The sequence below is a fragment of the Collinsella stercoris DSM 13279 genome, from assembly GCF_020735465.1.
GTDB classification, from domain to species: domain Bacteria; phylum Actinomycetota; class Coriobacteriia; order Coriobacteriales; family Coriobacteriaceae; genus Collinsella; species Collinsella stercoris.
The window spans coordinates 2,359,539-2,417,209 of the sequence record NZ_CP085935.1; the positions used below are offsets into that span (position 1 = coordinate 2,359,539).

Below are 57,671 nucleotides of genomic sequence, written 5' to 3' on the forward strand. Positions count from 1 at the left end.
TCCTGCAGAGCTGCAGCTCGAATCCCGCCTCCCTGGCGAAGCGGGACACCCGCCCGTTCTTCTCCCTTCGGCCCGACGATGCGCTCACGACCGCCGCCATGTTGTCGGTGAGGCACTCCTGCGGGACGCCGCCCATGAACCTGAACGCGCCGAGCAGGCACGCCAGCAGGTCGTCGGTCGTCCTGGTCGGGGAGTAGGTGAACTTGTGCAGCCTCGAGTACCCGAGCGTCGCCGTGAACACGTTGAACTCGAAGACCTCGCCGTTCGCGTCGACCATCCTGACGTCCTCCTTCCAGTCGAATTGCAGCTGGCGGCCCGGCGGGGTCTCGAAGCGCGGGTGCGCCTCGGAGTCGCGGGCGGCGCCGAACTCGATGCCGCGGCTGCGGCAGTACGCGGTGAAGGCGTTGTAGCCGGGCAGCCCCGCGCCTGCGTGGCGGTGGAGCAGGTACTCGTGCACGGCCCTCTTGGTGACGCCCGGCAGCCCCGCCTTCTCCTCGATCACCTCCCTCACCGCGTCGAACCCGCTCGGCCGCGGCGGCCTGTCGGCGGGCGCCTCCCCGAGGCGCCAGTACTTCGCCACGGTCTTCCGGTCCATCCCGTGCCTCCGCGCGACCTCGCTGAAGTTCGGCTTGGCGCCGGCCTGCCTGTACATATTCAGCTCTCCCATCACGTTCCTCTCCATCAAGGTCCTCCTTTCGAGCGGCGCTCGAGCGGAGGGTACTTCGTTGGTCTGGTTGGGTAAAGCCGATTGGCGCGAACGGCCGTTGCGAATTGGTGCGACCGGGATTCCCGCTTGGTGTGAATGGGGATTTTTATATTGGCAGTATCACGAGGGTCGCGAGCTCCTCCGCCCCGACGGCGATCCCGAGCCTCGACGCGGCGTCGCTAGCGAGCTCGTAGGGGCTCGCCCCCGCGCCCGCCATCATTCGGCCCTCCCGAAGTCGAACCTCTCGAAACCGGGCTTCGTCCGGGGCGGGGCGATCTGCTCGACCACGGTCCCGACCGGCTGGGTCGGCAGCTCCTCGGGCTGGACCGGCGATGCCTCCCACTGGCCCTCGCACCAGCTGTCGGCGCCGGTGCCGACAGCGTGGGCGACGAGCTTGCGGGAGAGGTCGTCGCTGTATATGTGCACCACGCGCCCCTCCCGGTTCACCCTGCACTCGCGGCGGCCGTACCAGTAGGGCACGCCGTAGCGGTGCCCCTCGAAGCTCACGAAGCCGTCGAAGGAGATCTTCCGGCGCGGGCACAGGTACCGCTCGATCTCGGCCGTGACCTCGAGCGGCCTGGTGTTCGCCGAGCACGCCGCCTCGTGCTCGCGCATCGGGACGCACGCCGCCGGGCGCCGCCAGCGGCCTCCCTGCTCGGCGCACCAGAGGGCGGCCTCCCGGTTGAGGGCGTCAAGGTCGCTGAAGGACCTTCCCGCGAGGAAGTTCCCCTTCACGAAGCGGACGAGCCTCTCCACCTTGCCCTTCGTGTAGGGGTGGCGCGGCCTGCACAGCCTGGTGCGGAAGCCGACGGCGCCCATGAACTCGGCGTAGTCGGCCTGCCAGACGGGCCGGCCGTCGGCATCGCGGCGGACGACCACGCTCTTCATGTTGTCGGTGAGCACGGTCGCGGGCACGCCCAGCGCCGAGAACGCGTGCAGCATCCCGATGAGGAGGTTCTCCTGGCGCGCGTTCGGGAAGAACTCGACGTGGGCGCTCCCGCAATGGTGGCAGACCATGGCGAAGCAGGCCATCCGCGCCCGCTCGCCGCCGGGGCGCTCGACCGCGACGAAGCCCCAGTCCATCTGGTAGGCCTCCCCGGGCGCCGTCCTGAAGCGCTGCCCGCGGCAGCCCTGCGGGGCCGCCTGCCGCCTCTTCGCGGGCACAAGGTCCCGGTGCGCCGCGATGTAGGTCTTCACCGTGGTGAGGCCGCCGGCGTAGCCCTGGGCGACCAGCCGCTCGAATATCACCTGCGAGTTGGTGACGCCCTTCCGCAGGAGATCGTCCACCAGGCCGGTGTGTCCGGCGAGCACGCCCGGCGCGGCCCTCCTCCCGCTGTTCCCGTGGGGCAGGGCCCTGAACCCGTGGGCCCTGATCGTCCTCGCCCGGGAGCGGGTGAGCCCCGTCCTCCTGCAGAACTCCGCGAGGTTGCATGCCTGCGGGTCGAACCCGTCGCCCTCCTCCGCGGCCATCTCCCGGAGCGCCGCGTCTATAATCTCCTGTAGGTCATCGTGTCTCTCGTTCACCTCAATGGTCCTCCTAACGCCGGCGTGTTGGCACCGCCAGCGTAGTGGCGGCGGGGAGGCACGGTGGCTATTATTCGGTGACCGGAATTGGTCAAAATCGTTTGACTATTAGCGGCTAAAATCGCCCGGCGCTAACAACGCTGCCGTTTCTGAACCAGTCGCCGCGTTTGCGCAAACGCTGTCCAAAGAGCTTGACGAGCACGATCCCGCAGAAAGTCCTCGAGTACTTTTTGATTCGCAAACATTTGCGGCGTTGGACGAGCTTCTGCAAGACCACCAAGCAGATGCGCGCGCATGTTTTGCAAACGACTACGAGATGGTTGAGCTTCTTGTTCGTGGACATCGGGCACTTCGAGAGTATTACATGCTGCCGGAGTCAGAGCAAAATCTCACCGACATGCGAGACGAATATATGGCTCGGGTATTTGACGTGCTTGACCGGGGCTCGCAGGGCCGCGTGTATTTTGGTCAGTTTGGGTCGGCACATGTTCAGGGCGCGCCTACGGGAGACTATGCGAATGCCGAGGGCTACGCCTCATTTGCCATGCGCCTTGCTGGGGAGGACTCGACCGCATGCGGATCAGTTTGCTTGTTGCTATATGCGTATTACGATGGCGAACGCGATATGTTTCGGTCAATCTCGAGCGATTTTCAGGAACGACTTTCCCCGTGGAAGGGTGAGGATGTGTTGATTGATTTGGCAGCTCCAAACAGCCCCTTCGATAACGCTGTCGTAGTCTTCGAGAATGGGGATATCTCTGCTTCGACTTGCTATCAACAGCTTGTGCTCCTCTCCAACATGAATATGGTGTCGACTTTGCCGCAGTGACCTTGCGGTAGGATTGTTCGGACACACGAATACGTCGTCCACCCCGCCCGAAACGTTGTTTGGGCGGGCTTTTGGCGTTACGAAAGGTTGCCCATGCTCATCCATCGCATTGCCGCGCAGCTGTATACCGACGAATCACTCCAGGCCATCGAAGCGGCGCTGGCGGCTGGGGAGGATGCCACGCTGGCCGTTTCCCAGTCCGCGCGCACGCTCATGGTGGCGGCGCAGTTCGCCCGCCGCCCGCGCCCGACGGTCTACATCGTCTCGGGTGAGGAGGCCGCCGACCGCGCGGCTCGTGCGATTGCGGCGTATGTGGGCGCGGAGCACGTGGCGCGTTTCCCGGAGCGCAAGGATTATCCCTGGAAGAACACCGAGCCCGATGACGCCGTGGTCGCCGCGCGTTGCGCCGCCATCGCCCGGGTGGCGCAAGGCGAGCCGTGCGTTATGGTCGCCTCTGCGCGCTCGCTCTTGCGTTGCGTGCCCCCGGCATCGAGCCGTTATTGGGCATCGACGACGTTCAAAGTGGGGGAGGAGATCTCCTTTGAGCGCGTGCCCGAGCTGCTGGTTGGCATGGGCTACACGCGTGCGGATGCCGCCGACATGCCGGGACTCTTCCGCGTGCACGGCGACACGGTTGACGTGTGGGCCGCGCAGGCGACGGCGCCTGTGCGCATGGAGTTTTTCGGCGACGAGATCGACCGCATCCGCCTCATGGTCGCCTCAACCGGGCAGACCATCGGCGACGAGGATGCCGTCGAGATCTCGCCCGTGCGCGAGCTCGCCCTCACCGACGATGCCGTAAAGCGCATCTCTGCGGCACTGTATCTGCCCGCGCAAAACGACACCGAGCTCGCCGCGCTGCTCGAGTTGGTGCAGGCGCGTGTGGTCACGCCGGAGCTCGAGCGATTCTTGCCGCTCATGTACGAGGGGACGGTCAGCCCGCTTGCGCACGTCCATAGCGATGCGCTGGTCATCCTGTCCGAGCCCCGTTCGCTGTTCGACGACTGCACGCGTGCGTACGAGGACCTGGAGCGCCGGGCCGCCGAGGCCAAGATCGCGCGGCTGGACGGTTTGTACGTGCGCCCGCAGGAGCTCGACTTTGGCCGGCAACAGCGCCTGAACTACGTGAGCCTCATCCGCGCAGGCGGCACGGTGACCGCCGAGCTCAAGATCGAGCAGCCCGCGCTCTCCGGGTCGGATACGCGCTTCATGAACCGCATCCAAGAGGTGGTGAACAACCGTTTTGCCTGCGTGTTCGCCATTCCCGACCGCGGCGCGCGCGAGTCGATGGAGCTTTCCTTCACCGACGAGAACATCCCTTTTGAGGAGTCCCTGCAAGCAGCGCCCGAGAACACGGGCGCGGTGGGCAGCTCCGATGTGCGCGTGACGCTGCTCAAGCGTGATGCGGACAAACTCAACGAGCGCGGTATCGAGGATGGCGCCCCGATCACCGTCCCCACCATCACGCGTGGCCGGGTGACTTTTGTCGATGCCCCCATCCCCTCGGGCGTGGTGGTACCCAGCGCGCATGTGGCGGTGTTCAGCCTCGCCGACCTGAATAGCCGCATGGACGGCCGCCGCGGGCGCGCGCGGCATCGCGTGGACATCACGGAGGTGACCTTCCCATTCAAACCGGGTGATTACGTGGTGCACAGCACGCACGGTGTGGCCCTCTTTGCCGAGATCGTTCGCCAGGAGGTTGGAGGCAAGGAGCGTGACTACTTCCTGCTCGAATACGCCGGCGGCGACAAGCTCTACGTGCCGCTTGAGCAGGTCGATCGCATTACGTGCTACGTGGGCCCCGATGGCGACAACCCGCGCCTTACCCGCCTGAACACCGCCGACTGGAGCCGCGCTACGGCAAAGGCGCGCAAGAGCGCCAAGAAGCTCGCCTTCGACCTCGTGGACCTCTACACGCGCCGCAGTTCGATCACGGGTTTTGCCTTTGGGCCGGATAGCGCCGCGCAGGTCGAGATGGAGGAGAGCTTCCCCTACGACGAGACGCATGACCAGCTCGACGCCATCGCCGACATCAAGGCAGACATGGAGTCCACCAAGCCCATGGATCGCCTGCTGTGCGGCGACGTGGGATTCGGCAAGACCGAGGTGGCCCTGCGAGCGGCGTTCAAATGCGTGGACGGCGGCCGGCAGGTCATGGTGCTGTGCCCCACCACGATTTTGGCGCAGCAGCATTACGAGACGTTCTTCGAGCGCTTCGCCCCGTTCGGCGTGGAGGTCGAGGTGCTCTCGCGCTTCCGCACGCCGGGGCAGCAGCGCCGCGCGCTGGCCGCGTTCGCGGAAGGGAAGGTCGACGTGCTCATCGGCACGCACCGCCTGCTTTCCGCCGACGTGAACCCGCATGAGCTAGGCCTGGTGATCATCGACGAGGAGCAGCGCTTTGGCGTTCAGCACAAGGAGCAGCTCAAGAACATGCGCGAGCAAATCGACGTGCTCACGCTCTCGGCAACGCCCATTCCGCGCACCATGCAGATGGCGATGAGCGGCGTGCGCGACATGAGCCTCATCACCACGCCTCCCACCGGCCGCCGCGCGGTTGCGGTGCACGTGGGCGAGTACGACCCGGACGTGGTGAGCGCGGCCATCCGCCTGGAGATCGGCCGCGGCGGGCAGGTGTACTACGTGTCCAACCGCGTCAAGACCATCGACGATGCGGTTGAGCGCGTGCTCGAGGCCGCCCCGGAGGCGCGTATCGGCGTGGCGCACGGCAAGATGAGCCCGCGCGAGGTCGAGGACGTGATGGTGCAGTTCGCCACCAAGAAGATTGACGTGCTCATCGCCACCACCATTGTGGAGAGCGGTATCGACAACGCGAGCGCCAACACGCTCATCATCGAGGATTCGCAGCGCTTGGGCTTGGCGCAACTGTACCAGCTCAAGGGCCGCGTGGGCCGCTCCGCCACGCAGGCGTACGCGTACTTCATGTTCCCGGGCGAGCTGCCGCTCACCGAGGAGGCCACGGCGCGCCTCACCGCGCTTTCCGAGTTCCAGGACCTGGGCAGCGGCATGCGCATCGCCATGCGCGACCTCGAGATCCGCGGCGCGGGTTCTCTGGTTGGCGCCGAGCAGCACGGCAACCTGTCGAGCGTGGGTTTTGACCTGTTCACGCAGATGCTGGGCCAGGCGGTTGCCGAGGCGCGCGGCGAGTCGGGCGGCGCGGACGTTGAGCAGGCGGGCGTGGGCATCAACCTGCCGGCGGACTTCTTCCTCTCCGAAGAGTACGTGCCCGCCGTGGACCGCCGCGTGCTCGTGTACCGCAAGCTTGCGGCGGCAGACATGCTCGAGGCCGTGGATGCGCTGCAGGAGGAGTGCGAGGAGACGTTCGGCGAGTTGCCCGAGGCCGCGCAGAACCTGTTCGACCGCACGCGCATCCGCATCCGTGCGGATCGTTTGGGCTTGGAGAGCGTGTCGCTGGTTGCGGGCAAGCTCACGTACCAGGGCGTTGACGTGCCCAAGGACGTGGCGTTCGAGCTGCGCACCAAGCTGGGCGCGATCAGCTTCCCCAAGACGCGCAAGTTCACCGTGCCCTATAAAGCGGGTGCCGGCGCGGGCAGCGGCGTGGGCCGCGGCCTGAACGCCGATGTCTCGAACGGCGGCATGGGTCCCGTCCAAGCGGCGCTCGCGATCCTTACGCAGCTTGGTCCCAGTGGCGATGACGATTAGGTGCGTATGGGGGGCGGCGAGGGCGCGCAGCTTGAGCCGCGTTCGGACCTCCCTATTTCTTGTCAGATTTCGGGAGCGTCGGTCAGAATGAGGGGATTAAATTCACTCGATGATTTCAGGCCAAGAAACTGCTGGTCCGAAGAGGGGATTTCCTGGCGTTTTATATCGTGTGATATAGCGCGAAGAGAGAAGATCGAACAGGTACGTGATGGCGTACTTTGAATAAACGCCTAGTTCGTCGATACCGTTTCCACGATCACTCAGGTAGTATGCCTTGTCAAAATGAGAAGCGGTATCTTTGCTGGAGAACGCGGTGATGAGCACCTTCTTCGCAGTTCTCGTCCACATGCGTTCGTCAAGCTCTCGGGCAAACATACCGGAAACCGATACCACGATAACCAAAGAGTCATGGTACGTTTCAACGTGCATGGGTGGCTTTCCGTTCTCTTGCGTGTTGAGGCGTATGACTTTGCCTGCAAAGAACATTTCCTGCTGGAAGCGCGTAAGATTGCCGCTCACATTGTTGGTGCAGAGCAGTTCGACGTTACGGTGCTGCACGATTTCGTTTGCGAGTTCGTCGAGTAGGGTGTCGGAAATCCTGCTTTCCACTTCCGCATACATCTCCATCATACGGACGTCGAGTTCGGCGCGGTATTCGCTGAAGCTGAGATTAGGATCACGGTGCCTGAAGTCCGAGGGAAAGACCAGCTGCGAGAAAGAGTTTTTCAATTCGCTCAGGCTCTGATATCCCAGGCGGTTGCAGAAGCGGCGAACAGCCGATCTCGTCACATGGGCCTTCTCAGTTATGGTGCTTACATTGATAGCCTCGGAATTACGCAGGTTGGAAATAAGGTATCGAGCAATTGCGACGTCGTTGCCGTCGCGCTCTTCGTTGATTATTGAACTGATGATGTTTAGCAGGCCAAAGCTGTGGTTGCTCAAAATGATCCCTCGCGAACGGTCTCCGAACGATGGTTCATTTAATGAATCATAGCAGGCGAATTCCCTTTCTATACTTCAAATCAGATGGCGCCACGTTCAAAGGGAAGTGGGAAACCACCCGCGTAGACGGAAGGGGGATGGACGCATGGATGCACAGGGCTATGCAAATCTGCAGCTACCGGATTTCTTGTGGGGCTCCGCTACGGCGGCGTATCAGTGCGAGGGAGCTTGGGACGAGGATGGTAAGGGCCTTGGAGAGTGGGATTATTTCAACCACACGAGTGCCAAGAACATCAATAACGTCGACGGTGACGTCTCGTGCGATTTCTACCATCGATATGAGGAAGATATTCGACTACTGGCGGATGGCGGTCAAAATACCTATCGGTTTTCGATTGCCTGGAGTCGTATTCTGCCCAACGGCGTCGGCGAGGTTAACGAGGAAGGCGTTGCGTTTTACAACCGTGTGATTGATTGTTGCGTTGAGCATGGCGTCGTTCCAAACGTTACGCTGTTCCACTACGACCTTCCCTATGCCCTGGCTTGTAAGGGCGGCTGGCTGAATGCAGACGTCGCCAAGTGGTTTTGTGACTATGCCAAGATCTGCTTTGAGCGCTTTGGTGACCGTGTGAAGGTGTGGGCGACAATCAATGAGCCTCACTTTTATAGCTACTGCGTAAATATGCTGGGCAATTACCCGCCCAACAGGTCTCTTGATATGCAGTCCTTTATGCAATATCAGTACCACCTGATGCTTGCCAGCTCTTTGGCAGTTCGCGCGTATCGAGAGATGGGCGGCGACGGCATCATCGGCGTTGTGCACGATGGCGGTGTGGTCGAGGTCGACCCGACGGCCGAGCATCCCGAAGAAGTGTTTCGGGGCGCCGACTTTATGGCAAACCGTATGATTCTCGTTCCGTGCCTGCAGGGCAGGCTCCCCGAGGAAATGGACGAGATGCTTCAAAAGCTCGACGTCTTGCTGTATCGCGTTCCGGGTGACGAGGAAATCTTTGCCCAAGGCGTTGGCGACTACATTGGCTTGAACGTTTACTGCCGCGAGTATGCAACGGATTGGCGCGGTGGAGAGACGCAAGTTTCTGCCAACAACAAGGGTGGTTCGAGTAAAAAGCTAGAGGGAAAGGTGATTGCTCCGCTGTATCAGACCACGTGCGATCCGGATGTTCCCCGCAACAAGTGGGGGCGCGAGATCCTTCCGCGTGTCATGTACAGCACGATTATGGATATTGTGGACCGCTACGATAATCCGCTGATCTTTATCACGGAGAACGGGCACGGCGCGTATGAGGACCCCGATGCTGAGGGCGTGGTTCACGACGAAGAGCGCATTGAGGTATTGGGCCAGTTTGTCGAGCACATGATGCGCGCCCGCGCGGAAGGTGCAAATGTTCACGGGTATTACGTATGGTCGACGATGGATTTGTACAGCTGGATCAACGGTTATCAAAAGCGCTATGGATTGGTTCGGATTGACTTTGACAACAATCTGGCGCGTGTTCCCAAAAAGAGCTGGTACTGGTATCGCGACCTGATTAACGGCTATCTAAATCAAAGTGAATAGGAGGCATGAGATGAAATACGAGAAGATGTCGCAATCTATTCTTGCCGCAGTTGGTGGTGTGGAGAACATCACGTCTGTCACACATTGCGCCACCCGTTTGAGGATCGACGTAAAAAAGCTGGATGCAGTAGACCTCGATGCAGTCAAGAAGGCGCAATATGCGCTTGGTGCCGTGGTGAACGGCGGCCAGCTGCAGGTCATTATCGGCCCGAACGTGACTGAGGCCTATAACGATTTTCTCGAGGTCGCGGGAATCGATTTTGGCGCGGGTGTCGTTGCTGACGATGAGGGTACGATTGCCGACATGGCGGCTTCGATGAAAAACAACGGTGCGGTCGGTTTGGTCGAGAGGCTCGGCAACATTACCGCTCAGATTTTCATGCCCATCGTCCCAGCGCTCATCGTGGGCGGTCTTATTCTCGCTATCAAGAATCTCTTGGTGAATTATTGCGGGTTTAGCACCGATAGCGGTACTGCGCAGGTGCTGCTGGCGATTTTCGATGCAGCCTTCACGTTCCTGCCGGTTTGGATCGGATACCAGCTCGCTTCGATTCTCAAGATGCAGCCAATTATGGGAGCTCTCCTTGGCGCAATCATAGTGAGCCCGTCGATAAGCGGGGTAGAGGGCCTCGATTTCCTCGGGATGCCCATTCCGGCCATTGGCTACGGCGGAACTGTTGTGCCCATCGTCCTCGGCGTTGTGTTCATGTCGGCGGTGGATCGCGTTCTGCAGAAGATCATTCCAGATGTCGTGAAGTTGTTCATCAAGCCGCTGTTGACCATGTTCATTGTCGTTCCCGTGACCCTTTTGGCTCTCGGCCCCGTCGGTTCCATGATGGGTTACGCGTTGAGCGATGCCGTTACGTGGCTTATGCAGCATGTCGCAGTGATCGCCACCCCGATCTTCGCAGCAATCAATCCGTATCTTGTCATGTTGGGTCTCGATAAAGCCTTTATTGCCATTGAAGTGAACAGTCTGGCGCAGCTTGGGTATGCGCCCATCATCTTTGGCTTCATTTCGAATTTGTGCATCGGTGCGACTTGTTTGGCGCTTGCGAGCACCATCAAAGGAGACGCTGCCCGTAAGGGTATGGTGACCTCTTTTGGCATTACTGCGCTGTGCGGCGTTACCGAGCCTGGATTCTACGGTGCCCTCGTCGAGCGTCCCCGTCTGCTGCTGGGTACGGCTATCGGCGCCCTGTCGGGCGGCCTCATCGCCGGCATCTTTGGGCTCGTTGAGTATGTCGCCGGTGCCTGCCCTGGCTTGCTGTCCGCCCTCATTTTCATCGCTCCCGATGGAGGCATGGGCAACTTCTTCCTTGCCTGCGTGGTTGCTGCGGTGAGCATTACGGTGAGCTTCATCGCAACGCGTGTGATTATCGCTAAGTTTGAGAAATAGTTTGCTCGAGTTCACTTGAGTTCGCGCGAGGGACTTGCTCCGTCTTTGATATTCATATCGAGGACGGAGCTTTTCTATAGCTGGACTATTGGATGGCTATTTTTGTCGGGCTTTTGTTGGGCTTTCTCATTTGTAGAAAGGGGTTGTGAATGCGCGTTCGATATGGGTACTTTCTCGTCTTGCTGGGTGCCCTGTTATGGGGAAGTGTGGGTGTCTTTTCGCGTGCATTGGGTCAAATGGGTTTGACGGCGATGGAGATTGCGGCGCTTAGGATGCTCATCGCCAGTGTGTTTCTCGTGCCCGTTTTGTTTGCGATGGGTATGGGCAAGAGGTTCGAGGAAGGGGCTGGGAGGAATTCTCTGCGATTTTTTCGGATCTCGCGTCGAGGGCTGTTTTGGAGCGCGCTCGTCGGTTTCTTTGGTCTCGCTTTGGCCAGCGCTACATATTACGCGGCTATAGAGCATATTGGTATGTCGACTTCTTCGGTGCTTATGTGCACGTCTCCCATGTTTGGGGTTGTGCTCGGGCGCCTGCTATATGGAGAGGGAATCACCTCTCAGAAGATCATTTCTTTGGTATTCAACGTCATGGGCTGTGCGTTTGCCGTTACAGGTGGAGTGTTCGAAATTGGGTCGATTTCCCCTATCGGAGTTGGAATGGGTATTTGTTCCGGTTTGATGGGTTGCCTGCTTACCATGTTCAGCAAGGCGGCAACACGATATGCCCATCCGCTCACTGTTGTGTTTTATGGATTTACGGCGGGTGCGGTCTTATTGTTTTGTTTTGCGAACCCGTTTACGGCAGTCGCCAGAGGCGTGCCGTCGGAGTTCTATTGGGTTGCGGCCGCATTCGGATTACTTCCGACGGTTCTAGCATACCTGTTTTACATGACGGGGCTCTCAAAGGGGCTCGAAGCGTCCGAGGTTCCCGTAATTGCATCGTTCGAAACGGTGACGGCTGTCGTATTGGGAGTTGTTTTATTTAAGGAGCCGTTCGGCATGGGAAAGCTGATTGGCGTCTGCCTTGCGTTGGTGTCAATAGACATAATGAGCTTTGACATGGCGGAGCAGCGTAGGAAACTTATGAAAAGAGCGCGACCAATGCAAAGGTTGTGCGAGGTTAGCGCAACAAGACAAAAGACGGCGCAGGGTTAGCGCAATAAAGCAAAAGGTCCAACTCCAAGTGGAGTTGGACCTTTTCCATGCCATGTATCGACACGAGGATTAATGCGAAGAACTAGTCCTCGGCGATCTCGGTGATGGCACCGGCGGGGCAGGCGTCCTGGCAGGCGCCGCAGGCCACGCAGGAATCCTCGTCGGTGACGGTGGCGACGTCGTTCAGCTCCAGAACGCCGGCCGGGCAAGCGTCAACGCAAACGCCGCAAGCGATGCACTCGTCAGCTTCAATAATCGGATGAGCCATGGTAGTTCCTCTCTGTTGTGCCCGATGCGAATAGGATGATGAGCACTGGGCTTTCGGCAAAAATATACCGTGTCGCCCATTGATTGCAACCCCTTGAGATGTTCTTCCTTATACCGCTCGCCGGGTTGGCTCGTCTGTCCACGAATGCCCCGCTTCTCTTTGATGTGGTGGTTGCTGGAAAGCCGTTTGCCGTTTGATATCGGCCTTTTAACCCTTTGCGAAGCACGTTAGAACGGGTTGAGTGGTTGGAGATGCTACTCTCGGACCGTTTTGACGATATCCGATATCGGTGTGTCGCCGAGTCGGCGGAACCTATTTGGAGATGCACGTGAGAAGGAAGATGTGCACGCTTGTCATGGCGGCTGTGACGCTGATGTCGGCCACTTTGGCTCCCTATTCGGAGGCGGTCGCCTTGGAGTCGGGATCTCGCGCCGGTGCCGTAGCCGCGCCAAGCGTTGAGGGCGCGGCATTGAAAGATCAAAACGAGCTCCGTATGTGGTACACCGAGCCCGGTTCGTTTGATGACTGGGAGAACGATGCCCTAGTGATCGGAAATGGCAAGACCGGGGCGATTCTTTTTGGTCAGGTGGCCCAAGACAAGGTCCACTTCAATGAAAAGACGCTTTGGACCGGAGGTCCGAGCAAGAGCCGCCCCAATTATGACGGCGGCAATAAAGACCAAGCGGTCACCAAGCATCAGCTCGATGCCCTCCGTGCAAAGATGGACGATCACTCCAAGGACGTTTTTCCCATGGGAACCCAGATCCCTACCGAGGTGTGGGGCGACGGCAATGGAATGGGAGCATATCAGGATTTCGGCGATCTCGAGTTCGATTTCTCCCCTATGGGCGCCACGAACTCGAACATCCAAAACTACGAGCGCGATCTTGATATGAGGACCGCGGTCTCGACGGTGTCTTATGACTTCAATGGGGTTCATTATACGCGTGAGTACCTGGCAAGCCATCCGGCGGGTGTTGTGGCGGTGCGGCTCGACGCTTCCAAGGACGGTGAAATCTCGTTTGACTTGGGAGTCGGGTCCGCTAAGGGTTTGAACGTGCGGGCATCTGCGGATGCGGGAGATTTGGTGCTTGCCGGCAACGTTGCCGATAACGGCATGCTGTGTGAGATGCGAGCTCGCGTGCTGCCCGAAGGCGGCAGCATAAAGGCAAGCGAAAGCGGTGGCTTCTCTGTCCGTGATGCGGATGCGGTAACGGTGCTTTACGCCACCGAGACGGACTACGAGAATGCGTATCCCTCGTATAGGAGCGGGCAGACATTGGAGCAAGTCGATGCCGCTCTGAAGGAAAAGCTGGACGTTGCGGCGGGAATCTCATACGACGAATTGAAAAAACAGCACATCGACGATCATCGCTCGCTATTTGAAAGGGTTGAGATCGACCTTGGCGGCGTGCCCGCCCAGAAGCCGACCGACCAGATGATGAAAGACTATCGTGCAGGGAATAACGACCCGTTTATCGAGGAGATGCTGTTCCAGTTCGGCCGCTACCTCACCATCGCCTCATCACGCGAGGGGGACGAGCTTCCCAGCAACCTGTGCGGAATCTGGATGATGGGCGATGCCGGCAGGTTCTGGGGCGGAGACTTCCACTTCAATGTGAACGTGCAGATGAACTATTGGCCGGCTTATATGACAAACCTGTCCGAATGCGGTTCGGTATTCACCGACTATATGGAGTCTCTCGTGGTGCCCGGGCGCGTTACCGCGGAGCGTTCCGCGGCGATGAAGACGGAGAATCACGCCACGACGCCGGTTGGTCAGGGCAAGGGCTTTCTGGTGAACACACAGAACAATCCGTTTGGCTGCACCGCGCCGTTTGGGTCCCAGGAGTACGGCTGGAACGTGACCGGTTCATCATGGGCGCTCCAGAACGTGTACGACGAGTACCTCTTCACTCGTGATGAAAACCTGCTGCGCACGCGAATTTATCCGATGCTCAAGGAGATGACGACATTCTGGGACGGATTCCTGTGGTGGAGCGATTATCAGAAGCGCTTGGTCGTGGGCCCATCGTTCTCGGCGGAGCAGGGTCCCACCGTCAATGGTTCGACGTACGATCAGTCGTTGGTGTGGGAGCTCTACACCATGGCGATTGATGCGTCCGAGCGCCTGGGCGTGGATGAAGACCTGCGTGCGGAGTGGAAGAAAACCCGCGATAAACTCAACCCCATCATCATCGGCGAGGAGGGCCAAGTCAAAGAGTGGTTTGAAGAGACCTCTACCGGCAAGGCCCAAGCGGGAAGCCTGCCCGAGGTTGCAATTCCCAATTTCGGTGCCGGCGGCGGTGCGAACCAAGGAGCCCTGCATCGCCATACCTCGCAGCTCATCGGCCTGTATCCCGGAACGTTGGTGAACAAGGACAATAAGGCGTGGATGGATGCGGCCATCAAGACGCTCGAGATTCGCGGCCTCGGTGGAACCGGTTGGTCGAAGGCGCATAAGATCAACATGTGGGCGCGAACCGGTAAAGCTGAGACAACCTATGAGTTGATTCGCGCGATGATCGCGGGCAACAAGAACGGCATCCTTGATAATCTCCTCGATTCCCATCCTCCGTTCCAGATCGATGGCAACTTCGGCCTTACCGCCGGTATAGCGGAATGCCTGCTGCAGAGCCAACTCGGGTACGCGCAGCTCCTGCCCGCGCTTCCCGAGGCATGGGGATATGGCTCTGTTGAGGGTATCGTGGCGCGCGGTAACTTCGTTATCGATATGGATTGGAGCGCCGGAACACTCGATGGCGTCAATGTGGAATCTCGCAGCGGAGGGGAGTTCATCGCAGAATATCCGGGGATCGCGGCATGTAAGGTGGTGGACGAGAACGGCAGGGAGGTGCAACCCAAGAAGTTGTCGGACGACCGCATTTCGTTCGAGACGCGCCTTGGAGCCACGTATACGCTAACCTTCCCCTCGGCGCCGGAAAAGCTCGAGGTGGCCGCTCATCCGGCGGCAGGTATTGTGCCCGAGGGGACTTGTGTTTCGCTTCGCGGTGCAAAGGGGGTTGAGATCCGCTACACCCTCGATGGATCAGATCCCGATATCTCTTCTTCTTTGTATGAGCGCCCCATTCCGCTTACAGGCGATCGCGTGACGCTCAAGGTTGCTGCTTTTAAAGATGGTCAGAAGCTGGGGCCGGTCAAGTCGTTCACGTATATCGTGGTGTCCGATGACGTGAACGTGGCCCCCCTTGCGAGCGAGGTTCGAGAATCGAACCGCTATAACGATGACCAGGCCTGGGGAGGGAGAAAGGCGGTCGACCGAGACAACTCGACGCGGTGGGCCACAAAGGATGGAACGACTGCCGAGATGTTGGAGTTGGAGTTTGATGAGCCTAGGACAATCCATGCGACGGGGGTTAAGCAGTACTATCTCAAGGACAAGAACGATATCGGATCCTTCTCGATAGAGTATTGGGACGAGGCTATGGATGCGTGGATTCCTGTCTTGGGGCATGCGAGCATGCAGCATGACGATGAAGGATCCTTTGCTTTCGATGAGCCCGCAACTTCAAATAAGTGGCGCCTCAATATTGAAAAGGGGATCAATCCTTCAATTTGGGAGTTCAAGCTCTACGAGTGCGCTGATGCTTCCGGCCCGCAACCCCCGGTCGACCCCGAGCCCGAGCCGGAGCCGGAGCCGCAGCCCCCGGTCGAGCCCGAGCCCGAGCCTGAGCCTGAGCCCGGCCCGCAGCCTCCAGTCGACCCCGAGCCCGACCCGCAGCAAAAGCCCGGTGCAGGCGCCGGATCCGAGTCGCAGGAGAGGCCCAATCACCATGCTGGGCTTGCGCAGACAGGCGATGTCTCGCTCCTTGCGGTCGCAGGAGTTGGTTTTGCAGGCTTGGTTCTCGGCACCGTTGGGATGAGGATGCGCTGGCATGGTTTGAGGATGCGTCGAAACGCAAAAACTAAGTAACGCATGATGCAATGCAAAAGGGAGGCCGTTTCTGAACTGCCTCCCTTTTTTGCGATATATAGCTTCATATGAGTGAGGATCTGTGAGAAGTGAACATGGACGGCTGTGGATAACTGCACATTGCCCGTCGATCGCCCTGTTGTTCTTGAAGTTAGGAAATCTTATATGAATTGACTTAGATTTTGTATAAGCGAGCACATAAGGGGATACACTATGCCTTGAACAAACACGCATCGCGCCCCGGGCAACCGCCCGCGTGCGCCACGCACCAACAGAAAGGGATTCACCATGGGCAAGATTCTCGGTATCGACCTGGGTACCACCAACTCCGCGATGGCCGTGCTCGAGGGCGGCGCCCCCACCACGATCGTCAACGCTGAGGGCGACCGCACCACGCCGTCCGTCGTGGGCTTCCGCGCCGAGGGCGACCGCATCGTGGGCAAGGCCGCTAAGAACCAGGCCGTGACCAACCCCAAGAACACCGTCTTTTCCATCAAGCGCTTCATGGGCCGCAAGTTCTCCGAGGTCCAGGACGAGCTCAAGACTGTGCCCTACGAGGTCAAGGAGGGCAGCAACGGCCGTTGCGTCGTCGTGATCGACGGCGAGGAGTTCACGCCTGAGCAGATCAGCGCCATGATCCTCTCCAAGATGAAGGCCGACGCCGAGAAGTATCTGGGCGAGACCATCACCGACGCCGTCATCACCGTTCCCGCCTACTTTAACGACGCCCAGCGCCAGGCAACCAAGGACGCCGGCCGCATCGCCGGCCTCAACGTCAAGCGCATCGTCAACGAGCCCACGGCCTCCGCGCTCGCCTATGGTCTGGACAAGCAGGACAAGGAGCAGAAGGTCCTCGTCTTCGACCTCGGCGGCGGCACCTTCGACGTCTCCCTGCTCGATCTGGCCGACGGCGTGTTCGAGGTCCTCGCCACCAACGGCGACAACCACCTGGGCGGTGACGACTGGGATCAGCGCGTCATCGACTGGATGGCCGACAAGTTCCAGTCTGAGAACGGCGTCGACCTGCGCAAGGATCCCATGGCCTTGCAGCGTCTGAAGGAGGCTGCCGAGAACGCCAAGAAGGAGCTCTCAGCTGCCCAGCAGGCCGTCATCAACCTGCCGTTCATCACCATGAACCAGTCCGGCCCGCTGCACCTCAACTACACGCTCACCCGCGCTGAGTTCGAGAAGATCACCCGTGACCTGCTCGAGCGCTGCAAGGCGCCGGTCACCAAGGCGCTGAACGACGCCAACGTGTCCCTCTCCGAGGTCGACGAGGTCATCCTTGTCGGCGGCTCCACCCGTATGCCCGCTGTGCAGGAACTCGTCAAGAACATGACCGGCAAGCAGCCGAACATGTCCGTGAACCCCGATGAGGTCGTCGCCAACGGCGCGGCTGTCCAGGGCGGTGTGCTCACCGGCGACGTCGAGGGTATCCTGTTGCTCGACGTGACCCCGCTGTCCCTCGGCGTGGAGACCATGGGCGGCATCATGACCAAGATGATCGACCGCAACACCACCATCCCGACCTCCAAGACCGAGGTGTACTCCACCGCTGCCGACAACCAGACCTCCGTTGAGATCAACGTGCTCCAGGGCGAGCGCGAGCTGGCTCGCGATAACAAGTCCCTGGGCAAGTTCCAGCTCACCGGCATCCCGGCCGCCCGCCGCGGTGTCCCGCAGATCGAGGTCACCTTCGACATCGACGCAAACGGCATCGTGAAGGTTTCCGCCAAGGACAAGGGCACGGGCAAGGAGCAGTCCATCACCATCTCCGGCTCCACCGCGCTTTCCGACGAGGAAGTCGACCGCATGGTCAAGGACGCCGAGTCCCACGCCGAGGAGGACAAGAAGCAAAAGGAGGAGGTCGAGGCCCGCAACCAGACCGACTCCCTGTGCTACTCCACCGAGCAGACCCTCGCCGAGCTGGGCGACAAGGTCTCCGGCGACCTCAAGTCCAAGGCCGAGTCCGCCATCGCCGACGCCAAGAAGGCGCTCGAGGGCTCTGACATCGAGGCCATCAAGGCGGCTGGTGAGAGCCTGCAGTCCGTGGCGTACGAGCTCGCGCAGATTGTCTACGCCGACGCTCAGGCCGCAGGCACCGGCGCCGAGGGCGCTGCCTCTGGCTCCGACGACGTGGTCGACGCCGACTACGAGGTCGTTGACGACGAGGAGTAGGCCTTTCACGAACGGGCCGTACCCGTGCATGATGTGATTGTTTAAGGCGGCCGGTCTGCCAGCTGGCGAGCCGGCCGCCTTGGTAGTGAGGAGACGGACGTGAAGATACCCGTGGAGGACGCCGCCGAGGTGTCCGCGCAGGCACCTGAGCCCGCCGATGAGGTTGTTGAGAAGGAGGAGGCCGCCATGGCCGAGGAACCTGCTGAGATGACCGAGGAAGAGATGGTCGAGGCTGCTATTCGCGCCGGCGAAGAGGCCGCGGACAACGATTTCAAGCTCAAGTTCGAGAAGGTCGAGGCGGAGCTCGCCGAGGCGCGCGAGCAGCTCGCTGCCGCCGAGGACGCCAAGACTGCCGCCGAGGCCAAGGCGGCCGATGCCGTGAATCGTCACGCGCGTCTGCAGGCCGACTGGGAGAACTACCGCCGCCGCACCGCACAGGAGCGCTTGGATGAGCGCGCACGTGCAACCGAGAAGCTGGTCGAGGCTTTGTTGCCGGTCGTTGACGATATGGAGCGCGCGCTCGATCACGCGCGTAGCCAGGAGATGGCCGAGGACTTCAAGCAGTTCGTCGACGGCGTCGATGCTGTGCGTTCAAAGCTGCTCGGTGTGTTCGATCGCGAGGGCGTCGAGCCAATCGACCCCAAGGGCGAGGCGTTTGATTGCAATATCCACCAAGCGGTGGGTCGCGTTGAGGATGCGTCTCAGTACGATGAGACCGTGAACGACGTGTATCAGAAGGGCTATCGCATGGGCGGCAAGGTTCTGCGTCCCGCCATGGTCACCGTGACCTATGGCGGCGACAAGCGTCCCGCGCCGGAGCCTGAGACAGACGCCGCGGAAGATCAGGCAGAGGAATCGGCCGAGTAGCGTATGACTTGCTTGTTCCGCCGGCCTTCAAGGTGCGCCGTGCGGCATGCGTTTTCGATTGATCAGGCGGGGCCCTGGGATGATAGCCCGGGGCCCTTTTTAGGAAGGGAGGGTTCACATGCCTTCATCTAAGAGTTTTTACGATGTCCTTGGCGTATCGAAGAACGCCTCCGACAAGGACATCAAGTCGGCCTTCCGCAAGCTCGCTCAGAAGTACCACCCCGACCGCGGAGGCGACGAGGCCAAGTTCAAGGAGATCTCCGAGGCGTACGAGACGCTCTCGAACCCCGAGAAGCGCAAAGAGTACGACATGATGCTGCAGTTCGGCGGCATTCCAGGTCAAGGCGGCTATACCTATTCCGGCGGTGCGGGCGGTCCGTCCATGGCCGACATCTTCGGCAGCATGTTCAGGGGCGAGGGCGTGAGCGGCGCGTATGGCGGCGACGCGTCGGGCTTCGATTTTGGCGACATGTTCGGCGGGGGAGCACGCCGCGCGCGGAAGGGCAGCGACCTCAAGGCCACCATCGACGTGACGTTCGACGAGGCGCTGCACGGCGCGCGCCGCAGCGTGACGCATCGCATCCCCTCGACGGGGGAGAGCGATACCATCGAGGTCACCATACCTGCCGGTTGCTACGATGGCATGAAAGTGCGCTACAAGAACCATGGCGAGTATGGGATGAACGGCGGGCCGCGCGGCAGTATGCTCATCGAGTTCCGCGTTGCGGAGCATCCGGTGTTCAAGCGTCGCGGCAAGACCGCGGACGTGGCGGTCGACGTACCGATTTCGATATTCGAGGCGGCGCTCGGCTGTACCGTCGACATCCCCGCCCCTTCGGGCAAGAAGTTGCGTCTCAAGGTGCCTGCGGGTACCCAAACGGGGAAGAGCTTCAGATTCAAGGGGATGGGCATGCCCGACGTGAAGCGCGGTGGCCACATGGGCGCGCTGCTCGCCACCGTGACCGTTAAGGTCCCGACGAGCCTGACCGATCAGGAGCGTGCGGCCCTCGAGAAGCTGCGCGACGCCGATGCGCGCGATTACCGGCCCAAGCTCTAATGCGCGTTTTGAGAGCGCGCGCGAAGATGGGCATTTACAATGAGATGCGAATGCAAGACGCATGAGGTGATGGGGGAAGCATGACCGAGGAGAGCCGCAACAAACCGCTATACATGATTTCCGTGGCCGCGGAGCTCACGGGCATGCATCCCCAGACCCTGCGCGTGTACGAGTCCAAAGGCCTGGTCAACCCCAAGCGCTCCGGCGGCAACACGCGCCTGTACTCGCAGGCGGACATCGAACGCCTCGAGCTCATCAACCAGCTCACCGACGAGGGCATCAACCTTGCCGGCGTGGTACGCATCCTCGATATGAAGGAGCGTGCCGAAGAGCGCGAGCACGAGGCGGAACAGCTCCGTGCGCGCGTGCGCCAGCTCGAGGACGAGCTGCACGAGCTCAAGATGCAAAAGAAGATCACCGCGCTCGCCCCGCGCGACGGCTCTGCCGACCCCGAGAAGGTTCTGCGCGGCTTGCTCTCCGGCGGCGACCTGTAAACCTCAATTCAGGGACTGTCCCTCAATTGAGGTTCCCGGCGCGGGGCGAAAGGAGTGCGGGCGAGAAAGAGAGCTGCGATGGTTGGGGAGAACGGTGACATGAGCGATGCGCCCTCGGGTGAGAATTATCGGTTCTTCAATCACAGCGCCTGTGAGTTCTACCCGTGTCACGACATGCCGGCCGAGGATTTGAACTGCCTGTTCTGCTTTTGCCCGCTGTATCGCTTGGGCGAGGACTGCGGCGGGAACTTTACCTATGTAAACGGTGCCGATGGCGCGCGCATCAAGGACTGCAGCGCCTGCACCGTGCCGCACCGGCGCGAGAATTACGACTACATCATCGGCCGCCTCGCCTCGAGATAAGAGTTTGATTAAGAAGAGCCTCCGATGGGGGCTTCGGCTCATGGCGGCTCCGGCCTTGCGGGATCATGCTGCTCATCCTGCGGGCGCCGTGGGCGGCACCATCAACGAGGACGACCACGTCTTTGGCCTTTCCGCGCCCCGGCGTCGGCCCGCACGACGTGGCGCTCGCCATCATCCACGCCGTCTTTGCCAAGGGCTACGTTAAGAACAAGGTCATGGAGTTTGTGGGCCCCGGCATTGCGAGTATGACGACCGACTACCGTAGCGGCGTCGACGTCATGACCACCGAGACCACCTGCCTCTCTTCCATTTGGGCCACCGACGAGGACACGCACGCGTTTTTGACCATGCGTGGCCGCGGCGACGACTATCGCGAGCTCAAGGGCGCCAACACCGGCTGTGGCTCAAGGTGTGCTCCAAGATCATGGACCCGGTCACCACGACCGACAAGCTCATTCCCTCGTGCTCACGCGCTTCGCGATGGTCGCCCGGGGGAAAGGTGTGTCCGGGGCTGCCGCGATGTTCTCGTTGGGTCTTGAGGGACGCTAATAAATAGACTTGCTTGAAGCCGCCCCTGTTATCGGGGCGGCTTCTTTTGTCGAAGACCACCACAAAGGTGCCTGCCCCCTTTGTGGTGGTTCTTGTGTGCTAGATTGCGCCGTACTCCTTGAGGAGTTTGGCGATGTCGGTTCCCTCGACCTTCTTGAGCACTTCTTTGAGAGCAATCCGCTCAACCATAGGCAGCTTCATGCTGGTGATGGGCTCACCGTCGCGTAGTTTAACGCTGCTCATAAGGAGGTCACGCACGTCAAAGACCGAACCCCAGACCTCGGGTACGCCGCGGTCGACATCGCAGAGCGTGTAGACGGCTTCCATGCCGGTGCGCATGGAGTACTCAGTCGTAAAGATCGTGTCGCGCGGCGTCTCGGCAAACTGGCCCAGGAACGCGAAGTTCACGGCGCCATCGGGCACCACGTCGGGGCGGTCGCCTGCTTCACGCGGCATAAAGAAGGCGGTGATGTAGGGCATCATGACGGGCACGGTGTTGGCGTGATTTGCCGCCAGCTCAACAATCTTATCCTCGGGAACGCCCAGGTGATACAGCCATTCCTGGCAAATCTCCTCGCCGGTGCAGTCGCGCATGGCCTTCTTAACGTAGTCGCCGGGCTTGTCGGTAAACAGGCCATACACCCACACGCAAAGCTGGTCTTTGGGCTGATCGCGGAACTGCTGTTGGCGGTTGATCGTCCAGCTCATAAGCCAGCCCGAGTCCTCGCAGGTCACAATGCCACCGGTCACGACGTGCCCGGTAAAGGGATCGCGATGGCAGATCTTTTGGATATAGGGCACAATCTCGCCGTCGAGCGTGGTGACCGTGGCGCTCATCCAGTTGCTCTTCTCGGGGTCACCGCAGAACTTATCGGGATGACCAAAGCTCGGATCTTGCGCTGCGATACGACGCCACATGTCCCAACCGCCACCGGGGCGAATCGTCGGATCCCATGCGGCGGGCTTATCCTGCGCGCCGATCGTCGAGTTTTCCACACAGCCGCCGTTGGTGATAAAGACCAGGTCATCCTCAGTGAGGTCGATGTTCGAAATCTCACCTGCATGCGTCACGGTGATGCGACGCGCGACCTTCTTGGTGCTCGTACTGTAGGGGTTGCGCGCAAAGGCGGCCTGCTGGATGCGCTGAATCGTGTCTTGGCCGGTGCCAGTGACGGCACGGTGCGGACCCTCGCCGCCACCCACCTCAAACACCACGTTTTCGACCTTGGTGTCAAAGTGGAACTGCACGCCGTGCGCCTCGAGATAGCGCTGCATGGGCAGAATCATCGACTCGTACTGGTTGTAGCGGGTGAAGCGCAGGGCGCTAAAGTCGGGCAGACCCGCGATGTGGTGGATGTAGCGGCGGATATAGAGCTTCATCTCGAGCGCCGAGTGCCAGTTCTCAAAGGCGAACATGGTGCGCCAGTACATCCAGAAATTCGAGTTGAGCACCTCGTCGTCAAAGAAATCGGTGATGGGACGGTTCGCCAGCTCCTTGTCGGGCGTAAAGAACAGGTCCATGATCTCGGTCGCCGCCTTATCCGACAGGCCGAACTTGCCATCGGTGCCGCCGTCTTGGCCACGGTTCTTAGTCGAGCGGCACAGCGAGTAGTTGGGATCCTCCTTATTGAGCCAGTAGTACTCGTCGAGCACGGAGATGTCCGGATCTTCAATCGAGGGAATGGAGCGGAAAAGATCCCACATGACCTCAAAGTGGTTGTCCATCTCGCGGCCGCCGCGCATGACATAGCCCACGCCGGGGATGTCGGCACCATCGCAGGCGCCGCCCGCAACGGGGTCCTTTTCAAGGATATGGATGTGGCTTCCGGGCATTTGCGCATCGCGCACCAGATAGCAGGCTGCGGTAAGCGCGCCCAGGCCGGTGCCGATGATGTAGGCGCTCTTGTGGTCGATGCCCGCAGGCTTCTTGGGACGAGCAAAGGCTTCGTAGTTTCCGCTTGAATAGTACATGGCTCCTCCTTGCCAACGAAGTTCGTTAACAAGCTTTTGCCCTGATCAACGCGGCCTAACCGATACAAGATCGTCACCTTGTACGATTTTTAATCAACGGGGGCGGATTGTACAAATCTGCTTGGCTTTGGTCTCCCAAGGTCACGCCGGGCCGGGTTTCGGTTTGGGAAGTGGGTTTTGCTAACTTCCCAAACCGAAACCCGGCCCGGCGTGACGCACTTGGCCGCTTTGCGCTCCAACGTGTAATAGTCAAAATCTCGCCAGCGCTGCGTCAATCTGGCCTTCGCATATTTTGGAAACGTGCTCGGCTACTGCGCTCGGGTCCTCGGCCATGCCTGCGGCAATCCAGTCGAGCATTACACCGATAAATGCATGTGCGAAAAAGCGGGACAGAAAGTCCTTGTTGCTTTGTGAGACGCTCTTGCCTGCGGCGTGCTCTTCGACCACGCCTTCGATCAGGTCGAATGTCACGGGCTGCAGAAAACGCTGGATGCGCTCGGCGCTCACACAGTGATAGACGTTCATGATAAAGGGCTTGTTGTCGCGCACCGCGAGCATGATGTTTTCCAGGCCCACCTGCCAGGTATCGGCCGTCTTGTTGTTGGCGAGCGCGCGGCCGGCGTCGTCCTCACATGCCCATTCAACCAGGTCGTAGATGTCCTGAAAGTGATAGTAGAACGTCATGCGGCTGACCCCGCAGTCCTCAGTGAGGTCCGCGATGGTGATCTTAGTCAGTGGCTTTTGAAGCAGTAGTCGCTTAAGAGAATCTTCCAACGCGCGCTTTGTCAGTTGTCCAGCCATTGCTCTCCCGCCATCGAAGTTGAATCATGAAATATTCCCATGGTACCCCGCATGCAATCACCCTCCACGAAGGGAGCAGACACCTTTGTGGCGGCTCGATTCGTCTCAATCTGTAACATCTAGAGCCAGAAACAGCCGCTAGATGTTACAGCTTGAGATAGTAAGGGGACGAGGCCGTAGCGGGTGAGCGTGCCTGCTCTCTATCTCTCAATCACTCAGAAAATCTTATATATGGAGACTTAGATTTGTGTATAAGATCGTACAAAGCTGGCAACAATACTTCTCGAACAACGTGAAGCCGCCCCGTAGGGCGGCCGCCCCAAGAGAGGTGATTCCATGAGAATCGATAAGCTAGCAATGACGTCGCGCGAGGCGTTGCAGACCGCCATGAGCACGGCTGCCGACGCGCAGGCCGGCGCGGTAGAGCCGATTCACCTGCTGTCCGCCCTGCTCGGTGCCGGCGAGCGCAATATCTCCGTGATCATCGAGCGCATCGGTGCCGATCCGGCACAGCTCGCACGCTCCACACAGGATGCCATCGACCATGCGCCCAAGGTTTCGGGCGAGGGCCAGCAGATGGGCCTGTCCAACGAGCTCGTCCGCGTCATCGAGAAGGCCGAGAAGAAGGCCACCAAGATGGGCGACAGCTTTGTGGTGACCGAGCACCTGCTGATGGCGCTTGCCGAGGACAAGGGCGAGGCCGGCCGCGTTCTGCGCGACGCCGGCGTCACCAAGGAGCGTATCGAGCAGGTCTACGAGGAGTTGCGCGGCGATGACCGCGTAACGTCTGCCGAGGACAAGACCCAGTTTGAGGCGCTGGAGCAGTACGGCCGCAACATCTGCGACTTGGCGCGTGCCGGCAAGCTCGACCCTGTCATCGGCCGTACCGACGAGATCCGTCGTACCATTCAGGTCCTGTCCCGTCGCACTAAGAACAACCCCGTGCTCATCGGCGAGCCTGGCGTGGGCAAGACGGCCATCGTCGAGGGTATCGCTCAGCGTATCGTGGCCGGCGACGTGCCGAGCACCCTGCGCGACCGCGACCTCATCGAGCTCGACATGAGCGCGCTGGTCGCCGGTGCCAAATACCGTGGCGAGTTCGAGGACCGCTTGAAGGCGGTGCTCAAGGAAGTGCAAAAGTCTGAGGGCAAGGTCATCCTGTTCATCGATGAGCTCCATACCATCGTGGGCGCGGGTGCTACCGAGGGCTCCATGGATGCCGGCAACATCCTGAAGCCGGCGCTCGCCCGTGGCGACCTGCACGCGATCGGCGCCACCACGCTCGACGAGTACCGCAAGTACATCGAGAAGGACGCGGCGCTTGCCCGTCGCTTCCAGCAGGTGTTCGTGGGCGAGCCGAGCGTGGAGGACACGGTGTCGATCTTGCGCGGCCTCAAGGAGAAGTACGAAATCTTCCATGGCGTGCGCATCACCGACGGCGCCCTTGTGGCCGCGGCGGACCTCTCGAGCCGCTACATCGCCGACCGCTTCCTGCCCGACAAGGCCATCGACTTGGTGGATGAGGCGGCGAGCCGCTTGCGCATGGAGCTCGATTCCATGCCGGTTGAGATCGACGCCATCACGCGCCAGCTCACTCAGATGCAGATCGAGGAGCAAGCCCTCATGAAGGAGACGGACGCCGCCTCCGCCGAGCGCTTGGAAGCGCTACGCCAGGACATCGCCGAGACGCAGGAGCGACTCAATGTGGCTAAGGCCGGCTGGCTCAACCAGAAGAACGCCATCGACCGCGTCCAGGAGCTCAAAAGCCAACTGGACGAGGCCCGCGGTGAGGAGGCTCGCGCGACGCGCGATGGCGACCTCGCCCGCGCGTCTGAGCTGCGCTTTAGCGTAATCCCGGGCTTGGAGGCACAGGTTCGCGAAGGCGAAGAGCAGCTCGCCGCGCAAAAAGAAGACGAGAGCGCCCTCAAGGAGGAAGTCACTTCCGACGAGATCGCCGAGGTCGTGAGCTCGTGGACGGGCGTGCCGGTGGCCAAGATGATGCAAGGTGAGCTCGAGAAGCTGCAGGGGCTCGAAGACCAGCTGCATGAGCGCGTCATCGGCCAGGACGAGGCTGTGCGCGCCGTCGCCGCAGCCGTTCGTCGTAGCCGTGCGGGGCTTTCCGACCCCGATCGCCCCATCGGCAGCTTCTTCTTCCTCGGACCCACCGGCGTGGGTAAGACCGAGCTCGCCAAGGCGCTCGCCGAGTGCCTGTTCGACGATGAGCGCGCGCTCGTGCGCATCGACATGTCCGAGTACATGGAGAAGTTCAGCGTCCAGCGCCTCATCGGCGCTCCTCCCGGATACGTTGGCTACGACGAGGGAGGCCAACTCACCGAGGCGGTGCGTCGGCGCCCCTACTCCGTCATCCTGCTCGACGAGATGGAGAAGGCACACCCCGACGTGTTCAACGTGCTGCTCCAGGTGCTCGACGACGGTCGTCTCACCGACGGTCAGGGTCGTCAGGTGAGCTTCAAGAACACGATCATCATCATGACGAGCAATGTGGGTTCGAGCGCCATCGCCGAGTACGCGGGACGTGACGAGGCGGAGATGCGCCGCCAAGTGGACGAGGCCATGAGCCATACGTTCAGGCCCGAGTTCTTGAACCGCATCGACGACATCGTGGTGTTCCACCCGCTCGGTATGGAGCAGATCGAGAAGATTGTGGATATCCAGCTCGCCGACGTCCGTGCGCGCCTGGCAAAGGAGCGCATGACGCTCGAGATCACGCCGGCGGCCAAACAGATGCTCGCCGTGGGCGGCTTGGATCCCGTGTTCGGCGCCCGTCCGCTCAAGCGCCTTATCCAGCGCGAGGTGGTCGACGCAATCGCGCGCGCCATCATCGACGGCCGCGTGCACGAGGGCGATACGGTGACGGTCGACATGGACGGCGACGAGTTCGTCGTGGCGTAACGTACACACCACACGGCACGTGGGGGAGAGGGCACCGCGCCGCGCGCGAGGGGCATCTCGCCGCGGGCGCTAACGGCGGGGGAAGAGGAGTCGCCCCTTCCTTCGCGCGGCGCCCCGCCTCCACTCGCGGAGCGTTCGCTCGTCCTCCTTGCGTACACATATCTTGGTACGGTCGCGGCCGTTGGCAATTCCGCCAACGGCCGCGATTTTTCGCCCAGTGGTGACTGAGCGCGTGCGCATCTGCCGCGCGCACGTAAAAAATGGGGCAAAAATCGTCCGTCATCAACCGGTTGTTGATCGGACGATTGTTAACGATAGCATAGGCATCTACCTGCAAAAACAATGACCCCAACCAAGCGGTCCCACAAAAATGTTAGCGCTAACATAAGACCAACCAAAAATATGGGAGAAAAATAAATTGACCTTTCGCACTCCCAATTCTGCCGTTGGACAGGAACGTTCCGCGCCGCGCGCCTCATCTCAAAGAAAATAGGTAAACGTTTTTGTGGGTTAGTCTGGCGACACGACGGCCAGGCGCCAGCCAGGCGTCGTGCGGCGCCTGGCAACACGGGGACGGGGTACGTCAATCCGCCCGGCATGCGCGGGCGGCCCGCGCGTGCGGGAACGGTAGAGAGAGGAGCTCTATGCAGCGTGGAAAAGGATTAAAACGCCTGTTTGCATCTCTGCTTGTCGTCGTTGCGACGGCAGGGGCGCTGCTGGGGCCTGCGGGTTCTGCTATGGCTGCACCTTCGGTGTCCAAGCAGACCGTGGGCCATTTGGTTTCCGGTTCCGGCAACGGAAACGGCCACTTTGGCGGCGACAAGCCGGAGGCCTTCGTCCTGAGCGATACCACTCAGGGCGACAAGCCCATGGGCGTCGAGTTTACCTTGGCGAGCGAGCCCGCCAAGTCGCGCGCACGCGTTGTCGCGAAGTACGTTGACGACAACAACTGGGCCTACGTCGGCTACGACGCGGGCAACAGCTGGTTCATCGAGTGGAAGAACAACGGCTCTTCCAGCTACGCCGGCCTCACCGGCCTGCCCAACGTCGGCAAGGGCCAGGCCGCCACGGTCACCATCTCGCACGAGGGCGAGCGCATCGACGTGACCGTCAATGACAAGAAGGCCTCCGCCACGAGCGCGGATTTTGCCGCCGTGATGCAAAAGGAGGGCAAGGTCGGCATGGGCGCCGGTACGTTCGGCGACGCCATCACCGACGTCACCTTCCGCAACGTCCAGATGGGCGATACCACGGTGAACGACTTTGCCAAGTGGACGCTTTATCGCGACAAGGTGGAGGGCCAGAGCTGGAACCCCGCCGAGGAGGTCACGCTCGGCCGCAAGTGGATCCAGATCGCCGGCGGCAAGAACAACGGCGGCGGTCATGAGTACGGAGACCCCAACTCGGCGGCTCCGGCGCTGCTGCTCAATAAGACCACCAAGGTCGAGGCGGCCAAGTCGGTCGATCTTGCCATCGTCCCGGTGACGGACGACGTCAACTTCGGCGTGTTCTACACCTATGTGGACAACGACAACTGGGTCTACATCGGCTACGACAAGAGCAGCGGCTGGTATTGCCAGTGGGAGGTCAACGGCGCGGGCCAGTACCCGGCCTTCGACGGCAACCTGCCCAAGCCCGTCAAGGGCGAGGAGCTCAAGCTCTCCCTCAACGTGAGCAACGAGAACGTGAGCATCACCGTCAACGGCCGGAAGGCCCAAAAGTCCCTCCAGGAGGTTGGCAACTTCGTCGCCGCGCAGAGCGGCAAGGGCATGATGGGCGTCAAGGTCAACGGCCAGACGTCCCTCAAGTTCGCCGATGCCGCCATCGGCGGGCAGGATGTCATGGAGGACACCTGGGGCTGGGCCGCTGAGCGCGAGGGCCAGCAGATGAGCGTGAGCTACGTCAACCTCGCCGCCGTCCGCGGCATCGTGACGGACGTCGCGGGTGCCCCGATTTCCGGTGCGACCGTCCGCATTGGCTCGGTTGCGGCCAAGACCGACGAACAGGGAGCCTACCTGATGGACGAGGTCGAGGTCGGTACCAAGAGCGCCACGGTCATGGCTGCCGGCTACCAGGCCGTCAACCAGGAGGTCGACGTTGAGAACCTCGGCGACGAGGCCAACGTCTTTGACTTCAAGCTTGAGAAGAAGGCCGAGATCGACCTTTCCAAGTACCAGACCATCGCGTCCGACAAGATGAAGGTCTACGTCTCCGAGACGTTCCCACAGCCGGTTCGCTACGAGCTGAAGGGCAACCTGGCGGGTAAGTTCTTCCGCGGCCAGGAGAGCGACCTGTCCAAGCTCAAGATCAACGGCAAGGAGATCACGCCCAAGGTGACGAGCAAGCTCGCGGGCGACACCGCGACCTACGTGCTCGACATCGATCCCGTCGAGGGCATGGCCGTCGACGCGAACGTGACCGTCGAGCTCAAGGTCGAGGGCACCACCCTTTCCTGGAAGGTGACCAAGATCGAGAAGGCGGACAACAGCGCCGCCCTCGAGTCGATCGACCTGTCCGGCATGAACCTGCTGTCCCTCGACATGGTCGATGGCGGCCAGGGCTTCGCGGGTGCCAAGATGTCCACCAACGTGGCGCTTTCCGGCGATTCCTTTTACAGCTTCGACGGCACCTTTAACCCTGACAGCCAGCAGGGCTTCATGTACGGCATCCTGAGCAACAAGGACCTGTCTGCTGGCATCTTCTCCAACTCGGAGAAGGAGAAGGACGAGCGCATCACGCTGAACAGCGGCCTGGATACCATGGGCCTTGCCAGCTCCGTGTGGTACTACGAGCACGGCGACGCCGAGGCGCAGAAGTACGTCGCCTCCCACGACGACGTGCAGCTGCCCACGAGCGAGCTGCCGTGGGTTAAGGTCGCCATCTCCGAGGGCGATACCAACGACGACCAGGTCATCGACTGGAACGACGGCGCCAACGCCATCCGCCCGAGCCTGAACGTGCCGTACGGCTCCGAGGCCATCAAGGACCTGGTGTCCTACCGCATCGTCATGAACTTTGGCTCCGAGGTGACCAACCCCTACGCGCTGACCGCCGACAACGTCAAGAAGGTCGCGCTGATCACCGACGGCCTGCCCCAGGCGCTGCTGCTGAAGGGCTACGGCAACGAGGGCCACGACTCCGCCAACTCCGAGTACGCCGACATCTCCTCCAAAGAGGGCGGCACTCAGGGCTTCCGCGATCTGATCGAGATCGCCCATCAGTACAACACCGAGGTCGGCATCCACGTGAACGCCCAGGAGGCGTACGCCGAGTCCAAGTCGTTCAACGAGCGCATGATTCAGGGCCAAGGCACCGGCTGGGGCTGGATGGACCAGTCCATCGTCATCGACAAGCTGTGGGACCTGGGCTCCAACGCCCGGTGGAACCGCTTTGTGCAGCTCTACGACCGCATCAACGGCACGAGCTTTGCAAACAAGAACTTCGAGAAGGGCGAGTACGTCGGCGACCCCGCGGTGACGGGCGCCTCCGCCGCCTCGCTGGACGAGCTCCGCAAGGACGCCGCCACGTGCGATAACAACATGGACTTCATCTACCTCGACGTGTGGTACGAGGATGCATGGGAGACCCGTCGCATCGCTGAGCAGATCAACGCACTCGGCTGGCGCTTCTCCACCGAGTTCCCCAACGAGGGCGAGTACAACTCCACGTGGAGCCACTGGGCGACCGAGGTCCAGTACGGCGGCAGCACGCTCAAGGGCATCAACTCCGACATCGTGCGCTTCCTGCGCAACGACCAGCGCGACATCTCTCCCAACAACGCTCCCTCCAAGGGCGGCGTGATGGACAACCCGCTGCTGGGCGGCTGGAGCGAGGAAGGCTTTGAGGGCTGGGGCAACGAGAACGACTTCAACGCCTACATCAACACCACGTTCACCGAGAACCTCCCCACGCGCTTCCTGCAGCATTACCAGGTTGTCGATTGGGACGTCTACACCGGCGCCGAGGGCGACAAGTCTCCGGTTGCCAACCACGAGAAGCAGATCGTTCTCACCAATGAGGCCGGCGACAAGGTCGTGGTGACGCGCAAGACGGAGCAGCGCGATGACTCCATCTGCGAGCGCGTGATCACCCTCAACGGCGCGAAGGTGCTCGAGGACGGTGCCTACCTGCTGCCTTGGGAGCAGGATGGCGAGAAGAAGCTCTACCACTACAACGTCGACGGCGGCTCCACCACGTGGGACCTCCCGGCTGAGTTCAACGGCGGCGTGCTCTACAAGCTCACCGACCAGGGCCGCGAGAAGGTCCAGGACGTTGCCGGCGGCACCGTGACGATTGACGCGGAGGCCAAGACCCCCTACATCATCGTCAAGGCTGATTCCTCCGCCAAGACCGCCGACGAGATGAACTTTGGCGAGGGCACCGGCGTGGTCGACCCCGGCTTCAACACGTATGCCGAGGGCGAGCAGCTCAACGCCGAGGCCTGGTCCGGCGACATCGAGGATGCTTCCGTGACGGTGAAGCATGCCCCCACCGGTGACCAGCGCCTCACCATTGCCGACCCGGCCAAGGACGTTGCGGTGACCACGCAGCTCAGCGGCCTGGAGCCCGGCAAGACCTATGTGGCCGAGCTCTACATCGCCAACGAGAGCGATGCCAAGGCGACGGTTACGGTTGCGTCCGGTAAGAGCAAGGCGGCCCGCTCCATGACGCGCTCGGTGTCCCAGAACTACACCGCCAGCGACCAGCGTCAGTCGAGCAACCTGGGCGATTCCTACATGACGCGCATGTACGTGAAGTTCACGGCGGACGCCAAGACCGCCGACCTCACCATCAGCCGTGCTGGCGGCGAGGGCTCGACCTACGTGGACAACATCCGCTTTGTCGAGAACGACAAGTTCCCGGTCCAGGACGAGCAGGGCAACTACATGCAGGACTTTGAGAACGCGGTGTCCGGCCTGTATCCGTTCGTGATCGGCCCCTCCTCCCACGGTGGCGACGCGGTGGCGCATCTCTCTGAGCGCAACGGCGAGTTTACGCAGACCGGTTGGAAAAACAAGGAGGTCGACGACGCGATCGACGGTAACTGGTCGCTCAAGTACCACGACGGCCGCAAGGGCCTGCTGTACCAGACCACGCCGCAGAACATCCTGTTCGAGCCCGGCAAGAAGTACATCGTCGAGTTTGACTACCAGGCCGGCTCTGCCGCCACGGGCTACCAGATGATCGTGGGCGACGGTGACGTCGCGGACAAGACCAGCTACACGGTGCCCACCGAGTTCCTGCCCGTCACGTTCAAGGACGGCGTACAGACGACCGCCCACATCAAGATGGAGGTCACGGGCGCCGAGAGCGGCCAGACCTGGATCGGTCTGTACTCCGCCGGCAACAAGGGCGACACCAAGGTTGGCGCGGGCGACTTTGTCCTGGACAACTTCAAGGTCACGTCCGTCGATAACGGTGGCGACAACGGCGGCGACAACCAGGGCGGCAACGGCGACAACCAGGGCGGCAACGGCGACAACCAGGGCGGCAATGGCAACGGCCAGAACGGCAATGGCAACGGCCAGGGCGGCAACGGCGACAACCAGGGTGGCTCCGCTCAGAAGCCGAGTAAGCCCCAGGGCGGCCTGCCCCAGACTGGGGACACCGCGCTGCTGCCCGTCGTTGGCGTGGCGATCGTTGGCGTGGCGCTGATTGCGGGAGGCGTCTACGCGGCCCGCAAGCGTCGCTCATAGCCAATGTAAAGAGCGTCGGTAATCGCTCTGCGCCATAGCAAGTGGCATGCAAGGGACCTCGCAGTTCATTGGGCTGCGAGGTCCTTTTGCGTGTAAGGCTTTAGCCTGTGCGGCGCGCAGCGCCGCATCTAAACCCACCTGCTAGGCGGGTGGAGTTAACCGGCTTTACAAAACCACCCTCCCGCCGGACACTTGCGATTGTTCAGGCCGCAGGGATTCCGAGATGGAAGGGTGGCGGGGCGTATGGCCGAGAAGGCCTACAGCCTGTCGCACACGAAGTGGATGTGCAAGTGCCACATCGTGTTCACGCCGAAGTATAGAAGGAAAGTGATCTACAACCAAATCAGGTCCGACCTCGGGGAGATCTTCAGGAAGCTCTGCCGGTACAAGGGGATAGAGATAACCGAGGGGCACCTGATGCCCGGCCACGTCCACATGCTGCTCGCGATGCCGCCGAAGCACGCCGCCGCCGGCGCGACGGGCTGTCTGGAGGGCAAGAGCTCGCTGATGATCTTCGACCGGCACGCGAACATGAAGTACAAGTTCGGCAACCGGAAGTTCTGGTCGGCCGGCTACTACGTGTCGACCGTCGGCCTGAACGAGGCGACGATGGCCAAGTACATACGCGAGCGGGAGAAGGCGGACATCGCGCTGGACCGGCTGAGCGTGAAGGAGTACGAGGACCCGTTCTCGCGCGGGAGCCGGCCGAAGCGCTGGCGCCGGTTCGACCGGCCCGCCGCGGGTCAAAACGCAATGCGGCCTGAACACCGTGAGGGCCGGCGTCTTTAGGCGCGGGCCGGCGACCCGAGGGTTACACCCTAAGAGCAAACCACCCCTTTTAGGGGTGGTTCTGATTTCATTTTGAACGCGATTGGCGCAGCTGCAAGGCGCTTGATTTGCTATGATGGACCGGTGGTAAATGCGCAGGTAGAACCCATAACCTGGTTTTTATTCCCAAACTGGGTGTCTGTTAATTTGCCACGTTGAACGGTCATCCTTTTTGGGAGGGAAAACAATGATGTTAAAACGTCGTACTTTGATGCGCGGTGCGTGCGCTGCGGGCCTTGCGCTCACGATGAGCGGGGGGGGGGGTCATCCCGTGCGTATGCCGACGAGGCCGCGGACACGCTTGCCGAGGGCTCTCTCACCGATGTCGAGCTCGCATCGAAGATTTGCCCCCAGGTCCACTCGTACGCGCAGGCTGGGGATGCGGGCATGTGGAAGCTCTCTGCGGATTCCCGTATCGTCGTCGACGCCGCGCTGGAGGGCAACGAGCGCCTGAAGACGGTCGTCAAGCTCGTGAATGCCGAGCTTGCGGCAAAGAAGCTGGTTGAGTCCCCGCTGCCGATGGTGTGGGGTGCCGCCTCGGACGCCAAGCCCGCCGACGTGTTCGTGACGCTGGTCGAGGCTATGAACGGGGTGGAGGGCAAGGATGCCTACACCGTTGATATCGCACCTGAGCACGTGACGGTGACCGCCGTTTCCGAGAACGCCGCCATGTACGCCCTTCGCACCATCATGGCGTACCATATCGCGTTGGCCGGCATGCCCTTCGGCTTGATCGAGGACCACTCAGACCTCGCCGAGCGCCGTTTGTTCGTCGATTGCGGCCGCAAGTACTTCACCAAGGACTGGCTGATCGCCCAGATCAAGGACCTGTCCTACATGCGCATGAACGCGCTCGAGCTCCACTTCTCCGAGAACCTGGGCTTTAGGCTCGAGTGCACGACCGACCCGGGCATCCTGAGCGACGAGTACCTCACCAAGGCGGAGATGTGCGAGGTCCTGGATGCGGCCCGTCTGTACGGCATCGAGGTCATCCCCTCCATCGACAGCCCCGGCCACGTCACGCAGATCCTCAAGGCCCATCCCGAGTACGGCCAGATTGCGAACGACGGCACGCATTTCGAGCACGGCTTGGACATCACCAACCCCGAGGCCGTTGCGTACATGAAGTCGATCTACGCTGAGTACTGCGACTTCTTCAAGGCCTATCCGGATGTCTGCACCGACTTCAACATCGGCGGCGACGAGTACATGGAGTTCGACCGCGACCCCTTCTTGAGCAAGTACCGCTCCGTGCTGGACGCGCACTCGGTCAAGACGCTGGGCGAGGGCCACGACTGGCGCGACGCGATGACCGCCTATTTGAACGAGATCGCCGACCTGGTTCACGGCAAGGGCTATAACGTCCGCATGTACAACGACGGCATGTACTACGGCGAGGAGTCGCACAACTACGAGCCGCAAAAGGTTGCGCTGCACAAGTGGATCGAGGTCGACCACTGGAGCCAGATGGGCTGGAACGGGGACATCGCAAAGCTGCAGTCCATCCTCGACCGCGGCCATGAGGTGATCTACAACGTTAACTGCACGTTCGGTTACTACGTGCTGCGCAACGACGTTCCCACCGACGGCCGTCCTCAGGCGTCGTTCGATCACAAGGATCCCGACAAGCACATCTTCGAGAATTGGTCCCCCGCCCAGTTCCAGGCGAATGAGAACGTGCTGCAGGATGACGATCCCAGGATCAAGGGTGCCGCCATGCACATTTGGTGTGACAACCCGAGCATCGTCACCGAGCAGACCGTCGCCGCGGACATCCAGAGCCCGATGCGTGCCTTCGCTTCCCGTATGTGGAAGGCAAAGGGCAATTCGGAGATCAGCTTCGCCGAGTTCAAGGCCGTGTACGATGCACTGGGTCACAACGCCGGCTACGACGGTGCCCCGCTGCCCGAGGTGGGCGACATCGTAAAGCCCGTGGCTCCGAACCCCGACCCCGAGCAGCCCGGCAAGCCCGAGCAGCCCGAGAAGCCCGGCAAGCCCGAGGCCCCGAACGGCGGCTCTCATGGCCAGACTGCGGGCAAGCTGCCCCAGACCGGCGACCCTGTGACGATGGGCGTTGCAGCCACCGCCGTCGCTGGTGCCGCGCTTTCCGGTGCTGCGCTCTATGCGCGCAGCCAGGAGTAGCCTCATCGCTGCTCACGCGTCGATAGCGGAGTGACGCCGCGACATGGCATCTAAGCACCGGAGATGGGGCGGTACGCGATGTGCGTGCCACCCCATTTGTCGTTCAAATAGAAGTGGCAGTCAGCAAACAACAGGCTGCTGCGCATGCTAAATGTGCAGCAGCCTGTTCGATAGATGGACCGGCAACTCGTCCGTCTCGAAATGACGGGATTCTATGCCGCTTGAGTACGGAATGGTTGTCCTATGATTCCGAGAGGGCGCGTGTGTGTTGTGCAAACTCAAGATAAAGCTTGGCAGCTCGTTTAAGATGTGATCGTACCGATGGGGACTGACTTGCGAAGGCATCAATTCTTCCGAGCCGCATGCTGTATAAATCAATATCAGCATCATCAGATAATTCGAGAAATTGATTGACGCGCTTAAGGCGAGAGATGACATCCGAAATTGAGCGGGATGCAAGCTTTTTTTCTTGTTTGAGCCACGAGCGGAATGATTCGATGTTCGCAATCTGCTCATTATCTATTGAGCCATTGAGATAATCGAGCAGGGCCTCTGCAACATATTTTCCAAGATTGACAGGCACGGCATTGCCAATCATCTGTTCTTGGTCGGTTTTCGAGCCAATCCATCTATAATCGGCCGGGAATGTTTGAATCCGGGCCCTTTCATATGTTGACAAAGGTCTAACGCTGTCATTGACGGAACACGCGTCTTTTGGATGGCCCGGATAGCCCTTGGGAATCGGGCGGTTGACGCCGCGCATGGTCGGGGCCGGTTCATCGATGGAATAGATGGCCCTTCTGCTGTAGTTGCGAGGGTGGCGATAATAGTACTCCGTTCCCAGTTCATCGCCGAGATAGTCGCGTATCGTCATTTCTCGATCGCTCAGCTTGCCTAGAAGACGGGAGTCTAGGAATCCGTCCGGTTCGCCGAGCGCTCCAATACAAAAGAAGCGTTTGCGACTTTGAGGTACACCACAAAAGCTTGCGGTCAAAACTTGTTCGGTCAGCCCATAGCCCGCTGTTTTGAAGATTTCTCTTGCCACCGCATAGGCGTGGCTGCTTTGGGCGCGTGCGACGTTCTCCATAACGAAGCAACGGGGCCTGATTTGCTGAATGATGTTTGCATAGGACTCCGTTAAACCGGCGCGGCCTGCCTCGATCCGTTTGCCAGCATGCGAAAAATCCTGGCATGGAGGCCCGCCGATGATAGCTGTTGGCTTCATGGGCGCAATCTCTTGGACAGCGGCATCCACATCGTTTAAGTCGAGTTGTTTGGCTGAGTGGTTGAAGTTTAAGTTGTAACAGGCAATTGCCGAATCCCAGTTTTCGTATGCGGCAACAACGTCGAAGCCTGCAAGTTCGAAACCTTTGGAAAGGCCGCCGCACCCGGCAAATAGGTCGACAATTGTATGGCTCATGTTTCGCTCCCTTACTTGAGAAAACATGAGTATATACCAATGACGTCAATTAATTGACGTCATTGGAGGTAATCATTGGCTAATGCTTATGTAGGACCCCAGCGTCTTGGCGCTTACTAAGGCACCATCAAGCCGGCGCTCGGGTTTAAGCAGGTCAATTCCACTTGGGTCGACAATTTTGCTGTAATCGACATCGGGGATACGGGGATGGAGGAAAGTGTTTCCCTGTAGGAACGGGGAGAGGCTTTCACCGCTGAAGGAGCCGGCTTTGTCGGTTTGCGCCCCATAGGTTATTTCGGAGCGGGTTTTCTCAAACGTGACGATTCCCTGTGCTGAGTAATCAAATAGCGCTTTGATAAGCCAGATGAGGGATCGGCTTGGCCTGCTGATGGGGGGCTTATCATTTCGTCGCGCAGCATCGATGAAGAGCTGGACGAACGCCATGTCGCTCCAAACGAAAGCATCGAAGCACTCTGTATCCAAGATGGAAGCCTGCCCTTTGGTTCTCCAGATGGCGGTGAGTGCAAAGGGAGCTTGACTCGGGATGCCTTTGAGGGCGATTTCCTCTGCAGCAGAAATAACACACTGAAGGTGCTTAAGCATAAAGGTCTCATTTTTCCATTCATAGTCCATAGGAAATGAAAGGTGAGATGAGATGATGTCGCCGAGTTCGTGACGCCGTTTAGGGCCGTACGTATTGGCGATTGAGAAACAAAGCTGTTCAATTGACGGAGGACGAACAACGATTTCGCAAGATTGCTGATCCTTAGCACGATGCGCGGTTGCCGAGTTGGGGATAGTGACAAGTTTTATTTCGAGTGCCCCCAGTTGCCGGTTGCTATTGATATCGCGAATGACGACATCGGAGCGAGCTGGCAAGCCGTTGGAGAAGTGCCGGTATTTGTCAAAACTTGACTCAAAAAGCCATTCAACATCATGTGCATTGCAATTAAGCAGTTGATGAAGTGGCGTTTCTGACTGGGTGGTGTGCAGTCGATTCGACGAATCTGCAGCGGCCTCGATGTACATGGGTCCATAGCCAAGGTCATCCATGTAAACGATCAGGGCCAGAGGAAATGCGTTTGTAAAAATATTCTTGCCAAACGCCTTTGGGTCGCTGCCGTCAAATCGGTGATTGGCATGTTCCAGACCATACAAATACGTGTTTGCCACGGTGCGCTCCAATCAACTGTGTCCGTTAACTATAGCAGTCCCGCATGTGTTCTGAGATGGCGGAATGGTTCTCATTCGGGGAGGGGGTACACTCCGTGTAAGTCGAGGGAACGGAGGATCCCATGGAAGTGAAGCGCGCAGTGCACGTGGCGGTCGTGGTGGGAATGGCCGCGGTGTTGGGGCTGGCGGGGTGCACGGGCGCCCCGGCGCCCGATCAGGGCTCACAGGCTGGTCCGGCGCAAAGCGAGCCGGCCAAGAAAACGGTCGAGCAGAAGGCGGCGGAGCTGTACCGCGGGGTGCTTGCCGACCCTATGGCGTATTTTGGCCATCTTGAGGAACAGGGGCTGGCCGAGGGCGTGTCGTTTGAATACGCGCTTGTCGAGGCGACGGGGGACGATGTTCCCGAGTTGCTTGTGCGTGCCAGCGGGACTTCCGACCTGTGGAACGGAATCATGGAGATCATGCCGTTTGCCGTGAGCGATGACGGCAGCGAGCTCGTGGTTCCGTCGGTGTGGCTGAATGAGGGCGTAGCCGGCGCTGGCGGATTCAGGGGATCGGTTTCCGCGTCCGCGTATGGGGACGGCCTGCTGGTGAGTGAGACGTCCTCCGGAAGCGGCGAGGGCACCGTGTGGCGCTACACGTGGGATGACGCCGCGCGCCCGCAGCGAATCGTGTGCGATACGCAGATCGGCAGCGACTCGATGGCGGCGCGGCTGGTGGAAAACGAGCTCGTTACCATCGACTGGGTGAGCTACGCCCCGGGCAAGACCGATCTTGATGAGCTTGAGGATGTGGCCGCGCTGGAGGCTGGCGAGTGGAAGCCGACCGAGGACCTCCTCGAAAAAGATCCTGCCGATGCCGCACGCGAGTTGGGTCTCATCGTGCTTACGGGATCCGTGCACCAGCTGGACAATCAGGGCATTGCCGATTTGCAGGGTGTCGAGAACCCCAATCCCGGCTCGACTGGCCTTGGCATGAGCGCTGTGTTACAGCTTGACGGGCCTACCACTGTTACCGCCATGAGTGGCGATGGCATGGGGTCGCGCGAGGGTGAGGCTAAGCTCGTGATGCTCGACCGCGAGGCGAGTGAACTCGACTGGGGCGGATACCAGGGCCAGCATATGACTGTTGCGATCGACCCGACGCTCTTGCGGTGGCCGTCCGATACGAGCTTGCCGCTGGGCGAGCCGAGCGTTGCCCGTGGCGGCGTTGCCGTGCTTGCGGTGGGCGAGTAAGGGTGCCCCTGTTTGTATAATGTCGGCGCAAGGTACTGAGAGGGGGCCTGTATGGCAGATGAATGCAAGCACGTGACGGACGCGGACGATCCGCTGCATCGGGATCCGTGCATCCGTGCGGAGAATGAGGACGATGACGGCTACGACCCGTATTCCGACCGTCGCCCCGACCCCGAACCCCTCTTTGAGCGTGACCCGTGGGCATAGGGACCGTGAGGGCTGCCGACCCGACTGACGAGAGCGCTGGCTGCGTGGATGCCGTGGGCCCTGGCTACGTGGATGCCGCGGACTCCGTGGGTGCAGTCAACGTCACTGACGCTACCGACACGGTGGTGTCTTCGAGCGCTGCCAGCGCCCCCTCTCTTCACAGCAATGTGGCCCAGGTGGTGGGGCGTTTTGCCCCGTCTCCCACGGGCCGCATGCACTTGGGCAACATCCTTGCCTCCCTGCTGGCGTGGCTGTCGGTTCGCAGTCAGGGTGGCAAGCTCGTGCTGCGTATCGAGGATCTGGACGATCGGGCCCGCAGCGGACCGTGGGACGCACTGCTCATGGACGATTTGCGCTGGTTGGGCCTTGACTGGGATGAGGGTCCATATTATCAGACCGATCGGATCGATCTGTATGCCGACGCGGTGAGGCGGCTCGACGACATGGGCCTTGTGTACCCGTGCTTTTGCACGCGGGCGGAGCTCCATGCCGCCAGCGCTCCTCATGCGAGCGACGGGACACCTGTGTATGCGGGGACATGTCGTGGACTCACGGCGGCCGAAGTCGTCGCTCGTTCCAAAGCGCGCCCACCGGCGCTGCGGCTAAAGGTTCCGCCGGTGCAGGGGATCGCGTCTTCTCGAGGACCCTTTGAATCTTTTGCGTCCGAGAGTAAACACTCGAAGACCGAATTGACCGATTTTGGCAATTCAATGCCGCGAGAGTTAACTTTCGGGGATTGCAGCGAGCGAGGCACCCGTGGCGCGGCGGCATCGAGGGGCGCAGCAGGTGGCGATGCGGGCGTGATGCACTTTGAGGATCGTACGTATGGCCCGCAGCGCGAGGTGCTGGCAGAGGAATGCGGCGATTTCCTCGTCCGCAGAAGCGATGGCGTGTACGCCTACCAGCTGGCCGTGGTGGTTGACGATGCCGACATGGGTGTGAACGAGGTCGTGCGCGGTTGCGACCTGCTGGGTTCGACGGCTCGCCAGATGTATCTGCAAGACCTGCTCGGCTACGCCCATCCCAGCTACGCACACGTGCCACTGCTCGTTGCCCCCGACGGTCGCCGCCTGTCCAAGCGCGATCGCGACTGTGATATGGGCGTGCTGCGCGAGCATTTTGGAACGCCCGGGGCGCTGCTGGGCCGGCTTGCGTACGTGGCGGGCTTGGTGTCCAGTCCCGAGCCGCGCACGGCCGATCAGCTCGCCGACGGGTTCAGTTGGAGCGCCGTGTGCGAGCATCGCGACAACATCGCGGTTGAAGAGTGCTTCTTCGCCTAGTTTTTGAATCTTGCACGCGCCCCTGTTCAAGGAGCGGAAAGTGCGTTATTATCGACTGGCTGTCACGGAGAGCTGACCGAGAGGCCGAAGGTGCTCGCCTGCTAAGCGAGTAAGGGCCCCAAAGCCCTTCTGGGGTTCGAATCCCCAGCTCTCCGCCAGTGTGAATGATGCGTCCCCTGAGTTATCGCAGCTCAGGGGACGTTTTCTGTTTCCTGTAACGTCCCGTAAGTTGCCGTAACTTATGCGAAAAAGTGCGAATCGCGCACCGGAATGCGAAAAAATGCGAACGGAACCCGCCCTCCCGCGGCATGGAAAAGCCCCTCCGGGGAGGGGCTCCGTGCTAGTAGTAGATCTTCTGGCCCGGGTAGATGCGGCTCGGGTTTGCGATGCCGTTCTTGTTCGCGAGACCCGCCCAGTTGCCGCCCCAGCCCACCTTCTGGGCGATGCCGGACAGCGTGTCGCCGGACTTCACGACGTAGCAGCGCGCGGTGGACGCGGTGACGCCGAGCTTCGCGTTGACCTTCGCCTGCACGGCGTCCGGGTCGTAGCCCGCGGCGGAGAGCCTGTTACGTCTGTCCTGCCCTTTGCCCCACTTGCCGGCGATGACCTCGTCGGCCACCGTGTCGACGGACTTGCCGCCGAGGCCCGCGCGGCGGTTGATCTCGGCCTGCACCTCGTCGTAGCGCGTGCCCAGCGCGCGCTTGCGCTCGTCGCCGTTGCCCCACTTGCCCGCCTGCGCCTCGTCGGCGAGGACGGAGGTCTTGGCGGAGCAGACGTGGTTCACGGCGCCCTGAACCTCGTCGTAGCGGGCGCCGAGGTTCGCCTTGCGCGCGTCGCCGTCGCCGTACATGCCCGCCAGGGTGTTGCCCACGAGGACGTGCAGCGGCAGGGACTGGTCGGCGGGCCCGGAGGGCGCGGGCTCGACGGGCTTCGCGCCGGCGGTGAAGGACGCGAGATCGCGCTTGCCGTTCAGGGCGTTGCAGTCGACGTTGCCGCCGATGCCGGGCACGCGGCCCGTGGAGGTGAACTGCCACAGGTCGCAGTAGTGGCGGGGCGGCGTGTGGGCGGCCCCGTCGTTCACCCCGTAGGTGGGGATCCAGGTCCACTTCACCCACGGCTGGGACGCCACGGAGGCGTACTGGCCGTACAGGTGGTTGGCGATGTACACGCCGTTGTCCCCGGCCGACTGGGCGAGCGTGTTGCCCGCGGACAGGATGCCAGCGACGGACTGGCCTCCCACCTCCACGTCGAGCACGTAGCCGCGGCACGACTTCGCCCCGGCGGCCTTGGCGCGCGAGACGAGTCGGGCCGCCTCGACGGCGCCGCCGTTGCGGTAGAAGCCGTAGCAGTAGTAAGGGATGCCCAGGCGCTCGACCGCCGCGATGTTCTCGGCGAGGCGGACGTCGTGGTACGTGCCGTCCTGGACTCGGATGATCGCGAAATGGACGTTCTGCTTCACCGCGTCCCAGTCGATGCGGCCCTGGTGCTCGGAGACGTCGATGATGGTCGGTAGGATGCCTGCCATTACTCGGACGCCTCCTCGCACTTGGAGCCCATCGCGGAGTTCTCCGGCTCCTGCTCGCCCTCGCCGGGCTCGTCGAACATGGTCTTGATTTCCTCTTCCATCTAAAACTCCTTCCAAACGGAGATGGAATACGTCCAGTAGCCGCCCGCGCCCAGGATCTCCTCCTCGGTCCAGGCGCGGGTGTTCCCGCTCGACGCGGGGTCGTTGATCCGGAGCGCGCCGCCCTCGTCCTGCCACAGCAGCACGAGGTGCCCGCCGTAGCTTGAGTCGCCCAGCCGCCCGCCACCCGCGCACCAGACCGTCCTTCCGGAGCGGGCGTCCGCTATCGCGCGCCGGATGTCCCAGTACTGCCCGGTGGCCGAGAGCCCGAGCGACCGGGCGAAGTCGGCGAAGGCCGGCATGTAGTTGAGCCCGCCGACGGTGCACGAGTCGCCGACCTCGGCGGCGAGCCGGGCGGGCGTCCACTGCTCCCTGGTCCACCACTCGAGGCTCATGGCCGCGACCGTGAGGCCGCAGCCGTTGCCCGCGATGGTGCCGCCGTGCGCGTAGGGGGTGGACGCCCATGCGGGGTCGTCTTGGTAGTAGGAGGGCATCGAGCGCGGGCCGTACCGCTCGTGCCACAGCTCCCGCTCCCGCTCGAACTCCTCGGTCTCCTCCGCGAGGCGCTCCTCGGCCATGACCGCCGGTAGCTCCCAGGCGGCGGGAGCGGGCGCGGGCTGCGGGAAGATCGCCGCGGACAGCGCGGCCGCGAGGCTAAGCGGCGTCGCCACGCTTCTTGGTGGCCTCCGCCGCGCCGAGGAGCACGCCGACGCCGGTGGACACGATAGCCGCCGTCTGCGCGACCTCGCCGGCGAATGGCCAGCCCCATACGGACGCGAGCCCGGTGTAGATCGCCGCGCACGCCGGGATGGCGAGCAGGCCGGCCCACTTCAGGACATCGTAGAGCCAGCCGGGCAGCCAGTATTTGACGTAGTCCTCCACCGGTGTGTCGTCCGGGATGTCGACGGGCTCGTCGCCCATCTCGATGGTCTTCTCATCCATATCCGTTGCTCCTCTCACGCAACGTGGAGCTCCATGAGCTCCTTGTACATGTGGGTTCCCTGGCCGTTGCCGCCGAGGGAGTGGTAGAGCTCGTAGACCTCCTGTATGCCCTGCTTGACCTCGACGGGGCAGGGGCGCCCGCCGAGGACGTAGTGCTCGTGGAGGTCCTGGAGGCGGTAGCGCAGCAGCAGTCGGAAGATGCGCCTGTTCAGGTCGCGTTCCTCCTGCTGCTGGCTCTCGCGCCGCTCGCGCTCCTCCTTGGAGCCGCTGATCTTTCCGCCGAGCCAGCTCGCAACGCCGGTGATGCAGAGCATCGCGAGTTGCAGGACGAGCTGCCATAAAAAGTTCTCAGGCATGTCTCACCTCCCCCGATGTCCCGTTCGAGCGCATTGTTTCGAAGGTGTCGCCGCCTGAAATCCCAGACCGTTTGGGCGCGTTTTGGCGTAAAACGGTCTGGGATTTTTCTCGTGAGAAAGGACTCGAAAATGCTGCTGTCAGACGCCTGCTCCGCCTACATGGAGGCCAAGTCGAAGAAGCTCCGCCGGACCACGTTGGAGGGCTACGCCTCCGGGCTGCGGTGCCACGTGCTGCCCGCGTGGGGCGGCCGGGAGCTGGAGTCGATACGCCGCCGCGAGGTGCAGGAGTGGGTGGACTCCATCCCCACGCCCGGCGCGGCCGAGAAGGCGCTCAAGTGCCTGCGGCAGGTCATGCGCTGGGCCATCCGCTCGCTCGACCTGGAGATCTTCGACCCGACGCAGGGCGTGGAGCTGCCGCCCAAGCCCGTGTACAGGCGCGAGTCGATGGACGCGCGCGAGGAGGCTTGCGTTCTCAGGGCGGCGGTGGGCCAGCCGTGGGAGGCCGTGGTGCTCTGCGCGGCGGCGCTCGGCCTGCGCCCGTCGGAGGCGGCGGGGCTGGACTGGGGCGACGTCGACTGGCGGAGCGGATGGGTGCACGTGCAGAGGGGCGCGCACAGCACGCAGGGCGGCACCGTGGAGTACGGCTGCAAGACGCGCCTCTCCGACCGCCACCTCAAGCTGCCCCGCTTCGCGTTGGAGCGCCTTCGCCAGCTGCGCGGGCAGCGCCGCAAGGGCCGGATGCGCGGCGAGCTGTCCCCGCGCCAGATCTACAGCAGGTTCAAGCGTTTCCTCCGCCGCATGGGGCTGGGGCGCTGCTCGATGGAGTGCCTGCGCCACACGTGGGCCACGCTCACCATCGAGGGCGGCGCGGCCCTCGCCGACGTGTCGGTCGCGCTCGGCCACACGAGCGTGAGCACGTGCCTGCAGCACTACCTCATGAGCACCAAGGCGGTGGTGCAGAGGGCGCAGGACTGCTTCGCGGACGCCATGCGGAAGGGCATGGCGGAGGTCGGCGACGCGCTACTCGATGCTGTATGACGGCCTTCCGTATCCCAAAGACTTCTCACCGATTTGAAGGCGAACGAGGAAAAGATCTCGCTGAACGACCTGACCAAGACGGGGCTGTACGTGGCCTTCTCGCCCGACAACGCCCCGTCAACGGTCGAGGGCTCGTGGGTGACCGTCATCAACGTCATCCTGGCCAACAACGTCAACTACAGGTCGCAGATTCTCTGGAGCAATAACGCGTCTTACGGCGCTTGGCTGCGCAACTGCACAAGCGGCTCATGGGGCGAGTGGGCGAGGCTGTAGCGCGCATCGCGCATGGCCCCTATCCGCGCGTCAGCGTGAAATCGCGGAACGAGAAGACAGCAAGGGTTCCGTTCATGCCGGTCACCGATACGTCTATCGATGTATCGGCGTCCTTCTTCACGGTTATGTTGGTGCCGGACAGCCTGCTTACGTTCGGCTCACCAGCGCCCCTGTGCTCGATTAGTGCGCAGACGCTGGACGACCCGAACAGGAGGTAAGTCTGCCATTCAGATCCGTTGATGTGCAGCGTCTGCCCCGGGCCGAGCGGCGATGTGCGGATATGAACGCCGGGGTCGATGTGGGATACGGAAGGCCGTCATGCCCTGCTCCACACCGTTACCTTGAGTCCGCTGACCGTGGCCCCCGGCTGACCTATCAGCCAGTACCTGAATACGGCAAAGGGCGTGACGGGCCTGACGTAGTCATACGTGGAAAGGTCGATCCTGACGACGTTCCCGAGCGAACCGCCGACGGCGCTCATGAAGGCCGGGACGGTCGCGAACGAGAAGAAGCCCTGGTCTCCAATGAGGGCGTCCCCGATCTCGACCACGACGGGCTGGCCTACGGAAGGCCCTTATGGTTTAACCCACACCATGAGCCTGAGGCCACTCACGGTCGTATTCGCCTGACCAATCACCCAGTAGTTAAGAATGCTGAAAGGCGAGACTGGGGTCACAGACGAGTAAGTCTCTAGGTCGATTCTGATTATGTTTTCAACCGAGCCTCCGATGGCCGTCATGAACGCCGGGACGGTGAAAAGCTGGAAGTAGCCCTGGTCTCCGATCAGAACGTCTCCAACATCAACGCTGACGGGCTGGCCTACGGAATCCCGGAGCGCGTTCACCGCGTTGGTCAGGTCGACGAGGCGCTGCTCCACGCGCGTCATGACCTCCGCCGTCACGGGGGTCGCGGTGCTCGGCTTGTTCTTCCAAGTGGTCGTCACGTAGGCGGGCAGCTTGGAGGGCACCGCCGCGAGCGCGGAGTCAAGCTCCGGGATGATCGTCGGCACGTCCACAAGGCCCGCCTCTGGGACGACGGACATGCCGGGGTCGACCTCGACCGCCTCGGCGCCCTGCTGCTCGCTCTTCTGCTCGTCCATGGTTGTCTCCTCTCTAGAAGGTGTACTTACGCCAGTCCCCGGCCTTGCCCGGGAAGGTGTCCGCGCCGGGGTACGTGTCCGCCCCGGGGTACAGGCCGAGGCCCGGCAGGGTCGAGTCCCACTTGTTGGCGCTCTCGACGCGGTCGCCCTCGGTCTTGAGCCACATCGCGCCGTCCACGCGCTCGTCGTAGGGCGGCTCGGCGTCCTGTATGTGGTAGGGCTTGGCCAGCTTGGCGGCGGCGTTGGCCTGCTGCGCGGCGGACCTCGCGGCCGCGGCCTGTTTGGACGCCTCTGCCGCGTTGGCGTTGGCGGACTGGGCCGCGCTGTTCGCGGCGGACGCGGCGGAGTTCGCGGCGTCCCTGGACGCGAGCGTGGACCTCTTGACCGCCTGCAGCTCCTCGATGATCTCCTCGATGCGGGAGACGAACGGGCCGGACGCCCCATCGGAGCCGGTCTCCGCGTCCGCTATGACCGTGATCCAGATGTCGGGGGTGGTCTCCGTGCCCGTGCCCGCCTCGATCCGGAAGTAGGCCGTCTTGATGACCCCGGGCACGGCGAGCGCGCGGGGGTCGAGCGTGACCGTGGCGGTGCCGCCCGAGATCGTGGCGGCCTGCTCGATGTACGTGTGGTCCGGGCGGACGGCCAGGAAGCGCGCCGACGTCGCGCCGCTGATCGGCGCGCCGTCCTTGAGGATCGCGGCCTTTATGACGGTCCCGGTGTCCCCTGTGCGCGCGGTCACGACCTCCGCCGCCAGAGCGACCGACTTGTCGACGTCCAGCGTCATCTCATGCGTTGCCATCTTCCGCTCCCTTCATGAGGTCCGCAGCGGCCTCGCGCAGGGTCGCGGCGGATGCCGGGTCCACGAGCTCCGAGACGGCCGAGGCGATGGCGGCGACGGTGCGCGCGAGCGCGGGGTCTTCCGCCCTCGCGCGCACGGCCATGACACCCTCCTCGGCCCTCGGCTGTTCCTCGTGGGCTGGCTCGGGCGTCCGTTTCGGTTCCTTTTGTTCCATTCCTCCTCCTAATCTGTCGGCCAGCTGGTGCAGATGCCGTTGATGAAGTTCACGGTTCCGAACGTCCAGTGGAGTCGGCCGTCGCTGCCGTTGTAGACGGATGTCACGACTTTTCTCGAGCCGGTTATCCCGTAGGTCCCGCCTTTGTTCGGATCGGTCCCGACGGCGAATTGCGGTGCCCTGATGCGGGCCGTCCCGGTGCTGTCTATGTCGAGCCTGTCATCGTCTATGTAGATCTGGTCATCCGGGCTGTCCCGAAGGGCCACGAAGCCCGATCCGCCGTCTTCGCTCCCGGCGGCGCGCAGGTAGAGCTCCTGCGGGGGATGGCTCATGAAGCCCTTGTAGACGGGCGGCGTGAGCCATGCCTGCCGGTAGTACCGGTTGGCGGTGAGGAACCCGTAGTCCAGCACCGAGAGTCCGCACGCCTTGGTCGCCTTCGAGGGATCGTCCGATGCGTGCAGCGCCTCCACCTCGAAGTAGTTCGCGTCCCCGTTGATGAACGACGCGCCGGGCCGCCCGTTTGCGGTCGTGCCCGTCGTGATGTAGTTGGTCGAGGACGTGCCCACCATGTTGCAGCGGAACATCGCCGTGCCGTCGGCCATGATGACGGTGCCGGCGATGATGGCGTTGTTCTTGTCGCGCACCTGGAAGCCGCTGGTCGCGTTGATGTAGACCTTGTTTCCGTTGCTGTCGGTGATGAGGATGTTGCCGCTGCGCAGGTAGACCGTGCCGCTCTCGAGGTCGAGGTAGCTGTTGTCCCCGACGAGGATGCGCCCGGTCAGCCTGTTCGCCACGATGCCGTCGCCGTTTATGGCGGTGCTGAACACCCAGTTGCCGGACGAGTCCTTGGTGTTCGCCACGCCGATGGCACCGCCGCCGATCTTCACGCATTTCGTCGCCGAGGCGGGCTTCCTGTCGTAGACCATGATGCCCTTGCCGGGCTCCTCGTACACCCAGCCGCCGGTCGTGTTGAGCTCGGCGTTGAGCATCCCGATGATCTGCTCCTGGATGTCGGTCGGCACCTTGTCGAGCTGCGCCTGCAGCGCGTCGATGGCGCCGGTCGCCGCGTCGAGGGACTTGTCGAGCGCGTCGGTGATGCTCAGGAGGTACTTCTTGTTCGCCTCGTCGATCGCCTTGAGCGCGGCCTCGCTCTGCTCGATGGAGGTCTGCGTGTAGAGGCGCAGCACCTCGTCGAGATTGAGGATGCCGTCGTCGGTGTACTTCTTCAGCAGCTCCTCGAGCGTCTTGTCCCCGTTCGCGGCGTACTCCTTGAGGGCGGCGTCGAGCTCCCCGGCGATCTGCTCGGTGTAGTCCTTCGCGCCCGCCACGCCGTCGCTGGTGAACGCCTCGAGGTACTTCTTGGCGTCGGCGAGGTTCTCGCCCCACTTGGTGGAGGACGCGGCGTTCGACGCGTTGACGGCCTCGGTGATGGTCTGGCGCAGGCTGGAGGTCGCCTTGGAGATGCTCGACCTCTGCGCGGCCATGACCTCGCCGACGGTCTGGAAGTTGCCGATGGTGTAGGTCGCCCCGCCCTCGGTCAGCTGGTCCTCCTCGACCTTCGTGATGCGGGCCTGCACGCGCAGCGGCGGGTCGTACACCTTGTCGATCACGAGGACGGTGTCGCCCTCGTCCGCGCCCTCGAAGCCCTCGCCGGCGCGGGCGAGCGAGACGGCGTCCACCTCGTAGGAGGCCTTCGGCGTGCAGCGGCCCTTCAGCTCCCCCCTGGTGAGCGAGAGCAGCTCGCGCGCGTCCTCGCAGTCCTCGAACTCGACGTCGCCGAAGACATGGGTCCTGCCGCCCCTGCCGTCCGGCCTGCCCCATCGGGCGAGCGCGTCGGCGTCGCCGACCCAGTTCTTCCCGCCGTTGACGTCGCCGAAGGTCAGCTTGCGCTGGTAGCCCCCGGTGAGGTTCCCGTCCTCGTCGGTGCTCTCCGGCGCCTTGCCGTAACCGTAGAGCGCGGTCACGACGTTTCCCTCGTCCACCTCGCGCGTCACGCTCGCGAGGTCCTTGGTGTAGGTGAACCGCTTGCCGGTGTCCGCGCCCACTCGCTCGCGCAGGTGGACGCGGCGGGAGGTCACCTCGCTGCCCGACACGCCGACCTCGAACTCGAGCTCCCCGCCCCATGTGTCCGCCACGTCGTGGACGGCCTGCCACGCGTTGGTGTGGTAGAAGTTCGTCCCGCCCTGCCCGAGGTCCGCGACGGACCCGACCGTCCAGCGGCTCTCGGACAGCGCGGACGCCATGGCCACGCTCGCCGTGGTGTTCAGCGGGCGCTTGTCCTCGAGGTAGTCGCCGGACAGCTCGACCTGCGCCGAGCTGGGGCAGTAGTAGCTGTAGACGATGCCGGCGCGTGCGCGGGTCTCGGTCACGCCGTCCACGATGTTCTCGCGCCAGCGGCCCTTCTTGTCCTGCCACACGATGCGGTCGCCCTTGTCGAGCGCGGCGAGGCACGAGATGGACAGCGCGTTCTCGCCGTTCACCTCGCGCGTGTCCACGCACTCGAAGAGCGTCTTGATGGGGCCTTTGAAGTTCTCCCATCTGTCCGTCACCCAGAGCCGCATCAGCCTATGTGCCTTTCAGTCCATTCGATGGTTCCCGTGCCGCTGGATAGCCGCAGGTTGTTGCGCCCGGGCTGCAGCGCGAAGAAGTCGCTCTCGTAGGTCACGGCGTGGTTCTGCCCTCCGACCGTCACCTGCTCCTTGGTCATGTCGATGACCACTTCCGAGGAGGAGGTGAGCGATTCGTTGATCTGCACGAACTCTCCCGTGTCCATGTTTGTGAGCTTGAGGAAGCTCGCGGAGCCGCCCGGCTTGCACGCGATGACCGGGCGCGTCTCGCTCGTGCCGCCCACGGACAGCGCGGTGCTGTACCCCACGGCGCCGCGTCTCGTCGCGCCGTACGCTATGGGGTCGTAGGCCGTGAACTCAAGCTCCGCGCCGCCCGTGTGCCAGAGGTTGTCCAGCTCCCCGGGGGATGTCAGCACGGCCATGTAGTAGAGCCCGAGGTGCCGCTCGTCGTCCAGGTGGAGCGGGGCCTCCTTGAGGCATAGCAGCCTGGCGGCCATCGTGCGGCGGAGTGCGGCCATGTCGTCGGAGGGGCGCGCCCTCCACTCCGCCCGCACCTTGATGACGAGCGGCTTGAGCTTGGCGCGCATGAACCGCTCGCCCGCCCGGTAGGGGATGTCCTGCGTCTCGATCGCGTACCCGGGCAGCAGCGAGCGCGTCATGAGCCTCGTGGTGAACCACGGCGAGAAGTCGAAGCCGTTGTATATCACGCGTACGCCCCCTGCCTCAGCTGCGTCCTCTTGATCTCCTTGGCGATCTCGCGCGAGAGCTTGCGGATGTCCGCCTCCTCCCGCACGGTCGCGTACACGTTGATGGTCACATGCGTGTCGCCGCCAGCTCCGCCGCCCAGCTTCTCGAGCTGCTCCGCGATGCCCTCTGCGAGCGGCGCGGCCCCTCGCTTGTTGAACGGCACGACGCCCTCGGGGCCGTCCTCGCCGACGCCGATGACGCTCGGCCCGTTGAAGACGCCGCCCTTGGCGTACCAGCTGATGGACAGGGTCGCCGGGTTCGGTATCTTGCCGAGGAGCGGCACCTCTATGAGCGAATACCTGATATGGGGCAGCGGGATGTGCGGCCACGAGAACTTGAAGTTGAAGAACCCCTTGATTGCGTTGATGACGTTCGAGACGGTGTCCTTCGCGCCGTTTATCGCGTTGCCGATGGTGTCCCTGATGCCGTTCCAGATGTTGGACGCCGTGTTCCTGATGGAGCTGAACACGCTCGAGACCGTGTCCTTGACCCTGTTGAAGACCCCGGACACCTTGCTGAAGATTCCGTCGAGCACCCCGCCGATCGTGCTGCTTATCGCGTTCCACACCGTGGAGACCACGCCGGAGATGGTGCCGAGCACGCCGGACACGATGCCGCTGATGGCGTTCCAGATTCCGGAGATGACGCCCTGTATGCCGCTCATGACCGAGCTGATGCCGTCCTGCATCATCGAGAAGTCGCCGGTGACGATGCCTATGATGAGTCCGAGCACGGTCTGGAATATCCCGCTGATGACGTTCCACGCGCCGTTGATGACCTCGGACACCGCGTTCATGACCGCGGTCACCGTCGTGAGGATCCCGGTGAACACGGTGGTGGCGACCTGCAGGAGCGTCGTGAGGATGGGTACCACGACGGGCAGCACCGCCTCGACCACTTGAGCCACGACCTGCGCCACGGCGCTGAAGATGCCCATGAGGCCGTCCACGAACCCCTGGAGCACGGGCTGGATGGCCGCCCAGCACTCTCCGAGCACCGCCGCGATCTGGTTCCATGCCTCGGTGACCGCGCTGCGGAAGCCCTCGTTCGTGTCCCACAGGCACTTGAACAGCGCGGCGAGCGCGCCGATGATGGCGACCACGGGCGCGGCCGCGGCGAGCACGCCGCCGAATCCGGCGGCCGCGCCGGTGCCGATGCCGCCGAGCGCGGCGGTGATCGCGGGGATGACTCCCACTAGGTTGCCGGCCACGGACAGCACCGGGCCGATGGCGGCGAGGATGCCGGCGATGGCGAGCACGGCCATCTGGCCGCCCTCCCCGATGCCGTCGAACCACTCGCCAAACGACTTCACCACACCCGCCACGTTGGTTGCGATGTTGAGGAGGGGCTGCCCCAGCGGCTCTATGGCGCCCTGCAGCTCGCGCATGGCGGACGCCGCCTTGCCCGCGAAGCTGTCTGAGGCGCTGTCTGCCGCCTCCTGCGCCGCCCCGGCGACGTCCCCGTACTTGTTCTCGACGCCCGCGAGGCTCGTTATCATGCCCAGCGCGTTGTCCTCGCCGAGACTCGACCACAGCGTCGATGCGAGGTTCGCCTTGTCGAACCCGTCGGGCATCTTCGCGAGTTCGCCCAGCACGGCCTCGAACACCTGCTGCCCGGTCGCGCCTCCGGTCTTCCACGCCTCGAAGAGCTGCTGGGTGGATTCGCTGAACCGCCCGATGCTCTCGTCCATGCGACCGTCAACGAGCGAGGTCTGGAACTCGTTGAGGAAGTCGTTCACCTTGTCGAGGTTGTATGCGCCGCTCTCGGTGCCCGCCTTGAGGATGGAGAAGTATTCCTGCGCCGAGAAGCCCATCTGGGCGAAGCGCGGCCCGTATTCCGCGAGGTTGTCTCCCAGCTCGTCAGTGTAGTTGAGGCCGTCCTGCGCGCCGGCCACGAACAGGTCCATGGCGTCGGTCGCGGACAGCCCGAAGCCGTCCATGAGGGCGTTGACGCCGCGCACGCTCTCGCCGACGTCCATGTCCAGGGTGTCGGAGAGCGTGAGCACGGACTGCGTGATGTAGGAGAGGTCGGCGTCGTCAAGGTCCCCGATACTCTGCCTGACCTTGACGAGGGCGTCGTCGACCAGGTCGAGCGACTCGCCGAACCCGTCCTCGTAGATTGCCTCGCCCACGTCGCCCAGGCGCTCCGCCTCCTCGGCGGTGAGCCCGAGGGCGGACTGTATGCGCGCGGTGGCCTGCTCGTAGCTCGACGCGGTGCCGAACGCGGCCGTCCCAGCCGCCACGATCGGCGCGGTGAGGCCGACGGTGCAGGCGGTGCCCGCCGACTTGAGGGAGCCGGACAGCTTCTGCGCCGCCGCGTCCCCCTCCTTGATGCCCTCCCAGGTGACCTCCTTGAGGGAGCTGTTGAGCTTCCCGACCTGCTTCGGGATGTTCGCGGTGTCGAGCACCGCCTTGATGACTACGGAGCCGTCCATGCTCACCTCGCTGCACGCTTGAGGGCGGCGAACGCGTCCCGCATCGCCGCATCTGTCCCTTCGTTCGCGCCGCGTGAGCTACGGCCTTGTTTGAGGGCGAACGCCCTGTGCAGGCGCTCCCACTCCTCGATCTCCTTCTTGTTGTGCTTCGTCGGCTTGGGCTTGGTCTTGGGGTTGCGGTAGTGGATGGCGCGCCCGAGGGGCGTGTCCATGGAGCAGCCGCCGACGAGCGCCACGAACTCGGCGAATCCTATCTCCCCGCGGACGGCGTCCCAGTCGATGCCGTACTCCGCGCGGAAGCTGATGCGGATGTACGCCGCGTCCTCCACGGGGTCCCACAGCGGGTCCTCGTGGGGCTTGTCCCCCCTGAGGTCGAGCCCGCACACGTCCCACACGGCGGCCTCTATGAGCCTGCCGAGGTCGGCCGGGTCGTAGTCGCAAGCCGTGAAGGCGTCTCCCGGGTCGGCGAAGAAGAGCGGGATGAACTCCCCGCTCTTCTCTTCCGGCGCGGCGCGCTCGTCCTGCAGCAGCGCGATGCAGCGCAGCACGGTGAGCGCGTCGTCGCGCACCAGCACCTCCTCGCCGTTCCACGGGTAGGGGGTCGCGCTGCCGCCCCCGTCGAGGGCGACGCGCCGCGATGTCAGGCCGCAGGCGTTCACTTCCGGCGCTTCTTGCCGGACTTGCCGCCCTGCGCCTCGCTGAACTGCCCGCCCCGCTTGGGCTGCTGCTTGCGCTGCTCCTGCAGGAACGCCTTGGTTTGCGCGCTCTCCTGCGAGAAGTACAGGCCGCATCGGCGCAGCTGCTCGTTGGTCGCCTTGCGGCCGAGGAGCATCAGGAACGATGCCATGACCTCGCCGAGCACGCTCGTGTGCTTCGCCGGGTCTATGGGTTCGCCGTCGCCCATCCACGAGAGCAGGCGGTCGTAGCCGTCCGTGCCGATGAAGGTGACGATGACGCGCTTCTCTAGGTGCACCATCGTCTGAGTGATCTCGGCGCGCTGCTCGTCGGTCTGCGCCTGGTCGAGCTTGCGATTAAGCGATTGCGCGCGGTCGATGGCGTTCGACACCTTGGCGAGCATCGCCTCGATGCTCGCGTCGTCGAAGTAGACGCGGAACCGCGGGGTGTCCGGGTTGTCCTCGGGGTCCTCGAAGTAGACGTCCTCAAAGGGCCTCGCCAGCCGCAGGATCTCCATTTCGCTTTCCTTTCTCCGCCCGTGAGCTAGGCATGGAAAAGGGGCGCGGGCCGCTCACTTGCCCGCGCCCCCTCGATGGAGGTTATGGGAGGTGTCGCCCGGCTAGGCGGCGCTCACGGTCACCTCGACCTCGCACATGACCGACGGCTTGGAGGCGGCTCGCACGGTCACCTTGCAGGACCCGTCCTTGACGCCGTGCACCGTGCCGTCGGAGTCGACGGTGGCGACGTCGGTGTCGCCGGACGCGTAGAAGCACTTCCCGTTCGCCTCCGCCGGGGTGACCTCCGCCGCGATGGCCTTGGTCCCGCCGACATTCACGGTGACCGCCTCGGCGGTCACCTGCTCGGGCAGCTTCAGCTTGCCGCCCGGCTTGAAGGCGGGCGCTCCCGCGGTCGCGATGGTGCAGGAGAAGGCGCCGAGCGCGGACGCCTCGCCCTGGCCGGAGTTCGGCGTGAGGTTGAGCAGCGTGCAGTCGCCCTCGATGACGTCGCCGTTGGCGGCGGTGTGGCGGAACTGCGTCCTGCGCCCCTCGCCGGTCTCCAGGGCGCAGGACGCGATGTAGTCCTGGGCCGGGTCTCCGTAGCAGCGGTCGCCCTCGACCTCGTACTGGATCTGGGTGCTCGTCACGTCCGTGGTGGGCGTGCCGTACCCGTCGTAGTAGTCCTTGTCCTCGGTGCCCTCGTTCGGGGACGGGGTGATGGAGGTGATGCCGCGCGAGAGGATGGCCCACGTGGGGGCCGCCGCCTCGGGGGTCGTGTTCACCTCGAGGGCGTTCGCGTAGTTGCGCGCGAAGCCCAGGTCGCTCTTTGCCATGTCTGGCTCCCTTCTATTGCCTGATGATCTTGGCCACGATGCGGACGGCCCACACGTGGCGCATGTCGGTGCCTATGGCGACCCGCTCGATGTCGCCGTCCTGCTCGGCGAGCCCGACGATCTCGTACGAGCCGTTCCCGCTCGACAAGTCGGCGGCCTCGAGGATGCGCGCGGCCCGCTCGCAGGTGCCCATGGGCTCGTACTCGTCGAGCGCCTTGGACACCACCTGCAGGTAGCAGTCGAGCAGGCGGGTGCCGTCCATGTAGGTGCGCCGCGTCACGGACGGCATGAGGCGCACCACCGTGCCGTCCTTCTTGTCGATGGCGGACAGGGGCCGCGCCTTGGCGTCGATGCCGCCGTCGCGCAGCGCCCGCGCCGCCACCTCGCAGATGTCCAGCGCCTCGCTCATGTCATTCCTCCATCAGCTTCTCGGCGAACTGCTGCCATGCCCCCAGCCGTTCCTTCTTGGCCTCCTCGGGCCAGTGGGAGCGGGCGTTGGGGTTCTTCGCCTTGCGGATGCTCGATTGCGGCAGGTCGTGGACGCGCTGGGCGTACGGGGCCTGCCACTCGATGCGGCCGTTCTCGTAGTCGCTCGCCAGCGGCTCGGAGTCGCGCAGCGTCCCCTCGTCCAACGGCACGTAGTCGCGCATCTCGAACGCGACGCGCTTGGCGAACGCGGCCTGCTTGGCCTCGAGCTGGGCGGCGGAGAACCGTCGCTCGATGCCGAACAGGTCCACCTTGACCTCGCACCCCGCCTTGCTCACTGCACGTCCACCTCCCAGTGGTGCGGCGTGCCGTCCGGGTGGTCGCACCGCTGCACGCGGGCCGCCGCGTGGCGCTCGCCGTCGAAGCCGATGATGTCTCCCTCGGCGATGCCGCCAGCGTACTCGGTCGCGTCGATGAAGACGCGCGCCGAGCACCCGGCGGTCAGCTGGTAGTCGTTGGGCGCGAGCGCCGCGCCGCGGTCGATGCGGCAGCGCGGCACGTCCACGGGGGCGGCGAGCCCCTCCTCGGTCTGCCGCTCGATGGTCAGCGCCTCGCGGCGCATGAACGCGGGGATGGGCGGTATGCGCACGGCTCTCACCCCAGCCCCTTGAACGCGAGCGGCGTGCCCGCCAGCTCGGCATCGACCGCGCGGACCATGTCGGAACGCCGCGAGGAGCCGTCCCCGAAGCCCATGGAGACGGTGCCCGTGGTGACCGACGCGATCGCCGCGGCGCTCCCGCCGTAGGCCGCGTCGACGTCCACCGCCGCGCACGCGGCGCGGCTGTAGGCGTCTGGGTCTTCGGCGGGGTCTGCCGGGAGCACGCGGTCGCGCACGACGGCGAGCGCCCTCGGCAGGGACGCGCCGAACGCGTCCTCGCCGAGGGTCCCGTGCCACTCGTCGCGGTAGAAGGCGTATGTGACCTCCGGCGCGGCCACGCTAGGCCTTCTTGGCGCGCGCCGCCGCGGCCGCCTTGGTGTGCGCGTAGATGAGCGGCTTGCGGTTGTCCAGCACGAGCAGGTCGTGGTGCACGCGGTACTGCCACTTGTGCGCGTCCTTCTCCTGGTTGGTGTCGGGGGCGAAGTAGCGCAGCTTCTCGTGCTTCTGGATGGCCTGCGCGGCGGAGGGGTGCACGACGAGGAAGTTGAGGTCCTTGCCCGTGGAGTCGGTTTTCTTGTAGCCGCCGTCGCCCTCGGTCTGGAGGGTGATGGAGTCGTAGAAGCGGCCCTGCGGGACGGTGCGCATCTTCATGCCGTCGAAGGTCTGGATGTCCGTGGACACGTTGCCCGTGCCGTTGTCGATGCGCCAGCTCTGCGCCTTGCGCAGGAGCGTCTTCATCGCCGGGGTGAGGTAGAGCACGCACTCGGAGAGGGCCACGCCCATGTTCTCCATGTGCTCCTCCGCCGCGAGCACGGCTTCGAGCGCGGCCTCCGGGGTGTCGAGGTTCGCGGACGCCTTCTGGCCGGCCTTCTGCGCCAGGCGCGCGAAGCGGATGGCGTCGATCTCGGGCACGACCTTGGTGCGGGCGAACTCGTTCATGACGTTCGCGGACACGAGCAGCATGTGCTCCTCGTCGTCGAGGTAGTCGATGGAGAACTCGCGGCCGCGGTCGTACTCCAGCTTCAGGGTCTCCCAGTCGAGCGTCACGTCTCCGGCGGTGAAGCCCTTGGCGCGGTCGTAGTTGGCGAGGCCCTGCATGGCGATCTTCGCGATCTTCACCTCGCCGGTGCGGGAGACCTCGCCGACGAGGTCGCCGTTGACGCTCAGGTCGTTGGTGAGCGTGGCCTGCTCGATGACCTTGTCGAGTCGGGTCGTGAACTTGGTGATGGTGCTGCCGAGGTTGTTGGGCATGTCGTCTCCTTACTTCTTGATGCCGAACGCCTTGTCCAGCTTGTCGTC

The 57,671-nt window shown here is 62.7% G+C and carries 48 protein-coding genes, 1 tRNA gene and 1 pseudogene (2 of these 50 cut by a window edge); 22 read left to right on the forward strand and 28 right to left on the reverse strand.

Features of this window, described 5'->3' with window-relative positions; genetic code table 11:
• Together istA (LK434_RS10020) and istA (LK434_RS10025) are read right to left on the reverse strand one after the other, a co-directional pair.
• Window positions 1–682: the 5' portion of an IS21 family transposase gene (gene istA / locus LK434_RS10020; RefSeq protein ID WP_227917745.1), read on the reverse strand. 551 nt of this gene lie to the left of the window's left edge; the window shows 682 of its 1,233 coding nt (coding positions 1–682); its start codon is at window positions 680–682; its stop codon lies beyond the left edge, outside the window.
• 240 nt (window positions 683–922) lie between these two features.
• Window positions 923–2,230: an IS21 family transposase gene (gene istA, locus LK434_RS10025; protein ID WP_006720714.1), complete on the reverse strand. Its 1,308-nt coding sequence runs from the start codon at window positions 2,228–2,230 to the stop codon at window positions 923–925.
• Window positions 2,231–2,546: 316 nt separating this feature from the next.
• Here istA (LK434_RS10025) and LK434_RS10030 point away from each other — a divergent pair, with 316 nt between their 5' ends.
• Window positions 2,547–3,059, forward strand: a complete 513-nt coding sequence (locus tag LK434_RS10030) for a hypothetical protein (protein ID WP_040360897.1) — start codon at window positions 2,547–2,549, stop codon at window positions 3,057–3,059.
• 93 nt (window positions 3,060–3,152) lie between these two features.
• On the forward strand, window positions 3,153–6,740 hold the full coding sequence (gene mfd / locus LK434_RS10035; protein ID WP_006720717.1) for a transcription-repair coupling factor: 3,588 nt from the start codon (window positions 3,153–3,155) through the stop codon (window positions 6,738–6,740).
• A 102-nt stretch (window positions 6,741–6,842) separates the two neighbouring features.
• Here the strand turns inward: mfd and LK434_RS10040 are convergent, their stop codons facing one another.
• Complete coding sequence (locus LK434_RS10040) at window positions 6,843–7,682, reverse strand: MurR/RpiR family transcriptional regulator (protein ID WP_006720718.1); 840 nt, start codon at window positions 7,680–7,682, stop codon at window positions 6,843–6,845.
• A 145-nt stretch (window positions 7,683–7,827) separates the two neighbouring features.
• Here LK434_RS10040 and LK434_RS10045 point away from each other — a divergent pair, with 145 nt between their 5' ends.
• The 3 genes from LK434_RS10045 (at window position 7,828) to LK434_RS10055 (ending at window position 11,814) form a co-directional block, all read left to right on the forward strand.
• Window positions 7,828–9,261: a glycoside hydrolase family 1 protein gene (locus LK434_RS10045; protein WP_006720719.1), complete on the forward strand. Its 1,434-nt coding sequence runs from the start codon at window positions 7,828–7,830 to the stop codon at window positions 9,259–9,261.
• A 10-nt stretch (window positions 9,262–9,271) separates the two neighbouring features.
• On the forward strand, window positions 9,272–10,660 hold the full coding sequence (locus LK434_RS10050) for a PTS transporter subunit EIIC (protein WP_006720720.1): 1,389 nt from the start codon (window positions 9,272–9,274) through the stop codon (window positions 10,658–10,660).
• Window positions 10,661–10,809: 149 nt separating this feature from the next.
• Window positions 10,810–11,814 (forward strand): DMT family transporter, encoded by a 1,005-nt coding sequence (locus LK434_RS10055; RefSeq protein WP_040360900.1) that lies wholly within the window; start codon window positions 10,810–10,812, stop codon window positions 11,812–11,814.
• 82 nt (window positions 11,815–11,896) lie between these two features.
• On the opposite strand, the gene LK434_RS10060 is transcribed toward LK434_RS10055, so the two are convergent.
• On the reverse strand, window positions 11,897–12,082 hold the full coding sequence (locus LK434_RS10060) for a DUF362 domain-containing protein (RefSeq protein WP_006720722.1): 186 nt from the start codon (window positions 12,080–12,082) through the stop codon (window positions 11,897–11,899).
• A gap of 328 nt (window positions 12,083–12,410) precedes the next feature.
• Between LK434_RS10060 and LK434_RS10065 the strand changes: the two genes are divergently transcribed.
• The 7 genes from LK434_RS10065 to LK434_RS10095 all read left to right on the forward strand — a co-directional run bounded on the left by LK434_RS10065 (window position 12,411) and on the right by LK434_RS10095 (window position 21,514).
• Window positions 12,411–16,016, forward strand: a complete 3,606-nt coding sequence (locus LK434_RS10065; protein ID WP_187371204.1) for a glycosyl hydrolase family 95 catalytic domain-containing protein — start codon at window positions 12,411–12,413, stop codon at window positions 16,014–16,016.
• 288 nt (window positions 16,017–16,304) lie between these two features.
• Window positions 16,305–18,194: a molecular chaperone DnaK gene (gene dnaK, locus LK434_RS10070; RefSeq protein ID WP_006720724.1), complete on the forward strand. Its 1,890-nt coding sequence runs from the start codon at window positions 16,305–16,307 to the stop codon at window positions 18,192–18,194.
• 99 nt (window positions 18,195–18,293) lie between these two features.
• On the forward strand, window positions 18,294–19,061 hold the full coding sequence (locus tag LK434_RS10075) for a nucleotide exchange factor GrpE (protein ID WP_006720725.1): 768 nt from the start codon (window positions 18,294–18,296) through the stop codon (window positions 19,059–19,061).
• 118 nt (window positions 19,062–19,179) lie between these two features.
• Window positions 19,180–20,118 carry a DnaJ C-terminal domain-containing protein gene (locus tag LK434_RS10080; protein ID WP_006720726.1) on the forward strand — a complete coding sequence of 313 codons (939 nt, stop codon included), beginning with the start codon at window positions 19,180–19,182 and terminating at the stop codon, window positions 20,116–20,118.
• Window positions 20,119–20,198: 80 nt separating this feature from the next.
• Entirely contained in the window at window positions 20,199–20,612 is a 414-nt protein-coding gene (locus LK434_RS10085) for a heat shock protein transcriptional repressor HspR (protein WP_006720727.1), read from the forward strand.
• Between the two features lie 78 nt (window positions 20,613–20,690).
• Complete coding sequence (locus LK434_RS10090; protein ID WP_006720728.1) at window positions 20,691–20,975, forward strand: cysteine-rich small domain-containing protein; 285 nt, start codon at window positions 20,691–20,693, stop codon at window positions 20,973–20,975.
• Between the two features lie 122 nt (window positions 20,976–21,097).
• On the forward strand, window positions 21,098–21,514 hold the full coding sequence (locus LK434_RS10095) for an aconitase family protein (RefSeq protein WP_040360904.1): 417 nt from the start codon (window positions 21,098–21,100) through the stop codon (window positions 21,512–21,514).
• Between the two features lie 109 nt (window positions 21,515–21,623).
• Here the strand turns inward: LK434_RS10095 and LK434_RS10100 are convergent, their stop codons facing one another.
• The gene (locus LK434_RS10100; RefSeq protein ID WP_006720730.1) at window positions 21,624–23,495 is read right to left on the reverse strand and encodes an oleate hydratase; all 1,872 of its coding nucleotides are present in this window, start codon (window positions 23,493–23,495) and stop codon (window positions 21,624–21,626) included.
• Between the two features lie 249 nt (window positions 23,496–23,744).
• A complete protein-coding gene (locus LK434_RS10105; RefSeq protein ID WP_006720731.1) occupies window positions 23,745–24,296 on the reverse strand; it encodes a TetR/AcrR family transcriptional regulator in 552 nt (183 codons plus the stop codon).
• A gap of 336 nt (window positions 24,297–24,632) precedes the next feature.
• Between LK434_RS10105 and clpB the strand changes: the two genes are divergently transcribed.
• From clpB to LK434_RS10125, 4 genes and pseudogenes are all read left to right on the forward strand, one after another.
• On the forward strand, window positions 24,633–27,209 hold the full coding sequence (gene clpB, locus LK434_RS10110) for an ATP-dependent chaperone ClpB (protein WP_006720732.1): 2,577 nt from the start codon (window positions 24,633–24,635) through the stop codon (window positions 27,207–27,209).
• Between the two features lie 737 nt (window positions 27,210–27,946).
• On the forward strand, window positions 27,947–32,905 hold the full coding sequence (locus tag LK434_RS10115; RefSeq protein WP_006720733.1) for an endo-alpha-N-acetylgalactosaminidase family protein: 4,959 nt from the start codon (window positions 27,947–27,949) through the stop codon (window positions 32,903–32,905).
• Between the two features lie 243 nt (window positions 32,906–33,148).
• Window positions 33,149–33,595, forward strand: a pseudogene (tnpA, locus tag LK434_RS10120) (IS200/IS605 family transposase); the annotation flags it as partial.
• 360 nt (window positions 33,596–33,955) lie between these two features.
• Window positions 33,956–35,875, forward strand: a complete 1,920-nt coding sequence (locus LK434_RS10125; RefSeq protein WP_227917746.1) for a beta-N-acetylhexosaminidase — start codon at window positions 33,956–33,958, stop codon at window positions 35,873–35,875.
• 241 nt (window positions 35,876–36,116) lie between these two features.
• Here the strand turns inward: LK434_RS10125 and LK434_RS10130 are convergent, their stop codons facing one another.
• A complete protein-coding gene (locus LK434_RS10130; protein WP_006720736.1) occupies window positions 36,117–37,295 on the reverse strand; it encodes a DNA cytosine methyltransferase in 1,179 nt (392 codons plus the stop codon).
• A gap of 72 nt (window positions 37,296–37,367) precedes the next feature.
• Entirely contained in the window at window positions 37,368–38,468 is a 1,101-nt protein-coding gene (locus tag LK434_RS10135) for a HindVP family restriction endonuclease (protein WP_040360909.1), read from the reverse strand.
• Between the two features lie 122 nt (window positions 38,469–38,590).
• Here LK434_RS10135 and LK434_RS10140 point away from each other — a divergent pair, with 122 nt between their 5' ends.
• From LK434_RS10140 to LK434_RS10155, 4 genes are all read left to right on the forward strand, one after another.
• A complete protein-coding gene (locus LK434_RS10140) occupies window positions 38,591–39,703 on the forward strand; it encodes a hypothetical protein (protein WP_006720738.1) in 1,113 nt (370 codons plus the stop codon).
• A 51-nt stretch (window positions 39,704–39,754) separates the two neighbouring features.
• The gene (locus LK434_RS10145) at window positions 39,755–39,910 is read left to right on the forward strand and encodes a hypothetical protein (protein WP_006720739.1); all 156 of its coding nucleotides are present in this window, start codon (window positions 39,755–39,757) and stop codon (window positions 39,908–39,910) included.
• Window positions 39,911–40,035: 125 nt separating this feature from the next.
• Window positions 40,036–41,190: a tRNA glutamyl-Q(34) synthetase GluQRS gene (gene gluQRS, locus LK434_RS10150; protein WP_392397343.1), complete on the forward strand. Its 1,155-nt coding sequence runs from the start codon at window positions 40,036–40,038 to the stop codon at window positions 41,188–41,190.
• A gap of 66 nt (window positions 41,191–41,256) precedes the next feature.
• A tRNA-Ser gene (locus LK434_RS10155) sits at window positions 41,257–41,348 on the forward strand.
• 182 nt (window positions 41,349–41,530) lie between these two features.
• Here LK434_RS10155 and LK434_RS10160 read toward each other — a convergent pair.
• The 4 genes from LK434_RS10160 to LK434_RS10175 all read right to left on the reverse strand — a co-directional run bounded on the left by LK434_RS10160 (window position 41,531) and on the right by LK434_RS10175 (window position 44,112).
• Entirely contained in the window at window positions 41,531–42,715 is a 1,185-nt protein-coding gene (locus LK434_RS10160; RefSeq protein ID WP_006720741.1) for a GH25 family lysozyme, read from the reverse strand.
• A 101-nt stretch (window positions 42,716–42,816) separates the two neighbouring features.
• A complete protein-coding gene (locus tag LK434_RS10165) occupies window positions 42,817–43,485 on the reverse strand; it encodes a C39 family peptidase (RefSeq protein WP_006720742.1) in 669 nt (222 codons plus the stop codon).
• Entirely contained in the window at window positions 43,469–43,774 is a 306-nt protein-coding gene (locus LK434_RS10170; RefSeq protein WP_227917747.1) for a phage holin, read from the reverse strand. The genes LK434_RS10165 and LK434_RS10170 overlap by 17 nt, the downstream gene beginning before the upstream one ends.
• Entirely contained in the window at window positions 43,771–44,112 is a 342-nt protein-coding gene (locus LK434_RS10175) for a hypothetical protein (protein WP_006720744.1), read from the reverse strand. The genes LK434_RS10170 and LK434_RS10175 overlap by 4 nt, the downstream gene beginning before the upstream one ends.
• Before the next feature lie 129 nt (window positions 44,113–44,241).
• Between LK434_RS10175 and LK434_RS10180 the strand changes: the two genes are divergently transcribed.
• A complete protein-coding gene (locus LK434_RS10180) occupies window positions 44,242–45,150 on the forward strand; it encodes a tyrosine-type recombinase/integrase (RefSeq protein ID WP_006720745.1) in 909 nt (302 codons plus the stop codon).
• 33 nt (window positions 45,151–45,183) lie between these two features.
• Entirely contained in the window at window positions 45,184–45,423 is a 240-nt protein-coding gene (locus LK434_RS10185) for a pyocin knob domain-containing protein (RefSeq protein WP_227917748.1), read from the forward strand.
• A 316-nt stretch (window positions 45,424–45,739) separates the two neighbouring features.
• Here LK434_RS10185 and LK434_RS10190 read toward each other — a convergent pair whose 3' ends face one another.
• From LK434_RS10190 to LK434_RS10265, 16 genes are all read right to left on the reverse strand, one after another.
• On the reverse strand, window positions 45,740–45,973 hold the full coding sequence (locus LK434_RS10190; protein WP_006720747.1) for a hypothetical protein: 234 nt from the start codon (window positions 45,971–45,973) through the stop codon (window positions 45,740–45,742).
• Window positions 45,974–45,997: 24 nt separating this feature from the next.
• Window positions 45,998–46,522: a hypothetical protein gene (locus LK434_RS10195; protein WP_227917749.1), complete on the reverse strand. Its 525-nt coding sequence runs from the start codon at window positions 46,520–46,522 to the stop codon at window positions 45,998–46,000.
• Window positions 46,523–46,535: 13 nt separating this feature from the next.
• Window positions 46,536–47,321: a BppU family phage baseplate upper protein gene (locus tag LK434_RS10200; RefSeq protein ID WP_006720750.1), complete on the reverse strand. Its 786-nt coding sequence runs from the start codon at window positions 47,319–47,321 to the stop codon at window positions 46,536–46,538.
• Window positions 47,308–47,535 (reverse strand): hypothetical protein, encoded by a 228-nt coding sequence (locus LK434_RS10205; protein WP_006720751.1) that lies wholly within the window; start codon window positions 47,533–47,535, stop codon window positions 47,308–47,310. Before LK434_RS10205 ends, LK434_RS10200 begins: the two co-directional genes overlap by 14 nt.
• Window positions 47,536–47,543: 8 nt before the next feature.
• The gene (locus tag LK434_RS10210) at window positions 47,544–50,096 is read right to left on the reverse strand and encodes a phage tail spike protein (RefSeq protein ID WP_006720752.1); all 2,553 of its coding nucleotides are present in this window, start codon (window positions 50,094–50,096) and stop codon (window positions 47,544–47,546) included.
• Window positions 50,096–50,809, reverse strand: coding sequence for a distal tail protein Dit (locus tag LK434_RS10215; protein WP_006720753.1), 714 nt, complete (start codon window positions 50,807–50,809; stop codon window positions 50,096–50,098). The genes LK434_RS10210 and LK434_RS10215 overlap by 1 nt, the downstream gene beginning before the upstream one ends.
• Entirely contained in the window at window positions 50,806–53,283 is a 2,478-nt protein-coding gene (locus LK434_RS10220) for a phage tail tape measure protein (protein ID WP_227917750.1), read from the reverse strand. The genes LK434_RS10215 and LK434_RS10220 overlap by 4 nt, the downstream gene beginning before the upstream one ends.
• Window positions 53,284–53,285: 2 nt before the next feature.
• Complete coding sequence (locus tag LK434_RS10225) at window positions 53,286–53,942, reverse strand: Gp15 family bacteriophage protein (RefSeq protein ID WP_006720756.1); 657 nt, start codon at window positions 53,940–53,942, stop codon at window positions 53,286–53,288.
• Entirely contained in the window at window positions 53,939–54,475 is a 537-nt protein-coding gene (locus LK434_RS10230) for a hypothetical protein (RefSeq protein WP_006720757.1), read from the reverse strand. Before LK434_RS10230 ends, LK434_RS10225 begins: the two co-directional genes overlap by 4 nt.
• A gap of 102 nt (window positions 54,476–54,577) precedes the next feature.
• Window positions 54,578–55,288, reverse strand: a complete 711-nt coding sequence (locus tag LK434_RS10235) for a phage tail tube protein (protein WP_006720758.1) — start codon at window positions 55,286–55,288, stop codon at window positions 54,578–54,580.
• A gap of 13 nt (window positions 55,289–55,301) precedes the next feature.
• Entirely contained in the window at window positions 55,302–55,697 is a 396-nt protein-coding gene (locus LK434_RS10240) for a hypothetical protein (protein ID WP_006720759.1), read from the reverse strand.
• A gap of 1 nt (window position 55,698) precedes the next feature.
• Window positions 55,699–56,052: a minor capsid protein gene (locus tag LK434_RS10245; protein ID WP_006720760.1), complete on the reverse strand. Its 354-nt coding sequence runs from the start codon at window positions 56,050–56,052 to the stop codon at window positions 55,699–55,701.
• On the reverse strand, window positions 56,049–56,372 hold the full coding sequence (locus tag LK434_RS10250) for a hypothetical protein (protein WP_040360912.1): 324 nt from the start codon (window positions 56,370–56,372) through the stop codon (window positions 56,049–56,051). The genes LK434_RS10245 and LK434_RS10250 overlap by 4 nt, the downstream gene beginning before the upstream one ends.
• Window positions 56,369–56,710, reverse strand: a complete 342-nt coding sequence (locus LK434_RS10255; protein WP_006720762.1) for a hypothetical protein — start codon at window positions 56,708–56,710, stop codon at window positions 56,369–56,371. Before LK434_RS10255 ends, LK434_RS10250 begins: the two co-directional genes overlap by 4 nt.
• 1 nt (window position 56,711) lies before the next feature.
• Window positions 56,712–57,623, reverse strand: coding sequence for a hypothetical protein (locus LK434_RS10260; RefSeq protein WP_006720763.1), 912 nt, complete (start codon window positions 57,621–57,623; stop codon window positions 56,712–56,714).
• Window positions 57,624–57,632: 9 nt separating this feature from the next.
• Window positions 57,633–57,671 carry the final stretch of an MCP four helix bundle domain-containing protein gene (locus tag LK434_RS10265; protein WP_006720764.1) on the reverse strand. 498 nt of this gene lie beyond the right edge of the window, so the window shows 39 of its 537 coding nt (coding positions 499–537); the start codon falls outside the window, past its right edge; the stop codon is at window positions 57,633–57,635.

Excerpts from the sequence above, each read along its gene's own strand:
- LK434_RS10080 (WP_006720726.1), top strand. The coding sequence starts at position 19,180 with ATGCCTTCATCTAAGAGTTTTTACGATGTCCTTGGCGTATCGAAGAAC.
- LK434_RS10145 (WP_006720739.1), top strand. The coding sequence starts at position 39,755 with ATGGCAGATGAATGCAAGCACGTGACGGACGCGGACGATCCGCTGCAT.
- clpB (WP_006720732.1), top strand. The coding sequence starts at position 24,633 with ATGAGAATCGATAAGCTAGCAATGACGTCGCGCGAGGCGTTGCAGACC.
- LK434_RS10050 (WP_006720720.1), top strand. The coding sequence starts at position 9,272 with ATGAAATACGAGAAGATGTCGCAATCTATTCTTGCCGCAGTTGGTGGT.
- LK434_RS10045 (WP_006720719.1), top strand. The coding sequence starts at position 7,828 with ATGGATGCACAGGGCTATGCAAATCTGCAGCTACCGGATTTCTTGTGG.
- LK434_RS10260 (WP_006720763.1), bottom strand. The coding sequence starts at position 57,623 with ATGCCCAACAACCTCGGCAGCACCATCACCAAGTTCACGACCCGACTC.
- LK434_RS10160 (WP_006720741.1), bottom strand. The coding sequence starts at position 42,715 with ATGGCAGGCATCCTACCGACCATCATCGACGTCTCCGAGCACCAGGGC.
- LK434_RS10235 (WP_006720758.1), bottom strand. The coding sequence starts at position 55,288 with ATGGCAAAGAGCGACCTGGGCTTCGCGCGCAACTACGCGAACGCCCTC.
- LK434_RS10220 (WP_227917750.1), bottom strand. The coding sequence starts at position 53,283 with ATGGACGGCTCCGTAGTCATCAAGGCGGTGCTCGACACCGCGAACATC.
- LK434_RS10140 (WP_006720738.1), top strand. The coding sequence starts at position 38,591 with ATGGAAGTGAAGCGCGCAGTGCACGTGGCGGTCGTGGTGGGAATGGCC.
- LK434_RS10055 (WP_040360900.1), top strand. The coding sequence starts at position 10,810 with ATGCGCGTTCGATATGGGTACTTTCTCGTCTTGCTGGGTGCCCTGTTA.
- LK434_RS10030 (WP_040360897.1), top strand. The coding sequence starts at position 2,547 with ATGGTTGAGCTTCTTGTTCGTGGACATCGGGCACTTCGAGAGTATTAC.
- dnaK (WP_006720724.1), top strand. The coding sequence starts at position 16,305 with ATGGGCAAGATTCTCGGTATCGACCTGGGTACCACCAACTCCGCGATG.
- LK434_RS10115 (WP_006720733.1), top strand. The coding sequence starts at position 27,947 with ATGGCTGCACCTTCGGTGTCCAAGCAGACCGTGGGCCATTTGGTTTCC.
- LK434_RS10180 (WP_006720745.1), top strand. The coding sequence starts at position 44,242 with ATGCTGCTGTCAGACGCCTGCTCCGCCTACATGGAGGCCAAGTCGAAG.
- mfd (WP_006720717.1), top strand. The coding sequence starts at position 3,153 with ATGCTCATCCATCGCATTGCCGCGCAGCTGTATACCGACGAATCACTC.
- LK434_RS10175 (WP_006720744.1), bottom strand. The coding sequence starts at position 44,112 with ATGCCTGAGAACTTTTTATGGCAGCTCGTCCTGCAACTCGCGATGCTC.
- LK434_RS10100 (WP_006720730.1), bottom strand. The coding sequence starts at position 23,495 with ATGTACTATTCAAGCGGAAACTACGAAGCCTTTGCTCGTCCCAAGAAG.
- LK434_RS10200 (WP_006720750.1), bottom strand. The coding sequence starts at position 47,321 with ATGGCAACGCATGAGATGACGCTGGACGTCGACAAGTCGGTCGCTCTG.
- LK434_RS10060 (WP_006720722.1), bottom strand. The coding sequence starts at position 12,082 with ATGGCTCATCCGATTATTGAAGCTGACGAGTGCATCGCTTGCGGCGTT.
- LK434_RS10230 (WP_006720757.1), bottom strand. The coding sequence starts at position 54,475 with ATGGAGATCCTGCGGCTGGCGAGGCCCTTTGAGGACGTCTACTTCGAG.
- LK434_RS10085 (WP_006720727.1), top strand. The coding sequence starts at position 20,199 with ATGACCGAGGAGAGCCGCAACAAACCGCTATACATGATTTCCGTGGCC.
- LK434_RS10240 (WP_006720759.1), bottom strand. The coding sequence starts at position 55,697 with ATGAGCGAGGCGCTGGACATCTGCGAGGTGGCGGCGCGGGCGCTGCGC.
- LK434_RS10205 (WP_006720751.1), bottom strand. The coding sequence starts at position 47,535 with ATGGAACAAAAGGAACCGAAACGGACGCCCGAGCCAGCCCACGAGGAA.
- LK434_RS10195 (WP_227917749.1), bottom strand. The coding sequence starts at position 46,522 with ATGGACGAGCAGAAGAGCGAGCAGCAGGGCGCCGAGGCGGTCGAGGTC.
- LK434_RS10105 (WP_006720731.1), bottom strand. The coding sequence starts at position 24,296 with ATGGCTGGACAACTGACAAAGCGCGCGTTGGAAGATTCTCTTAAGCGA.
- LK434_RS10210 (WP_006720752.1), bottom strand. The coding sequence starts at position 50,096 with ATGCGGCTCTGGGTGACGGACAGATGGGAGAACTTCAAAGGCCCCATC.
- LK434_RS10130 (WP_006720736.1), bottom strand. The coding sequence starts at position 37,295 with ATGAGCCATACAATTGTCGACCTATTTGCCGGGTGCGGCGGCCTTTCC.
- LK434_RS10090 (WP_006720728.1), top strand. The coding sequence starts at position 20,691 with ATGGTTGGGGAGAACGGTGACATGAGCGATGCGCCCTCGGGTGAGAAT.